The sequence below is a fragment of the Photobacterium sp. HL06 genome (genome assembly GCF_059552575.1).
The window spans coordinates 2,018,503-2,076,173 of the sequence record NZ_CM183915.1; the positions used below are offsets into that span (position 1 = coordinate 2,018,503).

Sequence of the window (57,671 nt, forward strand, 5' to 3'; positions counted from 1 at the left end):
ATGGTAATTTAGCTGACGGCGTGCCAAATGGGGGTGGAGTTCCTTCTCATCTTGAAAACTTCTTAGGTACGAAAGATGCTGCCTCTATTGAAGGAGAAAGCACCACTGAAGCAACGGATGGCATTATTAAGCTTTCTGGTAATTTGAATGTCGATACCGCAGGAACCTATAACTTGCGAGTACATCATGATGATGGCTTCACTATCATTATTGATGGTGAAGCGGTTGCAAGCTATAACGGTAATGTTTCACCACATGAAACTTCTTTGAATCTTCAACTGGATGCAGGTCAACATACTGTTGAAATTTACTATTGGGATCAGGGCGGCGCTTACCTCTTTGATTTGCAGCTAAACGACAGCCAAGGTCAAAACATTTGGATTGAAGAGAATTTGTCACATTCTGCTGATTCGGCTATTCAAACGGATGAAGATACATCGGTTGTAATTGATGTGCTGTCTAATGATACGGATCAGAATGGGGATATCGACCCAGCATCAGTTGCCATAAAGGGGCAACCATCTAATGGTACTGTCACTGTCAACGCTGATGGAACGGTAACTTATGAGCCAAATGCGGACTTCAGCGGTACTGATACTTTCACTTATACAGTTAAAGATACTGCAGGTAACGAATCGAATACTGCGACGGTTACTATTAATGTAGACCCAGAAAGTGATAACCCAGTACTAGCTGTTGTTGAAGCTCAAGGTAATGAAGACACTGCTATAGCACTAGATATCAGTGCAGCACTGGCTGATGAGAGTGAAACCTTATCTATTCAGGTGAGCGGAATTCCAGCGGGTGCTGTTCTTGCTAATGATAATGGCACACTTACGGTTACTGATGGTGTTGCTTCGCTCTCTGCATCAGATTTAAGTGGTCTTACGATTACACCGCCAGCAAATAGTGACGTTGATTTTAATTTGACAGTTGTGGCGTCCAGTACTGAGCCTGGTACTAATCAGGTATCAACTGTGGAGTCTGTTTTGCCTGTTTCTGTTAGTGCGGTGGCCGATCAACCGAGCCTATCAGTTAATGTTGATATCGATAATACGACAGGTAGCTCTTCTACAGTATTTAGTTCGAGCTTCGGTCAAGTAGGTTCCACTTCTTTTGTTCAGTCTGCTGATGGTTGGAGTACAACTTCCGATGCAATAGAGCTTCGTACCGGTAGTGGGGATGGGGCCTATATCGAATTAAACGACGATCGTATAGATAACTACTCAGATGCTACCAATATTTATCGTTCGATTGACACTGTTGAAGGAGCTGTATACACATTAACCTTCGATTCTTCGCCTCGTCCGGGTTATAGCGCCGACGTTTGTAAGTTTACGGTTAGTGTAGGTGAGTCAGGAGAACCTCTAACGGTACTTGATACAATATCAGCAGATGGCAGTGGTAATACAGGCAACAACTGGACTGGGCACACCGTTACTTTCATAGGTACTGGGCAGCCAATGGTCGTTTCCTTTGATGCTGCTGGCTCTTCACAAAACTGGGGGCGCGGCATGTTCCTTGATAATGTTGAGCTTGTGGAGGAAGTAAATAACGTCGTAGCACTCAATATTGATGCGGCACTTATAGATACTGATGGCAGTGAAAACTTAGCTATATCTGTGGAAGGACTACCTGCGGGCGCATCATTATCAGCCGGAACCGAAAATAATGGTGTTTGGACGTTAACGCAAGCTCAGTTAACTGGCCTAACAATATCCTTGTTACCTAACACAGATACATTTGATTTGAAGGTAACAGCGACATCAACTGAGTCTCAAGACGCCGCTGTTGGAAGTGAAACAAGTTCTATCTCGGTTATTGTTAATGTACCTGTATCAGCTAACGAAGCGCCTGAGTCTAATGATGCCTCATTCACATCGGAAGCAGGAGAAAGCTATGTTGAGTTTAGCCTAGCAGACAAAGCTACCGATACAGAAGATGATGCCTCTGACATCGATAACAAGCTGACCCAAGTGAAGATCACTGAACTTCCTGAACATGGAATTTTGTTTGTGGTTAACGCTGATGGAAGCAGAACCGAACTGGCCGAAGGTGATGTTATTGCTGATACTAGTAAGGTTTTGTTTGAGCCGAATTCTGACTTTGCAGTAGGCGTTGAGTTTGATGCAGAAACTGATTTTGACAATAGCAATGGACAAGTAACTACCTTTACTACTACTGACGGTATTACTGTTTCTGGCGGTACTTTTACGGGTAATGCGCCAGATGAAGACAGCACTTTAACTGCCGGACAGCTTTATTACGATGGTGCAACAGGAGAGAAAGGACTCGGCGTAAACAGTGAGGAGATCGACGTTACTAATAAAGAGTATATTTCTGTTGATTTTGGTGATAACCGTTTGCTTCAAAGTGCCGAGGTATCTATTGGAAGTCTTTGGGGGAATTATGCAGACAACAGCTATGCAGATGCAGAAGTAAATATACTCGTATTGAAAAATGGTTTAGTTGTAGATCGCTTCAGTTTCGATGATCTTTATGATGGAAGCGGTGAGTTTACGGCTTCTATTAGTGCGGAAGGTGGTTTTGATGAGATCCGCGTGTTTACCACTTCACCAACGGATACTAATTCAAATATTGTTTTGCAAGGTGTGGTTGCGACTGATGCAGAGCTTGTTGATAGCTTTAACTATGTTGCGATTGATTCTGATGGTGCCGAATCTGACAGTGCTACAGTAACCTTGACGGTATCAGATTTTGCACCAATTGCCGGCGATGTAAACGTAGGTAGCGCTAATGAGGACACTCCAACAGCAATTAACCTACAGGCTTTGATTGAAGCTTCTTCAGATTTGGACGGGAATACACTTCACGTTTCCAGCATCACGGTCAATGAACAATACGGCACGATTGATGTTGTTCGTAACGAACAAGGGCACATTACATCCGCGACCTTTACACCTAGTGATGACTACAGTGGTGGTGCGTTCTTATCTTACACTGTCAGTGATGGTGTTACTGAGAGTGAGCCTGCGATAGCGGTTATCAATGTGGTTGCCGTTGTCGATGAACCATCATTGACAGTGAGCCTGGGAGATCCGACGGTAACAGAAGTGAGCGTGCCCGTAAATAACCCAGTTGAGACTGACTGGGATCAGTTGACTAGCTATGATAAGCAAACTGGTACGATATGGAATGATCAGGGGAAGTGGAAGCTTAAGGGTGACAATGATAAGGATGCTATCGATGGACTTGGTGGCAACGATAAGCTCTATGGGTATGGTGGTGATGATGCCCTCTTCGGTGGGACTGGCCAAGACCATCTTTTTGGTGACGCTGGCAACGATACCCTTGTTGGTGGGAGTGGTAACGATAAGTTAAATGGTGGTACAGGGTTCGATACTGCTGTATTTAGCGGAAACTTTAGAGATTATAGTAAGGTCGAGTTGGACAAGGTTCATGGCTTGGATGGCAACGATAAGCTGGTGAGCATTGAACGCCTTCAGTTTGACGATGGTACTTATGTTCTGAAAAACGGGGAGTGGGTCGAAGAAACATCGTCACAGTCTTTTAATGATTATCCGTTAAATATTACTGTCAGTACTACAGACTCTGATGGTAGTGAATCAATTCAATCTGTTACTTTGTTTGGTTTGCCCGCTGATGCCATTATTTATGAAAATGGTATCAAGATCGGAACACACAACTCAGAGGATAATTCTTGGACAATCACTGGAGATTGGTCAGGTAAAGAGCAATCCGTTGATTTAACTAACCTGACTGTTCGTGTTCCTGCTGATGCTGGTGACTTCCAATTGACTGCCAAGGCTGAATCGCAAGAGAGCAATCCTGCCGGTATTGGTGATGATACCAATAACACCCTTACAGGAACTGCGGGTAACGACACTATGCTAGGTTATGGCGGTGACGATACTTTACTTGGCGGTGATGGAGTTGATGCTATTCTAGGTGGGATCGGCAATGACATCCTAGTTGGCGGCGCAGGTGACGATATCCTCTATGGTGGCAGCGGTGCGGATACCTTCAAATTCACCACTGAAGATGCAGGTAGCTTAGATACCATCAAAGACTTTGATGCCAGCGAGGGCGATATCATCGACCTTAGTGATTTGCTTGACAGCGATGGCAGCAAGTCGAAAGATGAGCTTGAAACCCTTTTGAGTGCATTTGAAGATGATCAAGGCAATACTCACCTTCAGGTTAATGTCGATGGTAGTTCTGATGATTCCGCCGATCAGGAGATTGTGTTGGAAGGAACAAGTTTCAGTGACATCACAGGAGCTAGCAACAGTAGCGCCAATGACGTGATTAACCATCTGTTTAATAACAACCTAATCGACTTAGATAAATAAACATCATAGATTGCCAACTAAAACCCTCGCCTCTGCGAGGGTTTTTTATTGGTAACGGGTTATCAACGCAAGATCAGTTCAAATCGCGCTGGACTCTTTGCTTGTAGATAACATGAAGTCAATCGCATGGCTAAAAAATAAGATATATTTCTCTGGCTAAATATAAGCATACTATTGCATTGTTTTTGATAGTGAATATTTCTTGAATTAATGGCAGGTATCAGGGGCGTAGCGACGTGAAAGGGAAAATGGATATGGACATCCAACATGTAGAAGACGTCATTCAACCGGAAACACGGCTCTGTTCATTGTCTGGATTACTGGCTTCTCCCCGGCGAGAAGAGCTCGAGGTGGCCTGTCATGCGGAAGAGGCTGTTAATTGGGCTCAGTTCAGAACGGATGTTCAGGTTTTAGTTCGGTTACTACAAACTAGCCCTCATATGAATTGGGCACTGTGTTTCGATGATAGCTATTATTTTGCTGTCGCTTTTATGGCTGCATCACATGCGGGTAAGCACATCATTTTACCGGGAAATCATCAGGCAGCCGCGTTGGACGAGTTGGCGTGCCATTTTGATGCTGTCCTTCATGACCGAAGTGAATTGTGTGACTTTGAGCGTCCGCAGCTGATTTTGCCACAAAGTATTGATCTAGAGCCAACGGCAGAAGAGATTGGTAACTCACTAGTAAATGGCACTTTACCTGACTTAACCGGAATATTGCTTAAGGATGTGGCAATAACCTTGTTTACATCGGGATCGAGTGGTAAACCGAAAGCGATCGCCAAAACTTTGGATTTGCTCGATGCTGAAATTAACCAGCTTGAGAAAACGTGGGGAGAGCAGTTACGAGGTTCATCAGTTATCAGTACCGTTTCTCATCAGCATATCTATGGGCTGATTTTCCGGATTCTGTGGCCACTATGCGCAGGAAGAGTGTTTGACCGAATCGATTTGAGTTATCCCGAGCAGGTTATGGCACAGGCTGGTCGCAATGTCACTTTGATCACAAGCCCGGCGTTGCTCAAACGACTCAGTAATGAGCCAGCATCACGGCCCTATCGCGCCGTATTTTCCTCTGGGGGGCCTTTGAGTGAAGCGGCTGCCCGGCAAAGCTATGAGCTATTTGGCCAGTGGCCGGTTGAAGTGTTTGGCAGTACGGAAACTGGCGGTATTGGTTTCCGGCAACAGCATCTGGCAAGTACACCTTGGCAACTATTTGATGTTATCGATGTGGTGCTGAATCCTGAAGGGTGCCTGCGTCTATGCTCGCCCTTCATCGATCCTAAGGGCTGGTATCAGACGAGCGATCAGTGTCAGCTTCTCGGTGACCGTCAGTTTAGGTTGATGGGGCGTACAGATAGGGTCGTAAAAGTTGAAGAAAAACGGATTTCGCTGACGGAAGTTGAGCAGCGCCTGTGCCTGTTAAGCTGGATCGATGAAGCAGCCGTTCTTACATTGGATGATACCAATCGAGTGATCATTGCTGCCGTAATCACTTTGACGGGCGAGGGGCGGCAACATATGGAAGCAATCGGTAAAGGTAAATTTTGGTTAGCACTGCGGCAGCAGCTACGGCGTTGGCTAGAACCTGTTGGTATTCCCCGTCGCTTTCGTAGCGTTGAAGAGATACCGCTTAACAGCCAGGGCAAACGGCTCGCTAGGGAACTCGAACAATTGTTTAATTAATCTTTGGTAGCGTAACAGCAGTGAATAATCAGTTAACCACTTTAGTTAGCACGTTTTTTTCGATTTAGAGGTTTATCCCGCCCCATATATTCCTTAAACTTGCATTTAATCTGATTGAATTGCTGGCTGATAGGTATCAGCCAGCAATGATGAACATGACAAGCAAGGCATTAGCCTGAGGGATAACAAATGACAAAAGCTAAAATTGGTATTGTGACGGTCAGTGACCGCGCTAGTGCAGGTGTATACGACGATATTTCTGGTAAGGCGATCATCGAGACATTGAACGATTACCTGACTTCTGAATGGGAGCCTGTTTACGAAGTGATCCCTGATGAGCAGGATGTTATCGAAGCCACTTTGATCAAAATGGCTGACGAACAAAACTGTAGCCTTATCGTGACTACAGGTGGTACTGGCCCGGCAAAACGAGATGTAACCCCAGAGGCAACAGAAGCGGTTTGTGATCGCATGATGCCTGGTTTCGGTGAACTGATGCGCGCTGAGTCATTGAAGTTTGTTCCTACGGCGATTTTGTCTCGTCAGACGGCAGGCCTACGTGCTGATAGCCTGATCGTAAACTTACCGGGTAAACCAAAGTCTATTCGTGAATGTTTGGACGCTGTTTTCCCTGCTATACCTTACTGTATTGATCTGATGGAAGGTCCTTACTTCGAGTGTAATGAAGAAGTGATTAAACCTTTCCGTCCGAAAAAGAAGTAGTAGCTAAATGAAGATGCTGGTAGTCGCTATGACTACCAGCATTTTAGGAGGAGTCTGTTGTGAAAGTTAAAGCTCTTGTTGTTGCATTGAGTCTGGCGGCAATGCCAGCTCATGCTAGTTGGGAAAAACTGAAAGAGACAGCTTCGGATATTGGTAGTAAGGTCAGCGAAAGCTCAAAAGAAGCCTGGGATAGCGTGTCAAAATTCTCGAAGGAAACCTGGGATTCTGTGTCTGACTGGGGGGAAGAGGCGTTCAATACTGCCGGTGAGTGGACTGATGCTTCTATCGAGAAGGGCAAAGAGTGGCTTGATGCCGGTGAAGCCAAACTGGATGAAATGCTAGAACCTGAAACACCAGAGCAAGCACGCTTGGCACTGAATACCATGTCTGATACTGCCTTGGTACGTCTGTTTAATGAACATCCATCTGCCAAATTATTGTTTGATAATGCTTATGGCTATGCAGTTTTTGATTCACGTAAATTTTCCTTGATGTTGCATACCAATCAGGGGGCAGGGGTTGCTGTAAATCGCAAGACAGGCAAGCGGACTTACATGAAAATGTTTGGTGCGGGCTTAGCCGCTGGCATTGGCGGCAAGTTTTACCAGCAGGTGATTTTGTTTGAAGATCAGAATACCTTCGATAGCTTTGTGAGCGATGGTTGGGAAGCAACATCTGAAATGGGCGCTGTTGCTGGTACAGAAAGTGCTGAGCTTACGGCCAAATACAATGGTGGCATGGCGATTTACCAAATTGATGAAAAAGGCTTATTGCTCGATGCCAACATCTCTGGTTCAAAATATTGGATCGATACAGAACTGACCCAGTAATACCACCTACGCAATGCTGCGTTATATCCTGGCAAGTTGCTCTGTGCTTAAATCACAATGAATGTATAGGCGGTTTGCCAGCTAGGGTGCCTTTTATTTTATAACATCAACAACATCCAATTCTAAATCTAACCCCTTAAGTTGTGATCTTTCCTCTTTAAAGCGAAACGATTAACTACACTAACTAATATTTAACCACTCAGATGTGCTCTACAGCTTGTAGGGAGCTAAAAGAGGGGCCTTTATGGAAAGTTTCATTCACTCGCTGCCAAAAGTCGAACTGCATATTCATATTGAAGGCACGTTAGAGCCGGAAATGTTGTTTGAGCTGGCAAAGCGAAATCAGGTGGGCTTGCCTTACAAAAGTGTAGAAGAAATTCGTGCTGCCTATGATTTTAGTGACTTGCAGTCATTTTTAGATTTATATGCAAAGGGCTGTTTGGTGCTTAAAACCGAACAGGATTTTTATGATTTGACTTGGGCTTACCTCGAGCGGTGTAAGAACGAGCACGTGGTGCATACCGAGATCTTTTTTGATCCACAGATCCATACCCAATCAGGGATTGAATTTGGCACTGTAGTGAATGGGATTTGCCGGGCATTGGAAGCGGGACGTTCAGAGCTAGGGATCAGTAGCCATTTAATCATGTGCTTTCAGCGGCATCTATCACAAGACTCTGCACTGGAAACCTTGCGGCAGGCAATGCCTTACAAAGACAAGATTATTGCTGTCGGCCTCGATGGTGCAGAGCTAGGATACCCGCCAGAGAATTTTTCCCTGGTTTTTGAGAAAGCAAAAGAAGCAGGTTTTCTTGCTGTTGCCCATGCGGGTGAAGACGGGCCATCCGATAACATCTGGAGTGTTATCGAAGATCTATTGGTTTCAAGGATCGATCACGGCGTCAGGTGTACTGATGATGACAAGTTGGTACAGCATCTTATCGCTTCTCGCATCCCCTTGACGGTTTGCCCGCTTTCGAATGTAGCCTTCAAGGTGTTCAAGGATATGTCAGGGCAGAACATTGTTCGATTACTTGAAAGGGGGGTGTGCGTTACTATCAATTCTGATGATCCTGCCTATTTAGGCGGTTATATGGTGGCTAATTTCATGGCTGTTGCGAATGCGTTTAATCTATCAAAACCTGAAATGGCCAAGTTTAGCTGGAATGCCATTGAAGCCAGTTTTTTGCAGCCGGATGAAAAAGCAGTGCTCAAGCAGAGGCTACAGCATTATTTGGATATGCATTTTAAGCCGATTATTTAAAAAGCCTATCAGGTTATTGATAGGCTCGGAAAAATAGGTACGAATATATTTATTAAGACATTACTGCTGTGCTAAGGCTGTGTGTTTCATTCATGTTTAAGCTATCAAAAATAGCTTTGATATTACTTGCCGAATAAACGTTTCAAAAGATTTTTGACTGTTACGAATAAAGGTGTTGGATTCGCTTTATTGTGCGCACAATCAATACCTATGTAATAGGCTTGCATGAAGCGGGTTCGGAGCTGTTTTATCTCTTCTGTTTGTGAAGCGTCAGGCTGGTTTATATTAAGTAGCTCAGCTGTTTCCTCGGCATGATCGTTAGCATAGCTAAAATCAATACCTGTAAACCCTTGGGCCATAAACCAGAGCAGAGAAATGACGATCAGTTCGTCCTGATTTAAGGCGGTAAATTTTTTCGCATGTTCTGTGCCGACTTTATCGCTGAACATTGCTTTTAGTTCAGAGATTTTTGGCTCAGTAGCTTGATAGGCGTCGAATGCTTGCTGGTGTGATTGCGTTAATAGGCCCAGCACCAAATCTTGAGTCGGTTTATCTGCCCGATGCAGGCACACAGAATCAAAGAACGGTGAGCTGATACTGAGAAATTGCTCAAGCAATGTTAGCTCTTGTTGAGAGAGGGGGAGTGCATTAAGCCCCATTTTTTCGAGTTCTTTGCGAAATTCAGCCATGATGTTGAGGGATAAAGATAAACTTGGAGGCAGTATACGAAAATTGCCGTTTAGATCCACCGCTAAAATTACCGATGAATAGAGTAATAATTCTAATATGATTTGGTACATTGAAAGGTCTACCATGAATCTAGATAGTTTTCGACAATGGAGAATGATGATGGCAATGTTTTATGACCTTTCTGCAAGTACAATCCGTGGCGAGCAAATTTCAATGAATGACTTTGCTGGGAAAGTCGTGTTAGTCGTGAATACTGCCAGTGAGTGTGGTTTTACGCCCCAGTATCAAGGCTTACAGGACCTATACGCAAAGTATAAAGATCAGGGTCTGATCATTTTAGGGTTTCCATGTAACCAGTTTGGTGGTCAGGAGCCGGGGGAAAACGAGCAAATAGCAGAAGCCTGCCAGATTAACTACGGCGTCGATTTTCAAATGTTTGAAAAAGTAGATGTGAACGGGCCAAACAGCCATGAGGTATTCCAATACCTGAAAAAGGCGCTGCCAGGCCTAATTGGGCAAAAAGTAAAATGGAACTTCACTAAATTCCTGATTGGTAGAGATGGCAAGCCACTTAAGCGTTACGCACCGACTAAGAAGCCCGAGTCTATTGAGGGTGATATAGTTAAAGCGCTGAAGGCGTAAATTAATCGCTACAATCAATACGCTGGAGTAAATAAGCCTGTGAGTATCAGGCTTTAACGTTACTTTCCAGGGCTGTATAGCTTCTGGTAACTGTTGGTGTTATCAGGGCTGGTGAAGCATTCAATCTGCTTAATAACCCGTTGTTTTGATTCTGTATGGTGCAGCTCGGTGATGCTTTTTAGATGTGAAATAGCCTTGTAGCGATGACTGGTTGCTTTTTTATTTTTTAAGTAGTTGCTTAAAAAAAGGATTTGGATAGATGAGTCGTTAAACTCACCAAGTTCATCTTGCAGCTGCTTTAGACACTTGATTTGTTCTTTACCGATCTTTGAAGGCAAGATAGGGCTGAAATACTCCAACAGGTAGCGGAGTTTTTTGCAGCTGATCCTAAGCTGGTGAATAGCATCGTCTGGACTACTGTTACTTAGTTTATGGCATAACGCCTGTGCATGGTGGAAGTGTTTCCAGATGATCCCTTTACTAAAGTCTTGGCTGGCAATATGGCCTTCAGCGGTTTGGCTGGTTTCCATTTCTGCCAGTAGCCCTTGAACTAATAGGCATTGCTGTTCATAGCTATCGGTTTTCAGCCATTTCTTGAGTTCTTTGAAAGCCCTTCTGCGCTCGTCCTGTAGTTCATCAAAGAAACAGGTTAACCCCTGGTGGTACTGATGCTCTAAACAGGAGAAGTAATCATCCATTTTGTAGAGGAAAACATCTAGATCCCTGAGTAGGTTGGTTTTTTGCATTAGTGTTTTGAGCTCATTTTTGAGCATGGCTTTTTGCTGGGGATCAAAGAGTGTTTTAAGCAAACTGATCAGTGCCCGACAACGGCGAAGGGCCACTCTATATTGATGGAGAAACTCGCAGTCATCATCACGAATAATTCCTTTTTCATGCCGTCTTGCATGGAGAAACTCGGTGCTGAGAAAATGAAAAGTAGGTAGGTAAATGTCAGTTGAGGTCGACAAAGGTATTTCTGGCTTCTTTCTTTTTGGTAATTTTAGTTGGTCGCGCTTGTTAACGTTCATTCCTTCACCTCTTAACAGATTTTAGCTGCTATAGCAGAGGAGTGACGTATAGGTTTTGAAATTGCCAACTGCGTTGCAAAGATAAAAACAAACACTTAGCCAGTGTGATATGCCGAACTCTTATGAGGTATGCGGCTGCTTTCTTTCCATCAAAATTCAAGTGGCAATCTGACTTTACGAGCCTTGTTTACATGTTGTTAACAAGCTTTTCGCTCAAAATTTCTCATCCTTCCACTGTAATGCTAATCCTATAAGTAAAGCGCCAGATCATTTTGATCATGGTTGCTAATGGCACAAAGTGAGGGCAATACGGATGGGCAAGAAGATTGATAATCCAATGGGAACGGATGGCTTTGAGTTTGTTGAATACACTGCGCCAACCCCGGAGGGTATCGCAAATTTAAAGAACCTGTTTCGCTTGATGGGGTTTGCCGAAGTTGCCAAACATAAGCACAAGGCTGTTTGGTTATACCGCCAGGGTGATATTAACTTTATCGTAAATGGTGAGTCTCATTCTCAAGCTGCTGGGTTTGCTGGCGTACATGGTGCCAGTGTGAATGCCATGGCTTTTCGGGTTGCCGATTCTAGCCAGGCACTTGCTTATGCGGTCAAAAAGGGGGCAACAGCCTGCGCGCCTCAGGCGGGGCCGATGGAGTTAAATATTCCCTCTATTTATGGTATTGGCGAGTCTTTGATTTATCTGGTTGATCGCTATGGTGAGCATGATATTTATGAAATTGACTTCGACTATTACCCTGATTATAAAGATCGGATGACGAAGCTGGACGCTGGGTTAGAAGTGATTGACCACCTAACCCATAACGTGAAGCGCGGTAACATGGATTTGTGGGCAAGTTTTTATGAAAAAATTGCCAATTTCCATGAAATTCGCCACTTCGATATTAAAGGTAAAATGACGGGGCTGTTATCACGGGCGATGACTGCGCCGTGTGGGAAAATTCGTATTCCGATCAATGAATCCAGAGATGACAAATCACAGATTGCAGAATACCTGGATCAGTACAATGGAGAAGGTATTCAGCATATCGCCTTAAGTACAGAGAATATTCTGGCAACAGTGCAAAAACTGAAAGATGGCGGGTTAGCCTTTATGGATACACCTGATACTTACTATGAAGGCATTAACAAGCGTGTCCCCGGGCATCATGAGAATGTTGCTAAGCTCAATGATCTGAAGATCCTGATTGATGGTGACGAGACTGGGATTTTACTGCAGATCTTTACCGATACTGTTATTGGGCCAGTATTCTTTGAGATTATTCAACGGAAAGGGAATCAGGGATTTGGTGAAGGTAATTTTCAGGCGCTGTTTGAGTCGATTGAACTCGACCAGATCCGTCGGGGCGTGTTGGATGCTGAAGAGAAATGATTACCGAACATTTTGAGTGAAAGAAAAAGCCCGCAGTAATTATTTACTCTGCGGGCTTTATCATTTGGTCGCTGAACTGATTAGCTTTCCGTTACGCCATGCCACTGGTAGTGGTTGTTAGGCTTTTTACTAACAATACCTGCTTCAAGTAGTTGCTTGAAGATATCATCAACTTCTTCGCTGCTGATCTTCAGAAAACGGGTGACGGCACGCTTGGTACAGTTAACCTGGTTACTACTTAAGGCATCGATGGCTTTCTCGTAAGGCGTTTTGGGCGTTTCAGGCTCTGTTTCAACGGACTCGCTTGTTTCAATCACGCTGCTATCTTCCATCTGGTTTGTAAGTAGCTCCGGCTCTTTGGGCTCGGTTGCGTCGAATGCATCAATTGTGATTGGGTTGACTCGGCGGAATTGGTTTCTAAAACGAAGCTCTTCACCAATTAATCCGACAAAGAAAGCAGCGAAGAAATCCAATAGTACCGACAGAAAGATTACGAGTCCTAGCTGCGCCGTTTGTGTTTGTACATTGAGTGATTTGGCTAAGCTATCGATAAGGCCAAGTACCGAGCCTTGGTTAACAACAGGCAGGCTGTCGCGCTCTGCTGCCAAAGTCTGCTGTTGCTGGCGAAGTTGATCGTTTGCTTTCTGGATCCTCGCCACACCCGTCGCAATACGTTCCATCTGAATATACTTTTCAGCGGCAACATTATTGAGTTCAATTTGCTTCTCGATGGCCTCGATTTGCATGTTGAAGGTGTTGATTTTGCTCTGTTGAACATTAACGTGACTTTGCGCCTTGTTAGTGGCGCTGTTGATCCCGCCAACTGATCCGCCGATTGAAATAGCGGCGAGCACGGCATAGAACGCAAAGGCAGAAAAGGCTCCGGTATAGTTACGGCGGGCGCGGCGCTCGCCAAATTCATACCAGGCAAAAAACTTCCCGAGTTCAAAGATAACGGCCAAACCGCCAAACAGCAGCTGCATCATTGGATCTTCGTCAATCGACAGGAAGAGCAGCAGCGAGAAAATAATAGAAGCTAAAATAGATGCGCCGGTAAAACTGTATACCGTCCACATCGCGAAAGTCCCTTTTGGGAATCGTACCGGTAAATTGTCGTTGTAAAGCATAAAACAGAGTCTACATTTATGAGCGCAATTGCCCATAATTTAGCTTGTCGGCTAATACCGCCAAGCAATAAAAAAAGGTGGCTAAGGATACCCTAAAATAGGCACTGAGCCCTTATAAAATAAGGCCTTTGATAGTTTTACGACGGAAATTTACACGGAGTTTTCATAACTGGGGAAAACTTCGCCAGTAATAGGGGGGAACAGAAGGCAAGTACGTCATTATCGTGCCACTAGAGGTTGCTTTCTATGTTTAATAAAGTGCTGGCAAGGCTTGATAACCATAGAGAAGAATAGAAGACATCTGTTTTGTGTTGCCATATTGTTAACCCAAGGTTAGATTGAATGCTCTAGGCCGAACTCCATTTTGGAATTTTTGCAGTACTGAGCGGACCGGCAATAATACAAAAAGCAAGGAGCATGCATGAAAGAGTTACTGAAAGGGTACCCAATGATCACTGAAATTCCGGTGGCCTGGGGAGAGATGGATGCGCTTAACCATGTCAATAATGTTGTTTACTTCCGTTATTTTGAAACGGCTCGAATTGACTATTTTCGAGAAGTTTCTCTGATGGAAGAGGTACATAAAACAGGCATAGGCCCGGTACTGAGCGAAGCAAGCAGCCGTTATAAAATACCGGTTACCTATCCTGACACCCTGTATATAGGAAGCCGAGTTTCAGAGCTCAAGGATGACCGCTTTATCATGGAGTATGAAATCGTCAGTAAAAAACTCGGTGCCATAACAACTCAAGGCACGGCAAAGGTGGTGATGTTTAATTTTAAAACCAATCAAAAAGCAAATTTGTCACCTCAGCTTGTCGACAGTATTAAATCGATTGAATCACGAGTATTAACAGAGCAGGAGCTGGCTTAATTTCCTCTATCAACGGTAGCTTGAGCTACCGTTTTTGACTGTTTTCATTGATAGAAAACCCTTCCGCAATTACGACTTACCCCCTCTATTTACTTTCTTATAGCTAGTGTGACAGTTCGGTAGCGTTTTGCCTTGGTTCGCGCTTCAGAATGGCAGTTTGTCGCAATATGAAACACCGTTTAATCCCCTTGTTTACTATCGAAGACAATATCTAAGCAAGTTCTTAGTAAGTTCTAAGCAAGTGGAGAGAATAAAATGAACAAGTTGATAGCTCATAGGTTAAGAGTGGTATTGGTGAGCATGCTCTTATTGACACCTGCGCTCGCACAGGCCAATGCAATAGAAGATATGGTCGGCCTGTATAACCAGGCTGCGGCAGGGGATGAAGCAAAAGTTGACACCGTTTATCAACAACTTGAGAACCTCATAGAGAAGGAAGGTCCCAAGCCATTAACGTTGGCCTATTTAGGGAGTGCAGAAACATTAAAAGGCCGCGATGCCTGGATGCCATGGAATGCGATGAAATATGTTGAGCAGGGGCTGGCCAAAATTGATAAGGGCTTGAATCTACTGGCTGCCAACCCTGTCCCTTTAGAAGAACAACAGATCCTGTTTGGGCTGCATGAAGCCTACCTGACACAAGCGATTTCAGCGTCAACATTTACCCATTTACCAGACATGTTCAACAGCTTCGAACGTGGTTACGACATTTACCTGTCATTGTTGGCGCAGCCGGAATTTGCCAGGGAACCCTTTGCAGCAACGGCCTGGGTGTATACGTACGCAATTAAGGCGGCTATTCGAGCAGAAGATATAGCACAGGCAATAGCCTGGCTGGCTCTGATGGAACAATTTGATGCTAACCATCCGCAAACGCTAAAAGCCACTGCATTACTCGATGAGGCCTAAGGGGGAAGCGTATGATCCGGTTTTCAAGGGTTCAGAAACATTATTTGTTAGGCAACCAAGAAGTTCATGCGTTGAACGGCGTGTCGGGTGTGATAGATAACGGTGAAATGGTCGCGCTATGTGGGCCATCGGGATCAGGGAAAAGTACTTTGCTAAATATCCTTGGCTTGCTGGATATGGAGTATCAAGGTGAGGTGCTATTCGGCTCAAATACATCATCATTGCAGCCTGCGCCACAAGCATCGATGGAGGCGGCAAGGTTTCGTCGCACTCAGCTGGGGTTTATCTTTCAACGGTTCAATCTAGTTCCTGTGATGACGGCGCTGGAAAATGTGGCTTATCCACTACACCTCAATGGCTTTTCCAAGCAAGAGCAACTGCGCAAGGCGCGGAAGATACTGGAAAAGGTAGGTCTTGGAAACTGGCTCTACCACCGCCCGGATCATCTATCGGGAGGCCAGCAGCAACGTGTAGCGATTGCCCGCGCATTAGTGCATCAACCCAGTTTGGTTATTGCTGATGAACCCACAGCCAGCCTGGATAGCCAGACTGCCAATGCAGTAATCGACATCATGAAAGAGCTCGGTCATGAAATAGGAACCACTTTTATTGTTGCTACCCATGATCCACGCATGGCTGAACGTTGTGACCGAAGAATTGCACTATTGGACGGACACATTCAGCAGGAGGAAATGCGATGGGTGAGTTAAATACCGGCAAGTTTGCCGAAAAAGCAATCCCTTATCACTTTAAGCTGGCGTGGCTGAATTTATGGCGAAACGGGCGTCGCAGCATGTTGTCGGTCGTGATCATTGCGATTGCTGTCTTTGCCTTGACCTCAGCTGGCGGCTTTGGGTTGTATACCTATCAATCGCTTCAGGAATCAACCGCGCGTGATATTGGGCACATCACCTTAAGCGTGCCGGGGTATTTTGATAAAGATGAGGAGATGCCGCTTAGTAATGGATTGAATAATACCCGAACCATGATTAACGCGATTATGGATAACGATGAAGTCCGTGCTGTTCAGCCCCGGGTATATTTCACCGGTTTGATCACTAACGGCAATAAGTCCACGATTTTTACCGGCACAGGTGTCAACGATCGTGAGTTTGGCCTCAAAGGCCCGTTTTTGGATATGCGGGAAGGGAAAACGCTCTCTGATATTACTTCACGTCGATATGACCCAATGGAGCCTGAGGTGATGCTAGGGATTGATTTGGCCAAAAATATGAACGTTGGGGTGGGGGATTGGATAACACTGCTGGTCACAACCAGTGAAGGCGCGCTAAATGCTTTTGACTTCAAGGTTCGTGGGCTCTACTCAACGGGCGTCCCTGAATTGGATAAACGTCAGTTATATATCCATATCCAGTCAGCGCAGGAGTTGCTGTTAACAGATAAAGTCAGTACCTTGTCGGTCTTTTTGAATGACACGGTTCAGACCAAACCGATGATGGCGGTTATTAGCAGCCAGGTTGATGCAATGGCGTTGGATCAAGCCATTGCGCTGACGCCTTGGCAAGACCGCGCGTTTTTCTACAACAACGTGAAGAGCTTGTATGACCTTATATTCGGCATTATGGGGCTAGTGATGGGATTGGTCGTGTTTGTTTCCCTGTTTAATACCATGACGATGTCGGTTACCGAACGTACCCGAGAGATAGGTACCCTGTCAGCACTGGGTAGTTACCATAAAGAGATTGTTAGTGGCTTTTTACGCGAGGCTGGGTTATTGGCAGTCATAGGATCTGCTGCTGGCGCCTTGGGCAGTGCGGCAATGAGCCTATTTTTGATGCTGGTTGAAATTAAAATGCCGCCACCACCAGGCTACAACGACGGTTATCCGCTTCATATTTATTTTTCACCTGAGTTAGCACTGTATGCCACAGGCAGTGTACTCGCTATTTGTCTGTTAGCCGCTTATCTCTCAGCTCGTAAAGGGGTCAATAAACCTATTACGGAGGCTTTGTCCTATGTGTAGTTGGCGTATGTGTTACCGAAATAAGATCCAACAGATAATACTTGGTGCTCTGGTGAGTGTCTTGGCCTGCAACGTTAATGCACAACCAGAAAAGTCGGTAGAGGAGATATTACAACGTGCAGATCAGTACCGTCTGGATACTGCTGCTGCCAAAGTGGTGTCTCAGGTTTTGCTGTATGAGAATGGGGAGCTGGACAAAACCCGTCAATATAATGTGTATACCCGGCCTGAACGTGAATCGCTCGTGGTGTTCAAATCACAGGTGGAAGCCGGTCAGAAAATGCTGATGCTAGGTGATAATTATTGGTTATTGATGCCCAAAAGCCGCCGCCCGATCCGGATCACGCCAATGCAAAAACTGTTGGGTGAAGCGTCGGTAGGTGATATCTCGACGTTAACCTGGAGTGAAGATTACCAGGGCAAGTGGGTTCAGGAAATAGAGCTGCAACTACCATTGGCTGAAAGCATGATCGTCAATCAGTTGGAGCTAACGGCAAATACATCAGGTGCTAGTTATCAGCGTATTGAGCTATGGGTAGAACGAGGGAGTGATTTTCCTATCAAAGCTAATCTATACCTCCGCTCAGGTAAAATGGCCAAAGAAGCCTGGTTTACCAAAGGAGTGCGAGAGGCTCGAACCAGTGTTGTTGAGATGACGCTGCTTGACCAAATTCAGCCGAGTAAGAAAACTGTGATTAAGTACCAGGAGATCTCGCCGATGGTGCTGGATGCGAAGTATTACAATCCGGCCTATTTATCGCGAAACAGTGTATCGGGACTTTAGTATGAACTGGGCCACTGTATTGCTGTTAGTGGGTATGTTTGTTCCAAGGTTGGTGTATGCCAGCCTATGGGAAGCGAGTTGGGACTGGATGGTAAGTGCCGAGCACCATGAATCAAGAGACAGCCTGTATTTTCCTGAAGACCATGATAATCAATGGCAAGCGGTGAATGCATTACTGGATGTAGAGCTTCGCTACGACCAGTGGCTCGGTGTGATGGCGATAAAAGGCAATGATCTGTATTCATCGCAACCCGGTGTTGAGAGAGATATGGAATGGGTGATCCGCGAGTTGTTCTGGCAGGGAACAGCCTCGGTGTTGGGGGCTGATTTAGACATCACCCTAGGTAAGGTAAGAGTTGACTGGGGTGTCGGCTATGGTTATCGCCCCCTGGATATCATCAAGCCTTATCGAAGAAACCCGGTTGGGATCCAGGTTGAAGAAGGGGCTGGTGTGGCGGCCGTGTCGTATTTTGATTATGACAGTGAATGGACGCTAATTTATGCCGACTCTTCATGGGTGTCGCAGCAAGGGTATGAGCTGGAGACAAAAAATGAACAGCAAGGGATTGGGGTAAGGCGTTATGGGCTATTGGGAGACAGCGAGTGGCAAGGGATAGCTTACTACGATGATGTCAGGCGTGGTTTGCTTGGTGGCAGTTGGGTAACAGTACTTGATGACGCCTGGGAGTTGCATACCTCTGCTGCGTATCAAAAGGAGTATTTCAGCTTTACACTGCCTGAGTCGTTAATCGAACCTGTACAGCAGGAAAAAAAAGACGATGGGTTACAGGCCTTGATCGGGCTGACATGGGCACATGAATCAGGGCAAAGTGTGGTGCTGGAATATTGGTATGATAGCCGCAGCTGGAGCACAGAACAGTGGCGGCAGGCATACCAACAAGCTCAGCAGCTCAAGGCCAGCAGTATGCCTGATGGGCTGAGATACGCTTATGCCCAGCCTTTTCAGCATGCCAATTTGGTTAGCCATAATATGATGTTTCACTGGACGCTGGATCCGGTTGCCTGGCAACACTGGGATTGGTCACGAAATGTATATTGGCTACACGATCTTACACCGACTTTTGATGTATTGATTTCCCCCCAAGATCGCGGCGTTATTGCAACCCAGTGGTTAACATATTCAGTGGTTGATACTGGTGGCGTGCAATTTGAGGTTGAGGTAGCCGCCCGTTTCTTGACTGGAGACAAGCAATCGGTCTACCGAAACTTACCCGATAAGCGTATGATTTTATTAAATCTGAAAGGACGATATTAATGATGGACGTTAAGTATTCAGGTAATGCTTTTCCTTGGATAAAAAGTGTGGGGATCACCAGTGTATTTTGTTTGGTGATCGCCATTGCCACGTATGTTGTGTGGCCGGACAATTTCTATGATGATCTTATGATCAGTTTTGGCTACGGCTTTAGCGCGATAGCATCAGCACGCTTGCTCAATTATTTTTTCCCGAATATGACTTTCCGCCAAGTCAATATATTATCGGTATCAGCCGCAATGATATTCGGTACTGTGAATGCTTTTTACTGGCTAAGTGATTACAGCGAGTTTCAATCTTTTTCGGCAATGAAGCCAGTTATTTTATTGGCGTTGGTTTTTACCCTTATTTGTTTTTACTATTTCTATTCTTATGAACAAAAACTGATAGTACAACAAGAAATGGAGCAAGCCAGGCGTAAACAATCAGAGCAGGAAAAAGCCTTGGTATTAAGCCAATTACAACAACTGCAAAGCCAAATTGAACCCCATTTCCTATTTAATACATTAGCTAACGCAATTGCCTTGATTGACCAAGATGCGGAAAAAGCCAAGCTGATGCTGGTGCGTTTAACCGATTTGCTTCGTACCAACTTGCATAAAAGCCGTGAAAATGTCACGACGTTGGAAGAAGAGGTGGCACTCATTTCGGCTTACCTGGATATACAGCAGATTCGTTTGGGCGACAGGCTAAGTTATCAGATCAGCAATAATGGGGTGAGCACGCTTCAGTCTATTCCGCCACTATTACTTCAGCCTCTGGTAGAGAATGCTGTCTATTATGGCATTGAGCCCAAAGGGGCAGGTGGCCACATCGATTTGCTAATCGAGGAAAATGAGGGTGAGCTTGTGCTGCAGGTAAAAGACAATGGAAACGGTGTTCAACCGACAATGTCCTCTGGTGGGCATGGCTTAGGGCTGGAAAATATCCGTGTACGGTTGGCTACCTTGTTTGACAACAAAGCCAGCCTGACGATTAAGGAGCCATCAGAAGGGGGTGTTACCGCCATAATCAAATTGCCGAAAGCACAATTGAGTGCGCTGTTAGATCAAGGAGAAAAGGATGGGTGAGTTCGCCAAGGCCGTGATAGCGGATGATGAACCAATTCTTCGCCACCACCTAAGCCGCGCGCTGGCAGAAGTGTGGCCAGAACTTGATATAGCCGCTGCAGCAGGAAACGGTATTGAAGCGCTAGAAGCGATTAGGACTCACCAGCCGGATGTTGTTTTTCTTGATATTCGAATGCCTGAACTTGATGGGATGGCGGTAGCAAACGCACTGTCGAAGTTAGAAAAAGCGCCGCATATTGTATTTACTACCGCTTACCGAGAGTATGCCATCAATGCCTTCGAGCAAAATGCGCTTGATTACCTGTTAAAACCGCTTTCGGAACAACGGTTAGAGCAAGCATGCGATAAGGTGAAAGCCCGCCTGGCAGAGAGTGCAGACCGATATGCGGTACAGGGCCAGTATAATCATGAACAGCTTGGAAGTTTGATTCAGCAAATCAATCAGCTGTCACAGCCGAAGCCTGTTGAATATTTGAATTGGGTTAAAGCAAGCAAGGGGGATGATATCTATATTATTTCAGTATCAGATATCCTCTATTTTAAAGCTGAGGACAAGTATATCTCTGTCTTTAAGAAAAACGATGATGCCCCCAATGGTGCTGATGAATATATTATTCGCAGTGCGCTAAAAGGACTGATTCAACAGCTAAACCCTGATTTGTTCTGGCAGATCCACCGCTCAACCATAGTGAACGTTTCTGCTATCGATAAAGTACATAAAGACTTTACAGGTAGATTTTCGGTATTGATCGGCGGGTATAAACTGCCTGTTAGCCGCAGCGCACAATCTCTTTTTAAGGGGTTCTGAGAAGGCCTATCTCAGGGCGATGAGAGAGCTCTCGGTAGTGAATTGAGCAAAATCAGGTAATTAACCTGATTGAGACAACGGATCCGTCGTTCCTCGCTATACTTTGGTTAGTACAAAGGGAGTGGGTATGTTTATTGCGATCAAACATGAAATCACTGATCCGGAGCTATTTTGGCAAAAAGCCAGCGGTGCATTAACGCACCCGCCTGCTGGCATGCGGCTTCATTCAACCATGGTCAGTGAACAGCAACAAATGTGTCAATGTATGTGGGAAGCGGAATCGATAGATAGCGTAAGGGATTTTCTGGAGCCGGAATTGGCGGAATCAAGTGTGAATACTTATTATCAGATAGATCCGGATAAAGCGATCGGTTAAGCACTTGAGGAGGCGAGGGCGCTGCGCTTCGGGAAGCGAGAAAAAGCGAGAGCTGTTGTTGACTCTCGCTTTTTGCTTTTATCATTTGCGACGCTTCACGCTTCACGCTTCACGCTTCACGCTTCACGCTTCACGCTTCACGCTTCACGCTTCACGCTTCACGCTTCACGCTTCACGCTTCACGCTTCCGTCTTATTTTCCCGCAATACTCAGCTTATTAAAGCGGATCTGAGGAGCAAAGAAATCACGCTCGTAGTCGTGAGTTAGTGTATTGCCAACGGCATCAATTTCTTTCAGTAGCTGATAGAAGTTTCCGGCAACGGTAATACCACGGACAGGCTGGATACGCTTGCCATCGCGGCAGAGGAAGCCGCTGGCACCAAACGAGAAATCGCCGCTGACGGCATCTGCGCCTGAATGGACGCCCTGCAGTTCAACAAGCTCTAAGTATTCTCCGGCGGTGATTTCTGCTTCAGAGCTAGTGCCGGTGGCAATTACAGTGTGGCGTGAAGATACCCCCAGGCCGCCTTTCGCTGAGCGTGAGGCATTGGCGGTATTGTCGATACCAAAGAAGCTGGCCGTGTGGCTGTTGTGCAGCAGGCTTTGCAGCTGGCCTTCGCCGATCAAAATAGTGTCCCGAGTTGCGTAGCCTTCGCTGTCGAATGCTTTAATGGCCGAGCCACCCTCAATGAACGCCGTATCAGATACTGTTAGCAGCGGGCTGGCAACCTGTTTATGCAGGGCATCACGCCATGGGTTGATACCTTTCATTGCCGACTGGCCCGAGAAGCACATACCGAATGCACCAAACAGGCTGCTTAGGCAACTCAGATCAAAGATCACTGAGTAGCTACCTGTCGCTATCGGTGTTCCATCGAGCAGTGCCTTGGCAATATCATAGCCGTGGTTGATACAGTAGCTAGGGTCAAGTTCATCGAAACGTCGGCCTGATGACATACCGCCGTGCATCGACTGTTTGTCGTCTTGCTCGTACAGGGTGTAGGCGTAGCAGTAGGTTGAACGTTCCTGGTGCTGGCACAAGGTACCCTGGGTATTGGCAAGAATGACTTGGCTGTCTGATTCGCCAAACCCGTTGTAAGGTGCTGCTTTGGCGTGAGGCTTAGCAACAACGCCACTTTCCAGAGCCAGGGCCAGCTCAATTTTGTCATCAACGTTGGCATCGTCTTGCTGATAGATTTCAGCCACATCGGTTGTCAGCTGGCTGTTCACGCAGCTGATCGTCTGATGTTCGTCCTGCTTGGTGTACAAAGCATTTTGCAGTGCCTGTTCAACCATGGTATCTAGGCTAGCAGGCTCTAGTGATTCTGAGTAGCAGGTCGCGATGCGTTGATCTTTGATCACGCGAACCCCGATGACTTGCCCTGAGGTTACCTTGTATTCATCAAGCTCGCCGGCATTGGCTTTTAGCGAGAAGTTATTGCTGCAGTTGGCAATAACATCGGCTTCGGCTCCTGCAGCGTTCACACGATCCAGAACCTGATCAATTGCTTGTTGAAGTTTGTTTTGATCTGCCATTAGTTGCCACCTCCCACTAGAATATTGTCGACTTTCAGTGCTGCCTGTCCCACGGTTGTAGGAACAGAGCCACTGACAGAGCCACACATACCGGCTGCCAATTCAAAGTCTTTACCGATCATACTGATCTCTTTCAGTACTTTTGGCCCGGTGCTGATCAAGGTGGCCGATTTTAACGGCTTGGTGATCTGGCCGTTTTCGATTAGGTAAGCTTCCTGTACGGCAAAGTTAAATTCTCCCGTGCCTGGCTGGACAGAGCCGCCGCCCATTTTCTTGGCGTAGATACCACGTTCAACACTGTTGACCATTTCATCTAGCGAGCTGTCACCAGCTTCGATAAAGGTATTGCGCATGCGAGATGTTGGCGCGTATTTGTAGGATTCCCGGCGTCCTGAGCCTGTTGGTGTATAGCCAGTTTTCAGGGAGCCCATATGATCAACCATAAAGCTGGTGAGCTTACCGTCTTTGATCAGCTGGGTGCGCTGGGTTTCCATGCCTTCGTCATCAATATTGATTGAACCCCATTCGTTGGTCATGGTGCCGTCATCAACGGCATTGACGATAGGGTTGGCAATCATCTCGCCCATTTTGTCGTGGAAGACAGAGGCTTTCTTGGCAACAGATGTGGTCTCTAGCAGGTGACCACAAGCTTCGTGGAAGATCACGCCGCCAAAACCGTTACCGATGATGACAGGCATTTCCCCTGATGGGCAGTTGTCGGCAAACAGCTTAACCATTGCTTGCTTGGCAACATGCTGGCCTAGCTCGCGAGCATCCAGGTTAGTATTGAACTCCCAGCCTGTCAGCGCCCCCGGTGCTTCAAAACCGGTAGATTGTTCACTGCCGTTTTGGGCAATGGCTGTAGCGGCTACGCGGGTATAGTGACGGGTATCGCCAATATGCAGGCCAGTGGAGTTGAAGATCTCAATTTGCTGCTCACGTTGCAGGATACGGCCAATAAACTGAGAGATTTTTTCATCTTCGCCGCGGGCAGCGTGGTCGGTTTCTCTTAAGAAGGCAATCTTGGCCTCAAGGTTGGCACCCTGGTCTAGTGGCTGCTGGCACTGGTGCTTGTTGGTGTAACGGCTGAGGTTCAGGGCTGCTGCATTGGCAATCTGGTCACGCTTGTCTTTGGCTGCCAGTAGGCCTGTGACGCGCTTGAGCTCTTCTTCATCGGTACTGTTGGTGTAGCCGTATAACACTTTATGGCCGAAGAACAGACGGATACCGATACCGAAGTCGATACCTGAGTTCACTTTATCAATGTCGCCGGAGATGAGTTCAACGGAACTGGACTGGTGATGCTCAACAAAGAGTTCAGCAAAATCAGCACCAAGAAATAGCGCATGATCTATGACTGCTTTCGCAGTAGCAGGGTTTAGCATAGTTGCTCCTTGCTTGTGATTAGGTCCATTGTTAAATGGGTCTTCTCAATGGACAAATTAGCTCTGTTCGACTGTATCTTTATCTTCAATACACATTATTAGCATGAAATTCAGAAGATTGAGCCGTTAAATTACGATTGTGTGGTGGTCAAAGAGCACAGGATTTGCTCAAGTTCATTCCAAGGCAATGCTTCTTTGTCGATCACTTCTATACGAGACTCGAAGCCTTCCAGTGATAGCTCGTTAACCGAAACGACCTGGTTTACCACATTGAAGGCATAACAGCCGCGCTCTGTATTGACGACGGCTTTCACGCGCTGGGCATTAACAGTGGAGAGCAGGGTAAACAGCTTGGAAAAGTCGAAGATTTGATCCGCTGCAAAGAACCAACCGCAGCTGCGGTAGCCCTGGCCGCTGTTCTCTTTGCGGGCAAAAATTTCGCCTGGTGCCAGTTCAAATTCCTCAAGTGGCGCTGCATTACCATGACCGTGGTGGTGATGGCTGTGCTCGGCCTGGCGCTCAATTCGCTCAATCGCTAACCAATCGAGCTCTAGCTGACCTTGCTCTACTTTACCTATGGCAGCTTTTGCCGGGTTGCATTGCTCAGCGAAGGTTTCAAACGCACGGATATCATCAGCCGTACATTCGTCTATCTTGTTGGCAACAACCACGTCAGCCAGTGCCAGTTGGTCCTGGAAGTTTTGGTTATCGGTATACTGGGTATCTGCAAAATGGCGAGGGTCGACTACCGTGATGGTTGCCTTCAGGTCGATATAGTTGCGATAGCTATCAGAAGTTAGCTTGGTAATCACTTCTTTCGGGTGACCAAGGCCGGTAGGTTCAAGCAGCAACCTGTCAGGTTTTTGCGCTAGCAGGGCATTGATGCCAACAGACATCGGCAAACCCGCCACGCAGCACATGCACCCGCCCGGGACTTCCTTCACGATTGCACCTTGTTGATCCAAAATCGCGCCATCAACGCCGACATTGCCGAATTCGTTGATCAGAATTGCCCATTTTTCATTGTCTGGCTTACGTGCCAGCAGGGAAAGAATGGAAGTCGTTTTCCCGGCACCTAAAAAGCCGGTGATGATGTTGGTCGGAATGCGCTTCATGTGGGTAACAGTTCTCCTTGTAGCCTGATGAAGGCATGATATCACTCAATAAAGCTACACGAGCCGGATCAGCCAACTTATTTCGGTACATCTTGCAGTTCCGGATGATTTTTATACTGTTCGAGTGCTTGTGGGTTTGCCAGGGCACCCACATTCTTGACAGGCTGGTGGTGAACTATGTTACGAACGGCCAGTTCAACCAGCTTGCCCGATTTGGTGCGGGGGATATCGTTGACTGCCAGAATGACTGACGGAACATGGCGTGGTGAGCAGTGGCTCTTAATTCGTTTGCAAATGGTTGCTTTCAACTCATCACTCAGTTCATGGTCTTTTGCGAGCTGGACAAAGAGCACGACACGTACATCATTATGCCAGTTCTGACCAATTACGACGGAATCGACAACTTCCTTGAGCGGATTAACCTGGCGATAGATCTCTGCCGTGCCGATCCTAACCCCACCTGGATTAAGTACGGCGTCGGATCGGCCGTAGAATGTCATCCCGCCAGTTTCACTAAGCTCGACAAAGTCGCCATGGTGCCAGGTATTGGGGAAGGTATTCCAATATGCCTTGTGATAGCGGCTGCCGTCTGGATCGCTCCAAAAGCCAATCGGCTGGTTGGGAAAGCTGTTGCAACAAACCAGTTCGCCTTGTTGCTGGAACAGGGATTGGCCGCCATCATCGAATACTTGCACATCCATGCCAAGCGCACGGCCTTGGCATTCGCCGCGATAGACCGGGTTGAGCGGGTTGCCGATGGCAAAACAGCCGCAAATATCGGTTCCGCCAGAAATGGAGGCCAGCTGTAAATCAGGTTTGATTGAGCTATAGACATAGTCAAACTGCTCGGGTGCTAACACAGAGCCTGTCGAGCACAAGGTGTTGAGCTCTGATAAAGTATGGCTTGATGCGGGTTGATAGCCTTGTTTTTCCAACGCTTCGAGATATTTAGCCGACGTACCAAATACGTTAACCGACTCTTGGTCAGCCATATCCCATAACACATTGCCGTCTGGGTAGAATGGTGAACCGTCATAGATCACCAGGCTGGCTCCCGAGGCTAAACCACTTACCATCCAGTTCCACATCATCCAGCCACAGGTAGTGAAATAAAACAGCCGATTCCCGGATTTTAGATTCGTGTGCAGTTGATGCTCTTTTAGGTGGTTGAGCAAGATCCCACCGGTGCTGTGGACGATGCACTTGGGCTGACCCGTTGTACCTGATGAATAGAGGATATAAAGCGGGTGGTTAAACGGAACCTGAGTAAAACAAAGAGGTTGGGGGGAATACTGCTCAAGAATGTCAGGCCAGAATGACGTCGTAATATGGTGTTGCTGGTTGAGCTGCTCGGTAAAATTCGTGTCCACCTCTATACCCGCATAGGGGATCACGAGTAGCTGTTCGACGCTGGGGAGATGGGCCAGCATAGAACTGACTTTCCCAAGGCAGTTATGGGTTTTTCCGTTATAAAAGTAGCCATCGGCACAGAGTAATAGCTTGGGCTCTGTCTGGCCAAATCGTTCTACTACGCTATCAACGCCAAAATCCGGTGATGTCGATGTCCATATTGCACCGAGCGAAGCGGTAGCCAGCATGGCGACAATCGCTTGGGGAATATTAGGGATATAAGCGGCAACCACATCACCTTGCTTTGCTCCGTTATCAGCTAGAAAGGCTGCAACTTGCGAGGTTTGGCGGTAAAGCTGTTGCCAGCTAATATGCTGGCGGCGTTCAGGGTTTCCTTCGCAATGGAAGATGATGGCATCTGCAGCAGCGTGCCGATCCCAGTTTTTGAGCAGGTTTTCGGCAAAGTTGAGGGTGGCATTGGGAAACCATTGGGTTTCTTTGACCGGAAGTTTGCTGCGCGGGGGGCGAAAGGTTACTGGGTTGTGCTTCTCTCCCTGGACCTGGCAGAAATCCCAAATCAGTTCCCAGAATTCCTCACTATGCTCGACAGTCCAGTGATGGAGCTGGTTGTAATCATGAAACAAGGTATTCTTTTTTTCGCTCAGTTCGACCATGAACTGGTACAGCAGGCTATCATGAATACGATCTTTTTCAGGCATCCACATCATTTGAGGCCGAGGTGTCGCACTTGCCTGAAAAGCCAGGTTATCACTGTTATCTGTCATCGCTTATTCCTTGCTAATTCTGGGCATCCGGGTGTGCACTAACAAAAGCATCTAGTTGCATGCAGCGTTGTTCAATGCGTAGCAGGGTTGGGTAAGGTCCAACATCAAAATCAAATCGCCGGGCATTATAGAGCTGTGGGAGCAGGCAAATATCAGCCATCGTTGGCGTATCGCCACAACAGTACTGGTTGGGGCTGCTGCTGAGCAAAGATTCCAGAGTTTGAAACCCTCGGCTAAGCCAATGGTGATACCAAATCATTTTTTCATTTTGGTTTGTTCCAAACTCACTATTAAGGTAGTTCAGTACTCGCAGATTGTTCAATGGGTGAATATCGCAGGCAATGGCGAGTGATATTTCCCGGCATTTGGCTTTATCCCAGGGTGAGCTCGGAAGAATTGAGGGTTCGGGGTAGCACTCTTCCAGATATTCCATGATGGCAATTGATTGTCCGAGTATCCCCTTTTCTGTCTGCAGGCTCGGTACCAGAGCGCTTGGGTTAAGGGTGGTGTAACCGGCGCTGTATTGTTCATTATCCAGCAGTGAAACCGGGCATTGATCATAGCTTAGCCCTTTCAGATTAAGCGCAATTCGTACCCGGTATGAGGCGGAAGAGCGGTAATAGTCAAATAGCTTCATTGTTTCCCACTCATGCTGGTTTGTGATGATTTAAGTCTTCATCATGATAGCGGTGATCATAACGCACTACTTTTTGCTCAATTGCTCCAAATATTGACTGGCCGTTATCATCAAGCATCTCAATTTTGACTGTGTCGCCAAAGCGCATGAAAGGGGTTTGGGCAACACCGTTGTCAATCACTTCCAGCATTCGACGTTCAGCCAGGCAGCAGGAGCCACTGGATCGGTCTTTGTTTGAGACCGTACCTGAACCGATAATGGTTCCGGCAGTCAGCCGACGGCTTTTGGCGACATGCTGTACTAGTTCGGCAAAATTGAAGGTCATGTCGGTACCTGCATGGGGCTGGCCAAACAAGGTGCCATTGTAATGGACGGTCAGGCGATGATGGACTTTGTAGTCATGCCAGCTATCACCGAGCTCATCAGGTGTTATTGCAACCGGAGAGAAAGCCGAAGCCGGTTTGGACTGGAAGAAGCCAAAGCCCTTCGCCAGTTCTGCAGGGATCAGATTACGCAGCGATACATCATTGACCAGCATCAGTAACTTGATGTGGCCATGTACTTCCTCGGTCCGGGCGCCCATCTCGACATCATTGGTGACGATGGCAATCTCAGCTTCAAAATCGATGCCCCAATTCTCATCGCTAACTTCAATATCCTGTGTTGGGGTGAGGAAACCGTCAGACATTCCTTGGTAGATCAGCGGATCAGTCCAGAAGCTTTCGGGCATTTCAGCGCCGCGGGCTTTACGCACCAGCTCGACGTGATTGACATAGGCACTGCCGTCTGCCCATTGATAAGCCCGAGGCAGAGGAGAAGCGCAGAGTGCCGGGTTGAAAGGGAACACGTCATGTGCGACGCCGTCATTGAGGTTCCGGTACAGGTGCTGCAGGTCACCTTCTACTTGCTCCCAGTTGTCGAGGGCAAATTGTAGGGTAGGAGCAATGTCATGCGCATGTACCGCCTGGGTTAAATCGCGAGAGACAATCACCAGTTGTCCGTCACGACCATGATTTAAAGAAGCTAGTTTCACTCTCGACTCCTTATTTACAATGTAAATGTTTTAGCGGTTTAGTCGTTACTATCAAGGTCCCGGGTGGCTTATTTTTTGTTCAACCATGAATAAACATAGTCTTTATTTTCAACACCTTCAGGTAAATCTGCCATTTCTAGCGGCCAACGAGTGTCGATCATCACGGCGACTTCATCAGTTTCTTGCTTCGGATTCGCCATGCTAGTGGCCAATGCCTTCGGGTGCGGCCCATGGGAGAAACCACAAGGATGGTGGGTGATCATGCCAGCTTCGATGTTGTCCCGGCTGAAGAAGTTACCTCTGTGGTAGAACAGCACTTCGTCGTAATCATCATTGTTGTGATAGAAAGGGACTTTCAGCGCGTTGGGATCGCTTTCGATTGGACGAGGCACGAAAGTACATATTACAAAACCATCGGCGACAAAGGTGGTATGTGCGGAGGGGGGCAGATGGTACCTGTGGCTCATCAGTGGCCGGATATCACGCCAGTTTAATTTGAAAACGGTTAGGTTTCCCTTCCAGCCTTGTGCATCAAGGGGGTTAAACGGATAGGTGATGGTGTTGAGTTGGTTACGGGCTTTAAGTAGGACTTGCCATTGCTGGTCGCTATGTTGCTGAGCCAAAAAGGCATTATCAATTCGTGCATACTCCAAAATGGCGGGGTCGTAAACGGCGTGTTGGCCAACTAGCCCGCGCTCTGCCATCTGATAACCGCTGTTTGTGGCTTCAATCAGCAACAGTGAGACAGGTTCTTCAACTTCAATTCGCCAGCTGGTTGCACGGGGGATCACAATATAGTCACCGTCACGAAACGAGAGGTGGCCATAATCACAATACAGCTGACCGCTACCTTGGTGGATAAAAAGGACTTCGTCCCCGTCACCGTTTCGGACCAGGTGATCCATGCTTTGTTGGCTGTTCCACACCCTCATTTTTAGGTTGTTATTGTGCAGTATCAGCGACGCATCCCAAGGCGTTTGCCCTTGTTGTTCTAGTTTGGTGGTATCGATGGCTCGGGGGCGTAGCGAACCTTCCCACTGGGTCCACCCAGTCGGCGGGTTGGCATGATACATATGGCTGGCCGGACCAAAAAAACCTTCCTTGCCACATTCACGCTCAAATGTTCCTTCGGGTAAATCACAGTGTGCCTGACGGGAGGCCTTTCCCTCAATGATTGGAAACTGAAACCAGTGCCTCATTGCTCTGTCCTTAAGGTTAACGTTTTGTTAAGTCAATATATTAACTCTGGCTGAGCACTGGCAAACAAGCAACTAAATCCAATATTTTTTATCCTTGTTAGTGTGCGGATAGTTTTACATAAAACTCTATTTATCAATCTTATAGTAATGGCTACTGTGATCGACCGTGAAGAGAGGCTCAGAAGAGCAACGCAAAAATGAATGTAAAAATATTGTTACAGTTATGGTTTTTTATGATTTTTACGAAGTGGTTCCATAGCAACCAGTAAAGCACCTAACCTTAATAAAGATAGAGGGATTTCAGTATTGGAGATGGGAATAATTGAAGATTGCCAGGGTGAGGCGAACAGACAATAAGTAGGTTATTTTATGGGTGTAGCGAATAAATATATTTCGAAGAAGCCAGATGAAAACGGTTTTATTGACTGGAGCGAAGAAGAAAATCAGATCTGGCATGATTTGGTGATACGCCAACTCAACAGTATTGATGGCCGAGCCTGTGATGAATACATTTCAGGGCTGGACTTACTTAATCTGCCTCATGACCGGGTGCCTCAACTCGAAGAAATTAATCGGGTGCTACGGGCTACGACGGGCTGGGAGTGCGTCGAAGTACCGGCGTTGATCAATTTTGATCGCTTCTTCAGCATGCTCTCGAATAAGCAGTTTCCGGTTGCAACTTTTTTACGGTGCCGCGAAGAGTTTGATTATTTGCAGGAGCCAGATTTCTTCCATGAGATCTTTGGCCATTGTGCGATGCTGACTAACCCGGCTTTTGCGGAATTTACCCATACCTATGGACGGTTGGGGTATGAAGCAAGCAAAGAAGATCGAGTGTACTTGGCTCGCTTGTATTGGTTTACTGTTGAGTTCGGCTTGCTACGGCGTGATGGCAATCTAAGAATATATGGCGGAGGGATTTTGTCATCCCCAGGAGAGACAGAGTACGCTGTAACCAGCGATAAACCCATTTACCGCCCATTTGATCCGGTTGACATAATGCGTACTCCATATCGAATCGACATTATGCAGCCAATATACTTTGTGCTCGATAGTATTGAACAACTTTATGACTTGGCCCAGCAAGACATCATGAGTATGGTGCTCGAGGCTCAATCATTAGGCTTGCATGAGCCTATGTTTCCACCGAAAAATAAGGAGATTGTGGGAGACTATGTCTGAATTACATGAATTGAAATGTGAAGCCTGCCAGGTAGGTGCGCCAATGGTCACAAGCCGTGAACTCATTGAACTTTCCCAGAACATACCACAATGGGATGTGTTCGAGCGAGAAGGGATCAAACAGCTTGAGCGGGCCTATAAGTTTAAGAATTTTAAGCAAGCGTGGGCCTTCACTGACAAGGTTGCAGAGCTCGCGGAAGAGGAGTTCCATCATCCTGCGATTACCTTGGAGTGGGGGAGAGTAACGGTCTGCTGGTGGAGCCATTCAGTCAAAGGCTTACATAAAAATGATTTCATCTGTGCGGCAAAAACCGATTTTGCATACCAATCACTGAATACGTAATTGTAAGACGGCTATTGTTCCATATAACCATAACATTTATATGGTCAATGAATTGTTAACTATAATAATGAGTAGTAGTGTTATACGTTCGCTTTTATGTTTTATCGGTTCAAGTAGTAGCGGTAGAAATGCCAGCCATAATTGAACATTGAAGTACGGAAGTGTTGACGCCGTTACCGATTGTTGAATGACTTTGATCCATCCAAAAGTAGATTTGCTCGTATGAGCTTCGTAGTAACTAGACGTTCACTTTATCTTGCTTAATTTAACCTCCCTGCAGGGAGGTTTTTTATCTTCAGGCTTAAGTACTTTCTTTAAATCAATCGCTTGGCATCAGTTTGGGCTTCTTTGGCAGGTTGGTACTTTCATCGCTTTACGTCAGCACTACATTTTATTTCTCTCCTCTCTTCCTTAGGCATGTCAGAACCGAAGGATCTATCAGGTTGTATCTAAAGACTTTATCTTAATTGGGTTCGGGTATTTTGCTGAGGTTTTCTATACTCAGTTGATAAGTGTAGAGATAAAGGCTGCCGATGAGCGAACAACAGGCATCTAAAGTGCTAGTGGGCTGTGAAGAATGTGGCTTGGTAACAGAGCTGCCTGCGCTGAATGATGGGCAGAAAGCATCATGCCCCCGTTGTGGTCATACTCTGGCAAAACATATCAGCCTGCCATTCCAGCGGCCACTTTCCTATGGTGTTGCCTGCTTGATTATGCTGGTGCTGAGCATCAGCTTTCCGTTTATGTCCTTTAGTGTGCAGGGGATAAGCCAGGAAATTACGCTGCTTCATGCAGCCCAGATGCTGAGTAATTTTAAAAATAGCTTGCTAGCTGCATTGCTATTGCTAACCGTGGTGATCTTGCCGGGTATGTATATCTCGGCCGTGCTTTATCTCTATTGGGTAGCGAGAAAACTCTCACTCTCTCCAGGTTCATTAACCGTCGGCCCGTACAAGAAACGCTTGTGCCGCGGAATGTTAACCATCGAGCCTTGGTTAATGGTTGATGTATTTTTGATTGGTGTACTCGTCAGCTTGATTAAGATTGCATCACTAGCTGATGTCGGCTTGGGAATGTCGTTCTGGGCGTTTTGTATTTACACCATGTTGGTTGTCAAGTGTGTCTCTATGGTCGATAGAACCTGGCTATGGCTGCAGTTTGTACCTATGTGCCCCTTACCCGGTGTCAAAGTCGGTGATAGCCATCATTCTATTAACCATGTTAGTTGCCATACCTGCTCTCAGCTTAACCCGTTACCTCAAGCTTCTCACGCTCGGTGTATTCGCTGTAACGGTATTCTTCATCCTTATAATCCGCGCCGTAGCCTGCAACGCTCCTGGGCATTGTTGTTTGCCGCCATTGTTTTTTTTGTTCCGGCTAACCTATACCCAATGATGTTCACTGTTAGTTTGGGTAACTCAGAGGGTTCAACGATTATGGGGGGCGTGGTTTTATTGTGGCAACTAGGCTCATATCCCATTGCCGCTGTTATTTTCCTAGCCAGTATTGTGATCCCGCTGGCTAAGATTTTTGCGCTGAGTTGGCTGTACGTAAATGCACAGCGTGTCGGGGATAGCGATGAACGCCAAGCCATTCAGCGATTGCGGTTATATCGGATGACCGAGCTAATAGGGCGTTGGTCAATGATTGATATTTTTGTGGTGGCCATTTTAGTGGCTTTGGTTCAACTGCAAAACTTAATGGCTATTTTTCCGGGCCCCGCAGCGCTGTCGTTTGCTAGCGTTGTCATTTTAACCATGCTGTCGGCAATGATGTTTGATCCAAGAATTTTCTGGACGGATCCGGAACGAAAGATCCCCCCGAAAATAGAAAGTATGCAGCATGAGAAATAGCCAGTGGTAATTAATTATAAAGAGAAGCCAAATTATGAGTGAAGACGTGCCGGAAAAGGCAGAAGTGCAAGATCTTAAACAGATTTCCTCTATCTGGCTTGTTCCCGTGATTGCTGTTGCAATAGGGATCTGGATGTTGGTTCAATACATAGGCAGCAAGGGGCCAGAGGTAACGCTAAGACTGAGTACTGCGGAGGGGATTGAAGTAGGCAAAACCGAAGTGAAAGCGCTCAACGTGAGAGTGGGAGTTGTTACAGATGTGCGCCTGAACGATGACTACAGCGCGATTGTTGCCATTGTACAGGTTGATAAAGATGCGGCTCGAATGCTTAAGGAAGATACCTTGTTCTGGGTCGTCAAACCAAGGATTGGCAAAGGAGGTGTCTCCGGCCTCGATACGTTATTGTCTGGGGCCTATATTCAACTTCAGCCAGGTGTTAAGAAAAAGAAAAAATTAGACTTTACCGTGCTAGAGGTGCCGCCAGTTGCACCGCCTGATGCACAGGGGATCCGGCTGGTTTTATATCATAACGAAGCGGGTAAGTTGGGAGTGGGGGATCCAGTTCTGTATGAAGGCTTTACCGTGGGGAGGGTAGAAAAAGTCACTTTTGATCCCGAAGCAAAGAAAGCCAATTACCAGCTATTTATTTTTGAGCCCTATAACAGCCTTATCCGTAAGCGAACCCGATTCTGGTTAACATCAGGTGTGGATTTGCAGATGTCTGCGGAAGGTTTCAACCTGAAGATTGGTTCAATTGAATCACTGATCACGGGTGGGGTAAGTTTTAGGGTACCGAAAGGTAATGAGCCTGGTGAGCTGATCACCAAGGATATGAGTCGGTATAGGCTCTATAACAATTTGAAGCAGGTAAAAGAGCGTTTCTTTGATGAATACCTGGAATATGTGATGTTGTTCGATGAGTCAGTTCGAGGTTTAAATGCCGGAGCGCCCGTTGAATACCGAGGGATACGAATTGGTACCGTTAGAAAAGTCCCGCTGGAATTACCACGGGCAGAGAGTGGCTTTGCAAGTAAGCAGATCCCGGTACTGGTTCGTATCGAACTGGGTCGCATTTATGATCATGTTAACTTTGACACTTTGCCGCAACTAAAGGTTAACCTGGAAAGAGAGTTCAAAGCCGGGCTCCGAGCCACGCTTAAGACAGGTAGCCTGTTGACGGGTGCATTGCTGGTTGATACTGAAGTATACCCAGAAGAGGTGCCGCCTGAGTTATCTCGTTATGGTGACTATGATATTTTCCCAACCAAAGCCGGGGGCTTTGCAGAAATTCAAAAGCAAATCAGTGCCATATTAAGCAAGATAAATAACCTGCCAGTTGAAGATACGCTACTGAGCTTAAATAGCAGTTTGAATGCATCGCAGAGAACATTGCAGGCAGCTGAGAAAATGGCAAACGAGCTAGCTGTTATATTGGCGAAGAAAGATACCCAGGCCATCCCCGGAGAAGTACGGGATAGTTTGCAGCAGATCCAGAATACACTAAATGGTTTTGGGCCCGATGCCGAACCGTACCGGAACCTGGAACAGGCATTATCACGCTTTGAACAGGTGATGACAGAGCTTCAGCCTGTACTTCGGCAGCTAAATGACAAGCCAAATTCATTGATCTTTTCGGGAGAGAAAGCGAAAGATCCAATTCCGGTTGGGGGGATTAAATAATGCAGAAATGGCTAACACTATTGGTTGGTATATTAGCAGGATGCAGTAGCCAACCAGAGCAAGTCAGCAATACTTATCTGCTGCCCTCTGGCGGGCAGGAAATGGCAACAGTGATTGCCACGAACCAGCCACTGCTGGTGGTTCGTCCGGTTGAGATGGCAGAGCACTTATCGGGTAATGGATTGGTTTATCAGCTAAGTGAAACAGAAGTGGTGCAAGCACAACAAAATTTATGGGCCGAAAGTATCAGTAAACAGCTAACACGTAGGATTAACCATGATCTTCGCCAGAAGCAAACCAAGTATTGGCCGACAGAGCTAACACCTGCACTGACAACTTCTGGGGTTCCACGGCTACAGGTAAAAGTCAGCCAGTTTAACGGGCATTATTCTGGAATGGCCAAAGTGAGTGGAGAATGGCTGTTGCTCGATGGAGAAGGAACCCTTCAAGGGGTCTACCCCTTTTCCTATCAGGTGCCATTGGAGCAAGATGGTTATGATGCTCAGGTTAAAGCACTGTCGGAAGGGATTAACCGATTAACCACACAGATTGCACAGCGCTTGTCGATGTACTCATCGAACACTTAATCTAATTAAATTAACCTGTTGGAATTAATGAGGGAGCAAAGTGCTCCCTCAAAAAAACAAATTATCCAGTAGGTAACGAAATTATAGTTTTACCAGCATCTTGCCTTTGTTTTTACCCTCGAACAGGCCGATGAATGCTTCAGGCGCTTTGTCTAACCCGTCATACACAGTTTCTTCCCATTTGATCTTGCCTTCGGTAATCCATTGGCCCATCTGTTGGGCAAACTCTGAATAATGGCTCCAGTGATCAAAGACGATAAAGCCCTGCATCTTCAGCTTTTTGATGATCACCATAGCCATGTTGCTTGGGCCTGGCTGTGGCTCGGTGGCATTGTATTGGGAGATCAAGCCACATACAGCGATTCGGCCATAGTCATTCATATTGTTTAGTGCGGCTTCTAGATGTTCTCCACCGACATTCTCGAAGTAAACGTCAATGCCTTGCGGCGCAGCGTCTGCCAGTGCTTGTGTCAGGTTGTCTGTGGTTTTGTAATTAATAACGGCATCGACACCCATTTCTTTGAGCAATTGCACTTTTTCATCAGAGCCAGCGGAGCCAACAACCCTGCAGCCATGCAGTTTAGCAATTTGGCAAGCGACGCTACCAACAGCACCGGATGCTGCCGAGATAAAGACAGTATCTGTCGGTTTTAGCTCGGCGATACGGAATAGGCCAGTCCAAGCTGTCATACCCGGCATTCCCATGATGCCGAGGAAGCTCTGTAACGGAAGAGGTGTCGACGGAATTGGCGTTAATCCGTTACCGTCACTAATAAAGTGGCTCCGCCAGCCTAGCATACTGCTAACCTTGGTACCGACGGGAAAGTGAGGGTTTTGAGATTCAATAACCTCGCCAATGGCACCGCCGTCAAGTGCCTTGCCGATTTCGAAAGGAGCGACATAACTTTTACGGTCAATCATCCTGCCACGCATGTACGGGTCGACTGACATCCAGAGGTTCTTTACAAGTACCTCACCTTCTTCAAGGCTGGGTAGTTCAGCATTCTCCAGCGAGAAATTCTCTGTTGTCGGTGTGCCTTCTGGGCGTGATGCAAGGTGGATTTCTTGTATGTTCATAGTTTTCCTTTCGCTGAGTGATTCAGTCGTATAGTAGTTGCCTTGCAAACTATTTGTGCGCAAAGTATTTGTGTTTTTTAAACTAGCTTGAAAAAAAGGGCTTGGCAAGTACTTAGTGTGAGAATGTTTTGTGCGCAAAGTATTTGGTAACAATCGACTTTGCGGTATGATGCGCAGGTTAGCCAAAGGAGATTTCATGTCACAGAAGTTGTCAGATAACGTTTGTTTTGCCCTGTATACCGCAACGAATGCCTTGGTACGGGCTTATCGACCATTGCTTGATGAGTTTGACCTCACTTATCCGCAATATATTGTGATGCAGTCTTTATGGTATAACGATGGCGTTAGCCTGACTGAGTTATCACAAGATACCCGGCTCGATCCCGGCACATTAACGCCGATAGTTAAGCGGTTAGAAGGTAAGGTTTTACTGACTCGTCAGGTGTCTCAAGTTGATGAGCGGAAGAAGGTGATAGCATTGACCGAGCTTGGCTATGAGTTACGGGAAAAAGCGAAAAACCTGAAACAACAACTTGAGCAGAAATCCAATATGGATCCTGCCAAAGTCGAAGAGCTGAGGTTACATTGCTTGGAGCTTGCTAAGAATTTGCAGCGGTAGTAGGTATACAGTGAATGCTGTACTCGCCACCGTGCTAAACAAGCCTGATGGCGAGTTGCCTGGTTACCTGATTACTTGGTTATTTGTGCTGGAAGCGGTAATAGCCATTTATCCAGCATTCAGGAAGCTCCTCCCCTGAAGGGAAAGCCAGTTCTTGCTTATCTATTGCGACAGGATCGGCAAGATCTTCCCCTGATTGGAACTGAACTGTGACATTCTGTGAGAAAGGATTGATCAGTGATGCCATATCAACAACATCGACTAAATCTCCAGTCCGTGCCTCTTTCAAAAACATACCGAGAGCCTCCACCGTTACGTAATGATATCGCTTAACGGTTTAAGTATGGTCGATTTTGCTGTAGTTGGTGCTCAAAGGGCTTCGGAACAGTAACGTCAGCTTCACTTGTGATTAATCACCTATTTTGTTGGTGGGCTAACACAATGATCTTTCATCAAGCTTTAGTATATCCGTTTAGATGAATTTAATTTGATTGCTATAAACCAGTGGAGTTGGAATGAGCCGTTATTATTGGGGCATTGATTTGGGCGGAACGAAAATAGAATGTGCCGTGATGTCTTATCATGATGATCAGTGTGTTCTACGCGAGCGAATTGCAACAGAGGGTGATAAGGGGTATGAGCATGTTCTACAACGGATCAAGTTGTTGATTGAGCAATGCGCCGAAAAAGTAGGTGAGTCTCCGGCAATCGTTGGTTTTGGAACACCTGGTACATTGGATCCGCAAACGGGGTTGATGAAGAACTGTAACTCGACATCACTGAACGATAAGCCACTCGATATAGATCTCGAAACACTATTGCAGATACCCGTGAAGCTAGCAAATGATGCCAACTGTTTTGCACTGGCAGAGGCCTGCTTAGGTATTGTTCCACAGATTAAGCCTGATGCGGAGGTAGTATTTGGGATCATCATGGGGACAGGCGTAGGCTCTGGCGTTGTGGTTAACGGTAAATTGATCAATGGCCGACATGGCATTGCCGGGGAATGGGGGCATAATGTTCTCGAACCCAATGGTGCGCCTTGCTACTGCGGAAAATCAGGCTGCCTGGAAACTGTTATTTCGGGAAAAGGCCTGGAAGCTTATTACCAAAAACTTGCGAACCAAGCTGCAACATTGCCGGAGATTGTTGAGTTGGCCGAGGCAGGGGAAAGCTATGCCCAGCATACCTTAACCCGACTAATTGAGAAGTTTGGCTTAGCTGTCGCACAGATCATCAATGTGATTGACCCTGATGTGATTGTTGTCGGGGGCGGGGTCGGTAATATCGATGCCCTATACGAGTACGGGCCGAAGGCGATTCAGCGCCATTTGTTTAACCCGGTTCTTGATACCCAAATTGTAAAACCTGCGCTTGGCGATAGTGCAGGTGTATTTGGTGCTGCTATGTTGGTGAAATAAAGGCTAGATAAATGACAAGAATTGGAAGAGGCGATTGCGCCTCTTCTCTTTATGGATAGTTTCTTTGGAGGAACTAGAAAACAAAATTTAGCATCAGGGTATAGAGTTGGGCATCCTTGTCTTCCCCTGTCAGTTTGGGCGGAATAACAAATTGCCCTGTTTGGTATTTATCATAGTCATCGCTCGCCATGTAAATACCCTGCCATTCAGCGTTTAGTGAGATGGAGTAGGTGATGTCGTACCGTAACCCCGCAGTCACGCTATTAGTTTTCCTCCGATGGTGGCTTTCACCATACACAAGGTAAGGGGTAAATTTATCAATATGATAGGAGCCGCTCAGATACCAGTTTGACTGAATACTATCGGTTTGCACCTCGGTCATGAATTGCCACTTATCAAAAGAGTATTCACCACCTAAGGTATAAATATTTAGGATGTTCTCTGAGAGGGCATCAGCGGGAGTCGTCGTAAATTTAGCATGCATATAGCCGAAATGAACGCGATAATTGAAGCCGTTGAGGTCTACCGAGATGCCCGCGACTCGGTCAGTGTCAAAACATAGCTTTGCATCACCGACTTCTGTTTTATTTTCCCGTTCTAGGCCATAGTAAGGTGAGGCTGTCATAACTAATTCGTCATAAATCTCGTAATCCCAGGAAATAGAGAGCCCGTCATAAAAAGTAAAGCCTAAGATACTGTCATACACTTCTTGAGGGGGGCGACTCCATGGGAAAGCTTGACCAACGTAATAGTATTCTGAGACTAAAAAGAGCGGGAGACGTAACCGTCCTCCTTTGAATGAAAAATCCTCATATTGATAAGCAAGATAGGCCCACTCCACTTCAGGATCAGACCACTCATCTTGTGGGCGTTTAACGACTTGTAAGGAGGCGTTGAGTTCATCAATAATTGCCCAGTCAGCTTGAAGGCCAAAAATGGTGTCGCAGTCATAGCAGGTGTCGTCGTTAATTTCTCGGTGTACGAATAATGGTGTACTGTTATTTGATTGTGTGATCGACGTTGAGCCAAAACCGCTGATGGAAAAGTTGTCTGCCACTTTAATTGCGGCATTTGATGAGAATGCTAACCCTAAAATAGGCAGTAGTAATAGTATTGAAAGCTTCATAATCTTACTCTCCTTGTAAGATTGTGATAAGAATATTGGCATTGTTCGGTACTGCACTCACTGGCGCATAGGCAATGCCATTGGGATTTTGGTTTAGCCATTCCAGAATATCTTTTATGTCGTCACTGTTGAGTTCTTCAGGAGGTGTTCCCTTGCCAGAAAAAGACAAGCTTGCCCAATAGCCATTCATTTGGGAAATGGATTTTCCAAGTAACATATTGTAAAAGTCTTCCCGCAGAATAGAGTTGTCAGGCAAATCAACTAAAACGATTTTAATGCTGCCATTAAGTTTTTTAGTTCTTCCTTTGTATAGCATCCTTGTCTTGCTTTTACTGAGTGCCGGGATCTCATCGTTAAGTGAAAAAACAGCAAACTCGACATCTTTTTCACTTTTATTGTTAGCTAATGTAAAAAACGAGAGGAACAATAGAGATGCTCCTACAGCAACAAGGGAAATAAAACTTTTAGAGTTCAGTCCTTTGCACATCAAAAAATTCCATTTATCCTAAATAAATCCTACTATGAATAATAGTATACATTGATGTGACTACAAATAGGCATATGAGAAGGTTCACGTTCAAGGAGATGATATGGGCCTGTTAAATAGAATTTCAATAAAAATAAGGCTGTTGCTTCTAGTCGTGTTGCCATTGACATTTTCCTCTGTTTTCACGGGGATAGAGCTAAGTGAACTGTATAGAAATGTTCAATCTTTAAATATCTTGAGTGCTAGAGTGCAATTATTGGATGAAACGTCGATTTTTGCGACATCGGTTCACAAATTGAGGGCGAGCCGGCTGCAACAACAGGATAACCTTAAGGAAAAAAGTCAGGCGATTGAAGCCGCATCACAATTTTCAACTCTTATTGATAGTGCTTTTAATTCCACCGAGAAAATGGAGATCTCTACGGTTGGCTCAGACATGATGGAAGTTCTGAATGATTTTGAAGGTGTCGCTAAAGAAGATATTAATGATTGGTCTGACTGGGCGTCCGACTTAGTTGAGCAATCATTGGAACAGTTGGAAAAAAGCACTCTGGCGATTGGGAATGTCGAAATTGAACAAAAACTATCAATCCTCTATCAGTTGCAGTGGCTGCAGTATTGGGCACAGCAAGAAAATTGGTATGTGCACTTACTCAATGAGGAAGCAACAAGAGATGAATATTATCAGAGCTTATTGGTTGCAATCATAGAAAGACAACAACTTTTTATTGAACGTTATTTATCAATTAATGCCACACCAGAACAAATCGAATTATTGAGTCGAACATTCGCTAACCCGGCGTTTGCCAAGAGCTATCAATTACGTAGTGCTATGTTGGCTGGTGAAGAGTCGGGTAAGGATATTTCACATGGACTGAAAGCGTTTAATGAGCGCTTTCGGTTGATTCAATTTGTGGTCAATGAGGTTAGCCAACAATTAACTGCTGAAATCAATCATTCAATTGCCCAAGCCAAACAACTGATGTCTATTTATCTTGTGGCGATTTTGCTGTCTCTTATCGTTATGTGTTATTTGGGTTCTAATTTAGCTCGAAGGGTTATTTCATACCTTGGCCACATACTTAAGACAATGGCTAAGATTGAAGAGCAATCTAACAGTGAATTGAGAATCAAGGAAGATGGTAATGATGAATTTACGGTCTTTACCAGGCAGCTGAATGTATTGATTGAAGAGCGCTGTCAAAATCAGTCGAACCTTCTAAAAGCTAAGGATGAAGCGGAAAAAGCCAACATGGCGAAAAGCACATTCCTAGCCAATATGTCCCATGAAATACGCACACCATTGAATGGTATTATTGGGATGTCGGGAATCCTCGCTGATACTGAGTTAAATCCCTCCCAAACTGAATATCTTCAAACAATTGAAACCTCATCCCAAACATTGCTGTTATTGATCAATGATATCTTGGACTTGTCGAAAATTGAGTCGGGCAACCTAGTGCTAGCGCCTAATGAATGTAATATCAGTGAGGTAGCCTATGACACTATGAGTATTGTATTAGCCCGAGCGACGGAATCACGGTTGAATTTACGGGTTAAGCTTGCTCCAAACATACCGCAATCGGTGATTGTTGATGAGCACCGTCTCCGCCAAGTCTTGATGAACTTGATGTCAAATGCCGTTAAGTTTACGCAGAGTGGTAGCATTACTTTGTCGATAGACTGTCAGCTTAAGCCATCTAATAAAGCTCAATTGCTATTTTCAGTTGATGATACAGGAATTGGTATTGCGAAAGATAAGCAAGCCCATGTATTTGCCCCTTTTGTTCAGGAAGACGGTTCAATTACCCGCCAGTTTGGTGGTACCGGATTAGGGCTGGCTATTTGCCGACAGCTCGTTGAGCTACTGGGGGGAGAAATTCAACTGCAGTCTGAGAAAGGTGTCGGTAGTAACTTTTATTTCACGCTTGAGGTCGAGGTTGATGCTGATGCTGCGGTATCCGCGCCCTTGCAAGATCTTAGTGATAAGCGTTGTTTACTGGTGGGCGATGATCATAATGCCGTTGAAGACATCAATATCGAATGCCAGAAGTGGGGGTTAATGACTGAAATCAGTAAGGAATTGGCGAATGCCGCTTCCGGCAATTACGATTTAGTCTTGTATTGCCAGCAAGAACCCGATCAGACGCTTAGGCAGCTCCCATTGATAAGGCAGCAATGCCCTGACGCTGCACTCGTTATATGCTGTAGCCATGGTGATGCGCTCTATGACTTTGGCTCAAATATTGACGGTATTGTCACCCTGCCTCTTCTTGGTCAAAGGTTTACCAAAGCAATATTATCTGCCACTAGTTCAATTACCAGGCGGCAAACTGTTAATCTTGATGCATCGACTGTTAACCAAGACGTAGTACAGCAATCAGAGGCTGATGTGGTATTGATTGTGGAAGATAACTTAGTAAACCAGAAGGTAGCATCGTTGTTCCTAAAAAATGCGGGTTTTCAGTTTGAAGTGGCCAATAATGGGCAAGAAGCCGTAGAGGCCGTGCAGCAAGGAAAGTCTTATACCGCCATTTTGATGGATTGCATGATGCCTGTGATGGACGGGTTTACAGCAACAGAAGAAATCAGACGCTGGGAAAGTGAACTCAATATTACCCGTCGGTTGCCGATCATAGCTTTAACAGCAAGCGTTCTGGATGAGGATATTTGCAGGTGTTATGAAGTAGGGATGGATGATTACATTGCTAAACCATTTAAGAAGGAAGTGCTATTAGAAAAGTTGGACCACTTTGTTCAGTTCGCATAAGCCAGTTCGTTCTGAAATTTGGAAAGAACAGCCGATTTGTGGTTTTGTAGGGGTTGATTATGAGGCTTGCCTTAAAATTATTGCGGCTGTCATGTTCAGAATTCGACATAATTACGACTTTTTTCGACATTTCTTGTAAGAGATCTCTCACAACTGCGTGGGAGATGTGAATGATTTTTTGTGGAAATTTTCCAATGAAAATCAATAATTCCTTCATTATCAGTATGTTACGATCTTATCGCTGCATATTACTAAAGTAAGCAGAAAAAATGTGATCCTCGTATGTTGCTTAGATCTTAAATTAACGTAATCTTTACGGCGTCGGAAGGAACTGACGGAACGGAACAGGAAAGCAGCCAGGGATATTGGCAACCTCAGGATGAGGACGGTAGGTCAGGATGATTTATCGAACATGGACTGTGAAGGGACAATCGGATGGAACCGATATGGCAAATAGGATATTTGCTAGTCAGGACGACAAAACGGACCACTTCAGGATGAAGTTAGGGACACCTCCAGGAAGGAGAAGAGAGTCGGAACAGGAAGCTTCGACGGGTCAAGGTTAGACCGAAAGGACATCTCTAGGATAGAGACAAAAGGACTAAGCTGAAGGAATCAGCAAAATCATGGAATGATGCAGGGAGCACCATAGTAGCCGGATTGCTGCAAGTAAGACCTAAGGGCGCGACGAATGTCGCGCCCGCTCTTTTTGTATCGACAAAAAGTTAATACCAATCAGTTTCCGTACTTGATCATTTTTACTGGCTGAAACCACCAACGATTTATCTCAAAGTCTACCCCCAGTTCATTTTCAATCGAGCCCCTTTGCATGGCATCAGCTGGTCGAATAATGTGCGAATTTTCCCATCACTGGTGCAAAGAAAAATTTAACTATTTTTAACCATCTGATTTTTAGTCAAATACTAGTTGGTACTAAGTTTGCTTTATTAGATATACGGTAGCTTACATGCTCTATGGCTTACTTAGATATTCCACCATAAGAGTATGGGCTGCTGTAACTATGGTACAAATCCTTTGTCGTTTGACTTACAGGCGCTGTTTCCAGTAGCGGGGTAGCAGCGCCTCTTTTTTGTCAGGGTGAAAAGCCGACGATCAGCTGGTTTAATGCGTTAGATGTAGCCCGGTAGAACGAAGCACATTTACTGTTACGTTTTTTATTTGACTGTTTTGTGCATAATATCTCACAATTCCTTGCAAGAAATGTAGGATAATCCCACCCGATTATTCACTTGAATTTGTTCTCTAGAGAGAGTCATGAGTAGTAATAACTTTGTAAAAATTAGTTTAAAAAATGGAATCAAAGACCTTTTCGAAACGCCTGATAGTGAGATTGAAGACCTTTTCGAACTACCGGCGCGTGGGATTGATTACAGTTCAAATCGAGAGGCTTATATAGATAAAACTAAGCTTGTTTGGTTTAAGGTTGATGAAGTAAAAGCAACAATAGCAATGAGCTTTGGTAATATTTGGTCAACGTTACAATTTCCAGACCATGGTGATGAATTTCAGCGAATCAAACGAGAGCTTACAAGTTCGTAGTAAGTGTAGTTTTTGATTTATCAAAATATTTAGACTTTGGTTGTTATTCAACCAAAGTCCAGAATTAGCGTGATTTGACACCACTCAAGCGCCTGTGATCCCCCTTCTTACCAAGCCACGGCTTACCCTCGATTTCACGCATGGTGAAGTAAATCAATGTCCTGATATCAAGATTGAAAGCAGTGAATTGCAAAAGATATTAGATGCTGAACTAGAATCATATGTATTGAAAATTGATGCCGCTTTAGAGTCATTTTCTAACTGTCACGGCCTAGATTAACTGTTCATCCGATGTCAGTGAGAAAACCCTCTTTTAAACCTTTCGGTTATTGTGAGAGCCCGTGGTTAGCGCTGTTTCATATGGTAGGGGATTATAAATGAAAAAAACTCTCATTGGATTAAGTCTATTTTTCGTACTCGCATCTGCGTTAGCAAGCGCAAAATCCTATGGCGGCACATATTACAAAACAGGCGCATACATCGGTGGCTCGTTTGGTAGAACAGAGCTGGATGTGTCAGCAGCAGATCAGTCTTCTCTAGCAAAGCAGGGTGTATCATTCGATGACACCGATACCGGTTTCAAATTGTTCGGTGGTTACCGTATTGATCAAATGGCTGTCGAAGTGTTTTATGCTGATCTCGGTGAGACATCCTTTGGCAGCGGTAGTACAAAAGGAAATACAGAAGCAGACTCCATAGGAGGATCGATTCTGGTGATTTTTCCAGTTAGTAATAGATTTGATCTTTTCGGCAAGGTGGGGGTTCATGCTTGGGATAGTGATTTTTCATCAAATGTTGGGGTTTCTGACAGTGATGATGGAACTGACCCAATGTTTGGTATTGGCGCCGCCTACAATATAAACCAAGTGTCATTCAGTGCTGAATATGAACGATATGAACTGGATAACGTAGACATTGATCTGATGTCACTTGGTGTAGCGTATAGATTCTAACTGCTGGTAGATTTGGTATCTTTTTTTTTGCCACCGTTTAAATGATTTGGTTGATCACAATAATGATCTGGTGAATTACAACAGAAGAGCCCAGCCACGATATGCTGGGTTCTCTGTTCAGATTACGTAGAAATAGCAATGGCTTGGACCTAAGATCCCCCATTGTAGATCGGTGTTAGCAGTTAGCCCGCAGGTTGAGGTGTCGGTGCTTTGGCGGTCTTGGGTTCACAGCGTAGTCCCATCGCATTACCAGAATCAAGCATGTACATGGTGCATGAATAGTCCGTGTTTGAGCGCGGGGTAAACTCGTAGAGTTCGGAGTTCGCAGCCCAGGTGTCCAGCTCGTAGGCAAAGTCAGGCGGCAACAGCCTGATTGCTTTACCCTGGGGGCCTTTAGGGATGCAGGACAACCCCATGTCTTTGCCAGAATCTAGCATGAGCATGATGCAGGCTCGATCAGGGCTTGCTTTGGGGGTGAACTCATAAATCTCGGAGTTTTCCTGCCAGGTGTCCAGCTCATAGGCGTAATCTGGCTTCTGATCGGGTAGGTTCCTGGTCTCACTGTCACAGCCTACTAATGCCATAGAGAACGAGAGGGGCAAAAGAATGGTCAAACGTTTTCTCATGATACTTCCTAGTTAATTAAAAAATGCTGCCAATTGGCAGCATTTTTAGAAGGGAAATCGACAGTTTTGACACTTGATTGCGCATCGCGGAATCAGAGTTTTTATCTATCGTTTGTTGCGTAAGTAGCGTTTTCTGCGCTCTTCTTTCTTTTTAATTTGTTGTTCTTTCTTAATCTCGGCTTCAATCGCAACATTGATCAGCTCTTCAGTGATCATCTCAGGACGTTCCATGGTGATCTGGCCCAGGGTACCGTTGCGAAGTTCATTGATGAGGATTTCAGACGCCTTATGCAGATCAACTCGGCCACCGCCTTTTAGGCAGCCACGTTTGCGGCCGATTTCTTCCATCAACTCGATCTCCGTTTCAGGCAGATCGTCATCAAGGTTGTAGCGTGCCTTGATAAGCTCCGGATAGGCGTCTCTAAGGTATTCGACAGTAAAGAAAGCAACATCAATATAATCCATCGCCGTGTCTTTTACTGCACCTGTAGCTGCAAGACGGAAACCGCTGTGCGGGTTTTCAACCTTCGGCCATAAAATGCCCGGAGTGTCAGAAAGTACGATACCGTTTTGCAGGTTGATGCGCTGCTGCTGGCGTGTAACAGCTGGTTGGTTGCCCGTTACGGCAACGCTACGGCCTGCAAGGGTATTGATAATGGTTGATTTACCGACGTTCGGGATCCCCATGATCATGGTCCGAATGTTCTTGCCCATTTCTTCACGGTGCGGGGCAAGCTTACGGCAAAGCTCGGTAATTTTGTTTACTTCGTTGATATTTTCCGTCGTGATAGCAATCGCTTTTACACCTTGCTCTTTTTCAAGGTGTTCGATCCACATCTGGGTCATTTCAGGATCAGCCAGATCGCGCTTGTTTAGTACTTTAACGACAGGTTTATTATCATTTTGACCGCGGAAAGATTTGATCAGCGGGTTTTCACTACTGAAAGGAATACGCGCATCAAGCACTTCAATAATGACATCGACTTTAGGAATGGCTTCTTCAATTTCTTTGCGAGCCTTGTGCATATGGCCCGGGAACCATTGGATAGTCTGACTACTCATTTGATTTACAACTCTTTTTCTCTGTAACTGTGCTGTTTGCGGTACTAAATGGGGTACTAAAAACACGAGTTAACATATGGGTTTAACAGTTAGTGATCCAGAAAGCTTTTTACAGTCGTTGTATTATTCATGGGATCACCTGTTTGCACTGGCGGTGGAAGTGCTTATTTGAGGTTGAGTTTAGCGTACTAGGAGCGATACTTAAACGGCTTTAGCCTTTCTCCGTACCTAATCGCTTGATAGACAGGCTATATGATAACGCCTAGGTTCAACTTAAGTTTGAAGGTTGGATTGCAAACCTTCAAATCCCAGTAATTGAGGGTAGTCGAAGAGATTTGATTGATAGTTAAGCTTTATTTGCCCTGTGTTGTGTTAGCTTTTGTACCGTGAAAATTACGTTTACTATACTGTCACTCCGAATTCACTTAGAGAAAAAGATCGTTTACATCTTGTTAATGCGATTATGAGATACCTGAAGTCATCCAAGAAATAGGTTTTTCACTAACTCATTTTTCTGTTTTGTTCTTTGGTAATAGCAAAAAATTATCAAATTAATAATATTTGATAATTTTATATAATGCGTATTACTCCATATACTCTCCGCAACGAAACGAACCACCAACCGATCATCAGAGTTTGGAGAAGAATTATGAAAATGAATCACATAGGCATCATGGTAGGCGACATGGATAAAGCGGTTAAGTTTTACACCAAAGCGCTTGGCCTAAAAATCGTCATGAACAACACTAAAGTAGTTGAAGAGCGTGAGACTGCAATCGGTAGAATGTGTATTGCGGTATTTGGCGAAGGCTTTAAAGGATTCAACATTGCTCACCTAGTAACAACCGATGGCATTGGCGTTGAATTGTTTGAAATGAAAGAACGCGCAGAGCGTCACGAAGTAGACTTCTCTCGCCTTGGTATCTTCCACTTCTGTCTACAAACAGACGACTTTGAAGGTGCAATCAAACGAACAGAAGAGTTCGGCGGTAAAGTGCGTATGGACATCATGCGTTACCACCCAGAAGATGACAGCAAGCCTGCGAAAATGGTTTACCTAGAAGACCCGTTCGGCAACCTATTCGAACTTTATTCGCACACTTACGAAGAAACTTACGCGTCTGATTACGAGTAACTAACTCATTTCTGTCCTTTTCTGAATTCTAAAATCGGTGACATTTCGGAGGAGTGATTCATGGTGGTGGGAGGGGGGCTTTGCGCGTGTACATGCCCATGCCCCCTTTTGCCTCTGTTTGTTGCTTCATGTCCAAACCTCAATTTTTTGCGCCAGCTACCTTCTTGTTCTCCTTCGGCTGTTCCGCACATCATTCAAGACGTTGTAAAGCTATTTTGTTCCGTTTCTCGTAAGTATACTTTTTGTGATTGTATTGTGTTGCGTGTCAAAAGGTTTGTCTTAATATTTTGAGGCATCTAATATTCAAAGTGCTAAAAGGTTTTAAGACAGTCAGGGAGGGGAAGACTATGAGCGCACGGGATATTGGGTATATCAGGTTTTCTATGGTAGAGCTGTATTCTGATCGTCAGTTGGCAGATATTCATCTTGATAAAGTTTTTGAGGAAAAGCTTTCAGCTAAGACGGTGGAGAGACCGGAGCTTCAGGCTTGCCTAGACTATTGCCAAAATGGGGATGTTCTACACATTCACTCCTTGGATCGGGTGTGTCGTTCTGGTGTTAGTGATGCCGTGAAGATTGTAGAGGCCATGACGGTAAAAGGTGTTAGTGTACAGTTTCACAAGGAAGGGATGTGGTTTGATGGTCAAATGTCAGCTGAGCAGGAAGGTGTCTTATCAATATTAGCGAGTGTGGCGCAGATGGAGCGTGAACTAATCAAAGAGAGTCAGGCCGAAGATACTGCTGCGGGTAAGCATATGGGCCGCCGCGAGAGGAGACATTGATAAGTTAAAAGTGAAAGGGAGCTCTATTTTGGCTCGAGTAGTTAACACATTGGCAGAGCAATAATTAATTGGTTGCTCGATAATTAAAGCACGATGACCAGCGTGGTGCTGGCCTTTTCATGATCTTCACACTTTCCGAAAAATATCTGCGTCAAGTTAGAGTAACAAAGATGTAACAACATCAACAATCTTCATTTTTTGCCTACATTTGCCAAATATACTTTCTCTGAAATCAATAATTACAAGCTAGATGAAAGTATGACCATACATCCTAAACTCACTTTATCGTTAGGCTATTTGGTAACCTCGACCCTAATAGGCTGTGGTATCAGCACAGGTACAGCGCCATTTCCAAAGCAAAAAGGTTATATGATAAATTGTACAATCGTTGCTTATTCATATCTCCCCTAAATAGGATTAACAAGCTTGAAGCTGCTGCATAAATTTTTCTTGGCCTTCTTTATTACCAGCCTTGTCATCGTGGTTTTGTTGGTGAGCATGATTGCGAGCAGCTTGTCATCCGACTTCAACGAGTTTGTGTATGAGGCTGAAAATAAGCAGATTCAGGAATCTCAGCGTGCCCTCACTGCTCTTTACCAACAAGACAAAAGTTGGCAAAAAATTAGAGAAGACGTACAGGTCTGGCGTGATATTGTGGATCCAAGGCCAACCCACAGAGCGCCACCGCCGCGTAGACCTCCTAGAGATAATCAGCCGCCACGTTTTGACCAAAACGAGAATCGCAGGCAAGAAAAACCAGATGACTTCCTAAAAATAGGCAGACGTCTCAGTCTCTACGATGCAGATAAGCAGGTCATAGTGGGTAAGCGCTATTTAAGTGAGAATCCGACAACCCTGCCGATAACAATCCAAGGGGAGATTATTGGCTGGCTGGGGCTAGTCCCTTCCAATGCGATTAAGGACAGTCCGGCCAGTGAATTTTTAGCCAAGCAGTATCAAACTTTCTACTTGATTACAGCAGCGGCATTAGCATTTGCGTTTGTGATGGCGCTATTGTTATCAAGGCACCTCAGCGTTCCTATCAATAAAGTTATCGCCGGCACGAACAAGCTGATTAAAGGCGATTATAAAGCCCGTATCAACAAAGTTAGCCAAGATGAGCTGGGTACACTTTCTGACAATATTAATAATCTGGCCCACGTGCTGGAAAAAAACCAGAAAAACCGTTTTCAATGGATGTCGGATACTTCCCATGAATTACGTACTCCATTAACGGTATTGAAATCGCAACTGATGGCTATACAGGATGGCCTTTTTGAAGCCGATGACAAGCGCGTACAAATGTTCATCAATGAAATTAACAACCTCAGCCACATAGTGGATGATCTTTACCAACTGTCCAGCTCTGATGCAGGGGCTCTCACCTATAAAAAAGCGCTCTTGAACCCCGTTAGCTTACTCAAACAAGTGGTGGAAAGCTTTCAGCCAAAATTTGAAAGCCATTCTTTGTCCTGTGACTCCCAGGCCCTTGACGGTTTGCAATGCCAAATGCTTGCAGACAAAGACAGGTTACAACAGTTGTTTTCAAACCTGTTAGAAAATACCTGTCGCTATACGCATGACGGCGGCCTTATTCAAGTGCAGGGCAGCGTTCAAAACAAACAATTGGAATTAATCATTCAGGACTCTGCTCCTGGTGTCTCCAGCGAGTGTCAGGCAAAACTGTTTGAGCGTTTCTACCGAGTGGAGCAGTCTCGTAGCCGCGAACATGGGGGTTCTGGCTTGGGGCTGTCACTGTGTAAACAAATAGTGGAAGCGCATCAAGGTCGTATCATCGCGGAAGACTCGCCTCTGGGAGGGTTGCGCATGAAAATAACGTTTATTCTTCAATAACCAAATGAGAACAAACATGGGTAAGAAAAAAATATTAATTGTTGAAGATGAAGCTAGCATCGCCGAGGTGCTGGTCGCTTATTGTAAAAGAGAAGGTTACGAAGTCACACTGATGAACAGTGGCCATGGTGTGGTTGATTATGTCAAAGACTATGCCACCGACTTTATATTGCTTGATTTAATGTTACCCGGAGTGGGTGGTCTCACCATCTGTAAACAAATCAGGTTGTTCTCACAGGTTCCTATTATCATGGTTACCGCCAAAGGGGAAGAAATCGATAAGTTGTGTGGTTTAGAATTTGGTGCCGATGACTATATCTGTAAACCTTTTAGCCCAAGAGAAGTATTGGCTAGGATAAAGGCGGTACTGAGACGTTTCGATCACCAGGCTGACAATACGGTCACGTTTTCCGGCTTTGAATTGGCGCCGGATAAATACAAGGTCACCCTGAGAGGGGAGCTTATCGATCTCACGCCTATCGAATTTAAAATTCTGGAATTATTATTAACCCATGTAGAACGCGTTTATAGCCGGGATGAAATCATGAACGCGGTATACAAGGACACCTCAAAGGTGTCGGATCGTAATATAGACACACATGTGAAAAACATCCGCAAGAAGATTCAGGGAGTATGTGAAGAGGCCAACCCAATACACTCGGTTTATGGGGTGGGTTATAAGGCAGTGGATGTAAGAGAATACTAAGTACAGGGCAAAACGCATGTGATTCATTATGAGCAATCAACTCACATTGTCGTTTATCTATACTGCTACTGAAAGGGATAGAGTGATGAGGGGAACATTAAGTATCTTATTGTTGGTGGCAACCTTGTTGCTCTCACAAGGTGCACTAGCCTATACGCATCATACTTCCCTTATCCAATGGAGTGAGTACTCCGATACGACGTTCTCCAAAGCCCGGAAGGAAAACAAGCCGATTTTTGTGTTGATTTCGGCGGTATGGTGTTATAGCTGTCACATCTATGAGGAAACGCTCAATACCAAGGCAGTTGCTGATACGCTTAACAAGCACTTTGTCCCTGTTTTTGTTGACTACGACAAGAGAAAGGACATTGCCCGAACTTATTCTGCCGTGGGCATTCCGGTCACCACTATCTTAGCGCCAAATGGCGAGCATCTGGTGTCAGTACCTGGTGTTATTGCTAAAGATACCTTGCTCACTAATTTACAACTGACGCTTGAATACATAGCCAAAGAGTACCAACCCACTCACAGGTCAGAAGAAAAGGCACCGATAAAACCTGTTATACAGCCCACTAGGGAACTCATTAAGTTCTATGTTAATAGCTTTGAGAATATTATGTTTCACGGTTTTGACAAAACCTTTGGTGGTTATGGTATGGCGCAAAAAGAGCCGTTTGCTGATCTGTTACTGGAGCTTATGAAGCTTGAAGATGAGGGCGATGAAAAATGGCGAGAGCCACTGCAGATAACCCTGGATGCCATGTTAGGGCTCACACAAACTGTTACGGAGTCGAAACGTCCTTCCTTTGATCAACTGCTGGCACTACGGGAACAACAGACAGTTCTTCTGTCAAAGGTAGAGGATCTTCAGTTACAGAATAAGCTTGTGGGAATTTATGATCGCATCGAAGGCGGTTTTTTTCGTTATGCGACCCGCCGTAACTGGACGGTTCCACACTTTGAGAAAATGCTGTTTGAAAATGCCCAGCTGATTGAGCTGTTGCTGCAGGCTTCGGTGCAATACGGGCACAAGCGCTACCAGAATGCCGCTCAAAGGTCCTTGGATTACCTCTTAAAGAATCTTTACAGCGAGGAAGACGGGCGCTTTTTAGGCAATCAGGGGGCCGATGCGGTGTACTATCACCTGACGGCAAAAGAAAGAGCAAAGGTTTCTCCTCCGCCGATAGATCAAACCAGCTATACGGTTGCCAGCGCCAGAACGATTATTGCTCTGTTCAAGGCCTGGCAAACTCTGGAGGACAGACGTTACCTTGCCAGTGCAACTAAAGGTGCAGATTTCTTGGTGGCAAAGATGATCACTATAGATGGAAGCTACAGCTACTTTGATGCCAAGAAAAAAACAGGGCAAATAAATGGGCAACTGGCTGACAATGCATGGATTGCTAGTGCACTATTGCAGACCTATGAAGCGACAAAGAAGAAACGATACCTCACGGCGGCGGAGCGAGTCTTAAAATTTGCCAGTGGGAAACTCTATGATCCCCAAGCAGGCGGTTTCTTTTCAGGAATAGGCTCCAATCGTGAAGCCTATCGGCAAGGAGAACGGCTCCTTAACGACAAAAATTTCGATGATAACGGCATTATGGCCAAAGCGCTGATCATGGCCTATGAGATTACGGGGAACGAGGTTTATCTGAACATGGTTGAGACGACTGTCGGTCATTTTTTCAGTGATGTGATGGCCGGAAAAATTAATGCCGCTTCACCTGAGTTTCATTGGGTTGCACAGCGGTTGCTGCGCATGAGGAAATATTAATGGCTTTTGGCTCGGTAATACACGCCTCTCGACACAAACCGCACCCCACGCAGGCTTCCTTGTTAATCACTGGTTTTTCTCCCTGCCATCGCAGCGCATCGGGGATAGGGCAGCTTCCCCTGCAAGCGCCACATTCTGGCCCCGCATAGGGAATACAGTATTCGGGGTTGATGCTTACCTCGGCCATAGGGGGGCATTCATGCGATGCGGGAAGACATATTATTTCAGTGTGTGGCTCTGGTTCTTTTTCAGAGAGGGCGGGATCGTCTTGTTCAGTCAAACTAGTAGCAGGTTCGGAGATAAATGTTAATGCTCCCGCCTCACAGGCCGTTACACATGGCCAGTCACTACAAAGCTGACAGCCTTTATTGAGTAAATCCAGAGCCGGGGTGGCGGCAACTTCCGGGCCTCGAGAGATCGGCAGAGGAAAAATAACCTCAGAAGGGCAGGCTTCTATGCAGGCATTGCAGCGTGTGCATTCAAGCAGAAAATCCAGCTCGTGTTTAGCAAAAGGGGGCCTTATCCAATAGCGGGCTTTTTGTTCAGCCCGGTGCTCCAATGCTCCCACTCCGACTTCACTTAGTTTGCTTAAGCCATATTTGAAAAAATTACGCCGATCCATATTTTGACCTGCTCTTAGTATTGAAAAGTTATATACCCAAACGACTTCAAGATGCTTGTTTCACCGAGAATGACTGGGTTGCTTGGGTATAGTTACATTCTCATTATCATTGGTTGCCCAATCAGCCAAACATTCAACGTTGTCACCGCTCCGGCAAATACCAGCAAAGGTAATAATTGTTTGCCGCTGGCTGCAAATAAACGGTAACCACGGTGGCGGATCACCTGAACCGCCAACAAAAAGCCACCAGCCAGTAGTAGCGCTTGTAGGGTATACAGTATTTGCGGTGAAACCAGCATATCCATATGGCGCTGGTGTTTTTCCAGCATGCTCAGCGGCAGGGTATCGATACCGAGAGGGTTGGCAAACAGCTGTGACCAGTTGCTGCCTTCGCGAAGCAGATGGTTAAGGTTATGTGCCAAATGATAAGCAAAGGCCAGTGGCAGGCAGGAAAAAGCAAAACCGGAAAACAGTTTTTTCAGGTTATGTGTGGTTTTCTCCATGTTGAGCAATGTCAGGGTGAGCCTAATGACTAGCGCATAAAGCGCTATCGGAACCAGTAAACAGGCGGTTAAGCCAATGCTGAAGCTACTCAATAGCTGCCCACTGTCGTTAATTTGTTGGGCCAGCCGGGTCATTAGTAACTCCCAGTCGGGCAGCATAGTCAGGCCATGAAAACTGGTTAGTGCCAACAGCACCAGCATAAAATAGGCTTCGTCGATATGCGGCCGGGCATCTTGAATGGCTTCCGTACTGGGGGATCGTAACTGCCAGCCAATATTCTGTTTAGAGCAACTTTGGGTACAATTTCCACACGATGTACAGTAGGTATTTTCTTGCAACCGCCCCATTATCAGTCCTGTTGGGCAAGGTGCGATAAGTTCCGTTCCGTTAAAACAGTCTAAAGTCTTACAGTTTTTACAAGTCTCTTTATCGACAGATCGCAGTGCGATGGGTGCCAGCTGTGAATAGACTCCTACGGTACGCCCCACTGGGCAGATATAGCGGCAGAATGCTTTCCCTTCATAGAGTGCTAAGGCAAAGGTCGCCAGCACCACCATCAGTAATGCCAGCAGAGCCGTTGCATAAGGGCTGGACACAATACCCAACCCCAACTCTAGCCAGGTTAAACCAATAAATAGCAGCGTAGCGGGCCATAGGCTCCGCAATAACTTGGGAACACGTAGTTGCAGGCGGGTACTGGAGTTTGAACGACGCCATAACTTGTGGTTAACCAGCCAACTTGCGAGCGTATCCCAGGGGCAAACCGCGCACCAGGCCGATCCTGTAAACAAAATTGCGACGACTATTCCGGCCCACCACAGGTTCCAGGTCAGGGTGGTGGCAATATTGCGTTCAGCGAGCGGTGTCCCCCACAACCCGGCAATAATAACCAGGACAAACAGGCCAACCAAGATCAGCTTAAGCACGAGCAAAGGCCATGTGGAAGCCAGCAACCATCGGAACAGCGAGCCAATTACAGGCAGTTTTTGCAGCGTCAAGGCTGAGGAATGAATGTTGCCAGGTGGAGCCGTGTTCAAGGCCCAGACAGTGAGAACAAGCATACACAGGCCAATAAACAGTGCCCATTCTGCTGGCATACCGGGGTGCAACATCACCATATTACTGTCCTCGCTGTATTTTTGATCGGGCAATACGTTTGCGCTGCAGCAAATTGATGCCGACTAGTAGCATGAACAGAAGACCGACCGTAGCCCCGATGGGGCCGATGGGAGAAACGTTTCCAACTTGGAGCGGAAAATCGATTTCATACGGCTCGCCATTTGCCTCAAACGAGGCTCGAATGATATAGCTTCCCTTCTGGCGAAAAGTGAATCCTTGGCGGTAAACACCATCATCAATTTGCTGTACTCCCAGAGATTCGGCCTCGTCATTGTTACCAAACCAACTGTCATTCCGAACTGAAAAAGCCATTTTTCCATCGAATGTTGTACCGTCATCAATTCGGGTGGCGTAAAGGTTTACACGTCCAGGCTCATTTGGACGCGGGAAAGCCGGAAATACCATGTAGGTAATAAAATAATCTCCGAGTTGTGTTTCTACCGCCATGCTGGGTGGGGTGTTGGAGTCTTCATTGAGGCTGTAGGAAGGACGCCCCAATACATGATGTGCATGGCCAACAATACAGAACAACAGGCTGAAACACACCAAGCCGATCTTGATAATATTATTTAATCCCATAGTTACCCCGTGTGCGAAACAGTTGTTGATGATTGGGCTATGATCCGAATGGGCAGGCTGGGATGAGGGCATATCTCGACACAAAGCCCACACCCCACACAGCCGGAATTAATCACCGGACGGTACATATTGGCAAATTCGAAACTGATAGCACGTTCCCCAAGCGGGCAAATTGAGGCGCAAGCGCCACAGACTCCCCGGTCGATCCAGGGGTAGCAGGCAAGGCGATCAATTTGGGCGACTCCCATTGTCACTGCTTGAGGAGAGGTGACCGTCAGGGCAGGGGTAGGGCACATATCCATACATTTGCCACATAAAATACAGCTCTTATCGGGTGGTAAAATATAAGGTGTATTGGCGCTATCTCCTCCGTCACGGTGATAAAACTGGATACAAGCTGGTGGACAGA

51 protein-coding genes (2 of these 51 only partly in view) are annotated in these 57,671 nt (G+C 45.8%); 31 read left to right on the plus strand and 20 right to left on the minus strand.

Annotation, left to right across the window (positions count from 1 at the left end):
• The 5 genes from AC51G0_RS26870 to AC51G0_RS26890 all read left to right on the plus strand — a co-directional run.
• Positions 1–4,334: the 3' end of an Ig-like domain-containing protein gene (locus AC51G0_RS26870; RefSeq protein ID WP_496302623.1), read on the plus strand. Its footprint begins 31,039 nt before the window's first position; the window shows 4,334 of its 35,373 coding nt (coding positions 31,040–35,373); its start codon lies off the left edge, out of view; the stop codon is at positions 4,332–4,334.
• A 254-nt stretch (positions 4,335–4,588) separates the two neighbouring features.
• Positions 4,589–6,022, plus strand: coding sequence for an AMP-binding protein (locus tag AC51G0_RS26875; protein ID WP_496302624.1), 1,434 nt, complete (start codon positions 4,589–4,591; stop codon positions 6,020–6,022).
• Positions 6,023–6,211: 189 nt separating this feature from the next.
• Entirely contained in the window at positions 6,212–6,745 is a 534-nt protein-coding gene (mog, locus tag AC51G0_RS26880; RefSeq protein WP_496302625.1) for a molybdopterin adenylyltransferase, read from the plus strand.
• 101 nt (positions 6,746–6,846) lie between these two features.
• Positions 6,847–7,575, plus strand: a complete 729-nt coding sequence (befA, locus tag AC51G0_RS26885) for a beta cell expansion factor BefA (protein ID WP_496304221.1) — start codon at positions 6,847–6,849, stop codon at positions 7,573–7,575.
• 244 nt (positions 7,576–7,819) lie between these two features.
• On the plus strand, positions 7,820–8,839 hold the full coding sequence (locus AC51G0_RS26890; RefSeq protein WP_496302626.1) for an adenosine deaminase: 1,020 nt from the start codon (positions 7,820–7,822) through the stop codon (positions 8,837–8,839).
• Between the two features lie 122 nt (positions 8,840–8,961).
• On the opposite strand, the gene AC51G0_RS26895 is transcribed toward AC51G0_RS26890, so the two are convergent.
• Positions 8,962–9,639: a hypothetical protein gene (locus AC51G0_RS26895; RefSeq protein ID WP_496302627.1), complete on the minus strand. Its 678-nt coding sequence runs from the start codon at positions 9,637–9,639 to the stop codon at positions 8,962–8,964.
• A 49-nt stretch (positions 9,640–9,688) separates the two neighbouring features.
• Here AC51G0_RS26895 and AC51G0_RS26900 point away from each other — a divergent pair, with 49 nt between their 5' ends.
• Positions 9,689–10,171 (plus strand): glutathione peroxidase, encoded by a 483-nt coding sequence (locus tag AC51G0_RS26900; RefSeq protein ID WP_496304222.1) that lies wholly within the window; start codon positions 9,689–9,691, stop codon positions 10,169–10,171.
• 59 nt (positions 10,172–10,230) lie between these two features.
• Here AC51G0_RS26900 and AC51G0_RS26905 read toward each other — a convergent pair whose 3' ends face one another.
• Complete coding sequence (locus AC51G0_RS26905) at positions 10,231–11,199, minus strand: CHAD domain-containing protein (protein ID WP_496302628.1); 969 nt, start codon at positions 11,197–11,199, stop codon at positions 10,231–10,233.
• A 313-nt stretch (positions 11,200–11,512) separates the two neighbouring features.
• Between AC51G0_RS26905 and hppD the strand changes: the two genes are divergently transcribed.
• Positions 11,513–12,589: a 4-hydroxyphenylpyruvate dioxygenase gene (hppD, locus tag AC51G0_RS26910; RefSeq protein ID WP_496302629.1), complete on the plus strand. Its 1,077-nt coding sequence runs from the start codon at positions 11,513–11,515 to the stop codon at positions 12,587–12,589.
• Positions 12,590–12,669: 80 nt separating this feature from the next.
• Here hppD and AC51G0_RS26915 read toward each other — a convergent pair whose 3' ends face one another.
• Complete coding sequence (locus AC51G0_RS26915; RefSeq protein ID WP_496302630.1) at positions 12,670–13,665, minus strand: Preprotein translocase subunit SecY; 996 nt, start codon at positions 13,663–13,665, stop codon at positions 12,670–12,672.
• 472 nt (positions 13,666–14,137) lie between these two features.
• Between AC51G0_RS26915 and AC51G0_RS26920 the strand changes: the two genes are divergently transcribed.
• From AC51G0_RS26920 to AC51G0_RS26960, 9 genes are all read left to right on the plus strand, one after another.
• Positions 14,138–14,590 carry an acyl-CoA thioesterase gene (locus AC51G0_RS26920; protein WP_496302631.1) on the plus strand — a complete coding sequence of 151 codons (453 nt, stop codon included), beginning with the start codon at positions 14,138–14,140 and terminating at the stop codon, positions 14,588–14,590.
• A 255-nt stretch (positions 14,591–14,845) separates the two neighbouring features.
• Positions 14,846–15,499: a hypothetical protein gene (locus AC51G0_RS26925; protein ID WP_496302632.1), complete on the plus strand. Its 654-nt coding sequence runs from the start codon at positions 14,846–14,848 to the stop codon at positions 15,497–15,499.
• Between the two features lie 11 nt (positions 15,500–15,510).
• Positions 15,511–16,209: an ABC transporter ATP-binding protein gene (locus tag AC51G0_RS26930; RefSeq protein WP_496302633.1), complete on the plus strand. Its 699-nt coding sequence runs from the start codon at positions 15,511–15,513 to the stop codon at positions 16,207–16,209.
• Entirely contained in the window at positions 16,197–17,483 is a 1,287-nt protein-coding gene (locus AC51G0_RS26935) for an ABC transporter permease (protein WP_496302634.1), read from the plus strand. The genes AC51G0_RS26930 and AC51G0_RS26935 overlap by 13 nt, the downstream gene beginning before the upstream one ends.
• A gap of 7 nt (positions 17,484–17,490) precedes the next feature.
• Complete coding sequence (locus AC51G0_RS26940) at positions 17,491–18,267, plus strand: outer membrane lipoprotein-sorting protein (protein WP_496304223.1); 777 nt, start codon at positions 17,491–17,493, stop codon at positions 18,265–18,267.
• Between the two features lies 1 nt (position 18,268).
• Positions 18,269–19,543: a hypothetical protein gene (locus AC51G0_RS26945; RefSeq protein WP_496302635.1), complete on the plus strand. Its 1,275-nt coding sequence runs from the start codon at positions 18,269–18,271 to the stop codon at positions 19,541–19,543.
• Positions 19,543–20,613, plus strand: coding sequence for a sensor histidine kinase (locus tag AC51G0_RS26950; RefSeq protein WP_496302636.1), 1,071 nt, complete (start codon positions 19,543–19,545; stop codon positions 20,611–20,613). Before AC51G0_RS26945 ends, AC51G0_RS26950 begins: the two co-directional genes overlap by 1 nt.
• The gene (locus tag AC51G0_RS26955; RefSeq protein WP_496302637.1) at positions 20,606–21,421 is read left to right on the plus strand and encodes a LytR/AlgR family response regulator transcription factor; all 816 of its coding nucleotides are present in this window, start codon (positions 20,606–20,608) and stop codon (positions 21,419–21,421) included. Before AC51G0_RS26950 ends, AC51G0_RS26955 begins: the two co-directional genes overlap by 8 nt.
• Before the next feature lie 127 nt (positions 21,422–21,548).
• Complete coding sequence (locus AC51G0_RS26960; RefSeq protein WP_496302638.1) at positions 21,549–21,797, plus strand: hypothetical protein; 249 nt, start codon at positions 21,549–21,551, stop codon at positions 21,795–21,797.
• Positions 21,798–21,989: 192 nt separating this feature from the next.
• On the opposite strand, the gene AC51G0_RS26965 is transcribed toward AC51G0_RS26960, so the two are convergent.
• The 7 genes from AC51G0_RS26965 to AC51G0_RS26995 all read right to left on the minus strand — a co-directional run bounded on the left by AC51G0_RS26965 (position 21,990) and on the right by AC51G0_RS26995 (position 30,837).
• Positions 21,990–23,333: a TldD/PmbA family protein gene (locus AC51G0_RS26965; protein WP_496302639.1), complete on the minus strand. Its 1,344-nt coding sequence runs from the start codon at positions 23,331–23,333 to the stop codon at positions 21,990–21,992.
• Positions 23,333–24,718, minus strand: a complete 1,386-nt coding sequence (locus AC51G0_RS26970; protein WP_496302640.1) for a TldD/PmbA family protein — start codon at positions 24,716–24,718, stop codon at positions 23,333–23,335. Before AC51G0_RS26970 ends, AC51G0_RS26965 begins: the two co-directional genes overlap by 1 nt.
• 131 nt (positions 24,719–24,849) lie before the next feature.
• Positions 24,850–25,833: a CobW family GTP-binding protein gene (locus tag AC51G0_RS26975; RefSeq protein ID WP_496302641.1), complete on the minus strand. Its 984-nt coding sequence runs from the start codon at positions 25,831–25,833 to the stop codon at positions 24,850–24,852.
• 77 nt (positions 25,834–25,910) lie between these two features.
• Complete coding sequence (locus tag AC51G0_RS26980) at positions 25,911–27,968, minus strand: acetoacetate--CoA ligase (protein WP_496302642.1); 2,058 nt, start codon at positions 27,966–27,968, stop codon at positions 25,911–25,913.
• 13 nt (positions 27,969–27,981) lie between these two features.
• Positions 27,982–28,605 carry a maleylacetoacetate isomerase gene (gene maiA, locus AC51G0_RS26985; protein WP_496302643.1) on the minus strand — a complete coding sequence of 208 codons (624 nt, stop codon included), beginning with the start codon at positions 28,603–28,605 and terminating at the stop codon, positions 27,982–27,984.
• A gap of 10 nt (positions 28,606–28,615) precedes the next feature.
• The gene (locus AC51G0_RS26990) at positions 28,616–29,638 is read right to left on the minus strand and encodes a fumarylacetoacetate hydrolase family protein (protein WP_496302644.1); all 1,023 of its coding nucleotides are present in this window, start codon (positions 29,636–29,638) and stop codon (positions 28,616–28,618) included.
• Between the two features lie 68 nt (positions 29,639–29,706).
• Positions 29,707–30,837: a homogentisate 1,2-dioxygenase gene (locus AC51G0_RS26995; RefSeq protein WP_496302645.1), complete on the minus strand. Its 1,131-nt coding sequence runs from the start codon at positions 30,835–30,837 to the stop codon at positions 29,707–29,709.
• A gap of 369 nt (positions 30,838–31,206) precedes the next feature.
• Here AC51G0_RS26995 and phhA point away from each other — a divergent pair, with 369 nt between their 5' ends.
• The 5 genes from phhA to AC51G0_RS27020 all read left to right on the plus strand — a co-directional run bounded on the left by phhA (position 31,207) and on the right by AC51G0_RS27020 (position 36,483).
• A complete protein-coding gene (phhA, locus tag AC51G0_RS27000) occupies positions 31,207–32,019 on the plus strand; it encodes a phenylalanine 4-monooxygenase (RefSeq protein WP_496302646.1) in 813 nt (270 codons plus the stop codon).
• Complete coding sequence (locus tag AC51G0_RS27005) at positions 32,012–32,362, plus strand: 4a-hydroxytetrahydrobiopterin dehydratase (RefSeq protein WP_496302647.1); 351 nt, start codon at positions 32,012–32,014, stop codon at positions 32,360–32,362. The genes phhA and AC51G0_RS27005 overlap by 8 nt, the downstream gene beginning before the upstream one ends.
• Positions 32,363–32,895: 533 nt before the next feature.
• Positions 32,896–34,215 (plus strand): PqiA/YebS family transporter subunit, encoded by a 1,320-nt coding sequence (locus tag AC51G0_RS27010; RefSeq protein WP_496302648.1) that lies wholly within the window; start codon positions 32,896–32,898, stop codon positions 34,213–34,215.
• A 34-nt stretch (positions 34,216–34,249) separates the two neighbouring features.
• Positions 34,250–35,896, plus strand: coding sequence for an intermembrane transport protein PqiB (pqiB, locus tag AC51G0_RS27015; RefSeq protein WP_496302649.1), 1,647 nt, complete (start codon positions 34,250–34,252; stop codon positions 35,894–35,896).
• Positions 35,896–36,483: a PqiC family protein gene (locus AC51G0_RS27020; protein WP_496302650.1), complete on the plus strand. Its 588-nt coding sequence runs from the start codon at positions 35,896–35,898 to the stop codon at positions 36,481–36,483. Before pqiB ends, AC51G0_RS27020 begins: the two co-directional genes overlap by 1 nt.
• A gap of 81 nt (positions 36,484–36,564) precedes the next feature.
• Here the strand turns inward: AC51G0_RS27020 and AC51G0_RS27025 are convergent, their stop codons facing one another.
• Positions 36,565–37,560: an NADP-dependent oxidoreductase gene (locus tag AC51G0_RS27025; protein ID WP_496302651.1), complete on the minus strand. Its 996-nt coding sequence runs from the start codon at positions 37,558–37,560 to the stop codon at positions 36,565–36,567.
• A gap of 196 nt (positions 37,561–37,756) precedes the next feature.
• On the opposite strand from AC51G0_RS27025, the gene AC51G0_RS27030 reads away from it, so the two are divergent.
• Positions 37,757–38,179 (plus strand): MarR family winged helix-turn-helix transcriptional regulator, encoded by a 423-nt coding sequence (locus AC51G0_RS27030; RefSeq protein ID WP_496302652.1) that lies wholly within the window; start codon positions 37,757–37,759, stop codon positions 38,177–38,179.
• Between the two features lie 79 nt (positions 38,180–38,258).
• Here AC51G0_RS27030 and AC51G0_RS27035 read toward each other — a convergent pair whose 3' ends face one another.
• A complete protein-coding gene (locus AC51G0_RS27035) occupies positions 38,259–38,474 on the minus strand; it encodes an acetyltransferase (RefSeq protein ID WP_496302653.1) in 216 nt (71 codons plus the stop codon).
• Between the two features lie 220 nt (positions 38,475–38,694).
• Between AC51G0_RS27035 and AC51G0_RS27040 the strand changes: the two genes are divergently transcribed.
• Complete coding sequence (locus AC51G0_RS27040) at positions 38,695–39,600, plus strand: ROK family protein (protein ID WP_496302654.1); 906 nt, start codon at positions 38,695–38,697, stop codon at positions 39,598–39,600.
• A gap of 73 nt (positions 39,601–39,673) precedes the next feature.
• Here AC51G0_RS27040 and AC51G0_RS27045 read toward each other — a convergent pair whose 3' ends face one another.
• Both AC51G0_RS27045 and AC51G0_RS27050 read right to left on the minus strand, forming a co-directional pair.
• The gene (locus AC51G0_RS27045; RefSeq protein ID WP_496302655.1) at positions 39,674–40,726 is read right to left on the minus strand and encodes a hypothetical protein; all 1,053 of its coding nucleotides are present in this window, start codon (positions 40,724–40,726) and stop codon (positions 39,674–39,676) included.
• Between the two features lie 4 nt (positions 40,727–40,730).
• The gene (locus AC51G0_RS27050) at positions 40,731–41,213 is read right to left on the minus strand and encodes a hypothetical protein (protein ID WP_496302656.1); all 483 of its coding nucleotides are present in this window, start codon (positions 41,211–41,213) and stop codon (positions 40,731–40,733) included.
• A 103-nt stretch (positions 41,214–41,316) separates the two neighbouring features.
• On the opposite strand from AC51G0_RS27050, the gene AC51G0_RS27055 reads away from it, so the two are divergent.
• The 3 genes from AC51G0_RS27055 (at position 41,317) to AC51G0_RS27065 (ending at position 46,496) form a co-directional block, all read left to right on the plus strand.
• A complete protein-coding gene (locus AC51G0_RS27055; protein WP_496302657.1) occupies positions 41,317–43,983 on the plus strand; it encodes a hybrid sensor histidine kinase/response regulator in 2,667 nt (888 codons plus the stop codon).
• A 1,275-nt stretch (positions 43,984–45,258) separates the two neighbouring features.
• Entirely contained in the window at positions 45,259–45,543 is a 285-nt protein-coding gene (locus AC51G0_RS27060) for a hypothetical protein (RefSeq protein ID WP_496302658.1), read from the plus strand.
• A 377-nt stretch (positions 45,544–45,920) separates the two neighbouring features.
• Entirely contained in the window at positions 45,921–46,496 is a 576-nt protein-coding gene (locus AC51G0_RS27065) for a porin family protein (RefSeq protein ID WP_496302659.1), read from the plus strand.
• Between the two features lie 182 nt (positions 46,497–46,678).
• On the opposite strand, the gene AC51G0_RS27070 is transcribed toward AC51G0_RS27065, so the two are convergent.
• Together AC51G0_RS27070 and ylqF are read right to left on the minus strand one after the other, a co-directional pair.
• Positions 46,679–47,122: a hypothetical protein gene (locus AC51G0_RS27070; protein ID WP_496302660.1), complete on the minus strand. Its 444-nt coding sequence runs from the start codon at positions 47,120–47,122 to the stop codon at positions 46,679–46,681.
• Positions 47,123–47,227: 105 nt separating this feature from the next.
• Complete coding sequence (ylqF, locus tag AC51G0_RS27075) at positions 47,228–48,184, minus strand: ribosome biogenesis GTPase YlqF (protein WP_496302662.1); 957 nt, start codon at positions 48,182–48,184, stop codon at positions 47,228–47,230.
• A 649-nt stretch (positions 48,185–48,833) separates the two neighbouring features.
• Here ylqF and AC51G0_RS27080 point away from each other — a divergent pair.
• From AC51G0_RS27080 to AC51G0_RS27100, 5 genes are all read left to right on the plus strand, one after another.
• On the plus strand, positions 48,834–49,319 hold the full coding sequence (locus AC51G0_RS27080; RefSeq protein WP_496302663.1) for a VOC family protein: 486 nt from the start codon (positions 48,834–48,836) through the stop codon (positions 49,317–49,319).
• A 347-nt stretch (positions 49,320–49,666) separates the two neighbouring features.
• On the plus strand, positions 49,667–50,101 hold the full coding sequence (locus AC51G0_RS27085) for a recombinase family protein (RefSeq protein WP_496302664.1): 435 nt from the start codon (positions 49,667–49,669) through the stop codon (positions 50,099–50,101).
• 426 nt (positions 50,102–50,527) lie between these two features.
• Positions 50,528–51,955, plus strand: a complete 1,428-nt coding sequence (locus tag AC51G0_RS27090) for an ATP-binding protein (RefSeq protein ID WP_496302665.1) — start codon at positions 50,528–50,530, stop codon at positions 51,953–51,955.
• Between the two features lie 16 nt (positions 51,956–51,971).
• Positions 51,972–52,661, plus strand: a complete 690-nt coding sequence (locus AC51G0_RS27095) for a response regulator (RefSeq protein ID WP_496302666.1) — start codon at positions 51,972–51,974, stop codon at positions 52,659–52,661.
• Positions 52,662–52,689: 28 nt separating this feature from the next.
• Entirely contained in the window at positions 52,690–54,438 is a 1,749-nt protein-coding gene (locus tag AC51G0_RS27100; RefSeq protein ID WP_496302667.1) for a DUF255 domain-containing protein, read from the plus strand.
• On the opposite strand, the gene AC51G0_RS27105 is transcribed toward AC51G0_RS27100, so the two are convergent.
• The 4 genes from AC51G0_RS27105 to AC51G0_RS27120 form a co-directional block, all read right to left on the minus strand.
• Complete coding sequence (locus tag AC51G0_RS27105; protein WP_496302668.1) at positions 54,374–55,060, minus strand: 4Fe-4S dicluster domain-containing protein; 687 nt, start codon at positions 55,058–55,060, stop codon at positions 54,374–54,376. The genes AC51G0_RS27100 and AC51G0_RS27105 overlap by 65 nt on opposite strands.
• A 92-nt stretch (positions 55,061–55,152) precedes the next feature.
• On the minus strand, positions 55,153–56,682 hold the full coding sequence (locus AC51G0_RS27110; protein WP_496302669.1) for a 4Fe-4S binding protein: 1,530 nt from the start codon (positions 56,680–56,682) through the stop codon (positions 55,153–55,155).
• A 1-nt stretch (position 56,683) separates the two neighbouring features.
• Positions 56,684–57,262 (minus strand): hypothetical protein, encoded by a 579-nt coding sequence (locus tag AC51G0_RS27115; protein ID WP_496302670.1) that lies wholly within the window; start codon positions 57,260–57,262, stop codon positions 56,684–56,686.
• Positions 57,263–57,264: 2 nt separating this feature from the next.
• Positions 57,265–57,671 carry the 3' portion of a 4Fe-4S dicluster domain-containing protein gene (locus AC51G0_RS27120; RefSeq protein ID WP_496302671.1) on the minus strand. The gene runs 223 nt beyond the window's last position, so only the last 407 of its 630 coding nucleotides appear in the window; its start codon lies off the right edge, out of view — the gene reads right to left on this strand; its stop codon occupies positions 57,265–57,267.

Excerpts from the sequence above, each read along its gene's own strand:
- AC51G0_RS26875 (WP_496302624.1), top strand. The coding sequence starts at position 4,589 with ATGGACATCCAACATGTAGAAGACGTCATTCAACCGGAAACACGGCTC.
- mog (WP_496302625.1), top strand. The coding sequence starts at position 6,212 with ATGACAAAAGCTAAAATTGGTATTGTGACGGTCAGTGACCGCGCTAGT.
- befA (WP_496304221.1), top strand. The coding sequence starts at position 6,847 with ATGCCAGCTCATGCTAGTTGGGAAAAACTGAAAGAGACAGCTTCGGAT.
- AC51G0_RS26890 (WP_496302626.1), top strand. The coding sequence starts at position 7,820 with ATGGAAAGTTTCATTCACTCGCTGCCAAAAGTCGAACTGCATATTCAT.
- AC51G0_RS26895 (WP_496302627.1), bottom strand. The coding sequence starts at position 9,639 with ATGTACCAAATCATATTAGAATTATTACTCTATTCATCGGTAATTTTA.
- AC51G0_RS26900 (WP_496304222.1), top strand. The coding sequence starts at position 9,689 with ATGGCAATGTTTTATGACCTTTCTGCAAGTACAATCCGTGGCGAGCAA.
- AC51G0_RS26905 (WP_496302628.1), bottom strand. The coding sequence starts at position 11,199 with ATGAACGTTAACAAGCGCGACCAACTAAAATTACCAAAAAGAAAGAAG.
- hppD (WP_496302629.1), top strand. The coding sequence starts at position 11,513 with ATGGGCAAGAAGATTGATAATCCAATGGGAACGGATGGCTTTGAGTTT.
- AC51G0_RS26915 (WP_496302630.1), bottom strand. The coding sequence starts at position 13,665 with ATGTGGACGGTATACAGTTTTACCGGCGCATCTATTTTAGCTTCTATT.
- AC51G0_RS26920 (WP_496302631.1), top strand. The coding sequence starts at position 14,138 with ATGAAAGAGTTACTGAAAGGGTACCCAATGATCACTGAAATTCCGGTG.
- AC51G0_RS26925 (WP_496302632.1), top strand. The coding sequence starts at position 14,846 with ATGAACAAGTTGATAGCTCATAGGTTAAGAGTGGTATTGGTGAGCATG.
- AC51G0_RS26930 (WP_496302633.1), top strand. The coding sequence starts at position 15,511 with ATGATCCGGTTTTCAAGGGTTCAGAAACATTATTTGTTAGGCAACCAA.
- AC51G0_RS26935 (WP_496302634.1), top strand. The coding sequence starts at position 16,197 with ATGGGTGAGTTAAATACCGGCAAGTTTGCCGAAAAAGCAATCCCTTAT.
- AC51G0_RS26940 (WP_496304223.1), top strand. The coding sequence starts at position 17,491 with ATGTGTTACCGAAATAAGATCCAACAGATAATACTTGGTGCTCTGGTG.
- AC51G0_RS26945 (WP_496302635.1), top strand. The coding sequence starts at position 18,269 with ATGAACTGGGCCACTGTATTGCTGTTAGTGGGTATGTTTGTTCCAAGG.
- AC51G0_RS26950 (WP_496302636.1), top strand. The coding sequence starts at position 19,543 with ATGATGGACGTTAAGTATTCAGGTAATGCTTTTCCTTGGATAAAAAGT.
- AC51G0_RS26955 (WP_496302637.1), top strand. The coding sequence starts at position 20,606 with ATGGGTGAGTTCGCCAAGGCCGTGATAGCGGATGATGAACCAATTCTT.
- AC51G0_RS26960 (WP_496302638.1), top strand. The coding sequence starts at position 21,549 with ATGTTTATTGCGATCAAACATGAAATCACTGATCCGGAGCTATTTTGG.
- AC51G0_RS26965 (WP_496302639.1), bottom strand. The coding sequence starts at position 23,333 with ATGGCAGATCAAAACAAACTTCAACAAGCAATTGATCAGGTTCTGGAT.
- AC51G0_RS26970 (WP_496302640.1), bottom strand. The coding sequence starts at position 24,718 with ATGCTAAACCCTGCTACTGCGAAAGCAGTCATAGATCATGCGCTATTT.
- AC51G0_RS26975 (WP_496302641.1), bottom strand. The coding sequence starts at position 25,833 with ATGAAGCGCATTCCGACCAACATCATCACCGGCTTTTTAGGTGCCGGG.
- AC51G0_RS26980 (WP_496302642.1), bottom strand. The coding sequence starts at position 27,968 with ATGACAGATAACAGTGATAACCTGGCTTTTCAGGCAAGTGCGACACCT.
- maiA (WP_496302643.1), bottom strand. The coding sequence starts at position 28,605 with ATGAAGCTATTTGACTATTACCGCTCTTCCGCCTCATACCGGGTACGA.
- AC51G0_RS26995 (WP_496302645.1), bottom strand. The coding sequence starts at position 30,837 with ATGAGGCACTGGTTTCAGTTTCCAATCATTGAGGGAAAGGCCTCCCGT.
- phhA (WP_496302646.1), top strand. The coding sequence starts at position 31,207 with ATGGGTGTAGCGAATAAATATATTTCGAAGAAGCCAGATGAAAACGGT.
- AC51G0_RS27005 (WP_496302647.1), top strand. The coding sequence starts at position 32,012 with ATGTCTGAATTACATGAATTGAAATGTGAAGCCTGCCAGGTAGGTGCG.
- AC51G0_RS27010 (WP_496302648.1), top strand. The coding sequence starts at position 32,896 with ATGAGCGAACAACAGGCATCTAAAGTGCTAGTGGGCTGTGAAGAATGT.
- pqiB (WP_496302649.1), top strand. The coding sequence starts at position 34,250 with ATGAGTGAAGACGTGCCGGAAAAGGCAGAAGTGCAAGATCTTAAACAG.
- AC51G0_RS27020 (WP_496302650.1), top strand. The coding sequence starts at position 35,896 with ATGCAGAAATGGCTAACACTATTGGTTGGTATATTAGCAGGATGCAGT.
- AC51G0_RS27025 (WP_496302651.1), bottom strand. The coding sequence starts at position 37,560 with ATGAACATACAAGAAATCCACCTTGCATCACGCCCAGAAGGCACACCG.
- AC51G0_RS27030 (WP_496302652.1), top strand. The coding sequence starts at position 37,757 with ATGTCACAGAAGTTGTCAGATAACGTTTGTTTTGCCCTGTATACCGCA.
- AC51G0_RS27035 (WP_496302653.1), bottom strand. The coding sequence starts at position 38,474 with ATGTTTTTGAAAGAGGCACGGACTGGAGATTTAGTCGATGTTGTTGAT.
- AC51G0_RS27040 (WP_496302654.1), top strand. The coding sequence starts at position 38,695 with ATGAGCCGTTATTATTGGGGCATTGATTTGGGCGGAACGAAAATAGAA.
- AC51G0_RS27045 (WP_496302655.1), bottom strand. The coding sequence starts at position 40,726 with ATGAAGCTTTCAATACTATTACTACTGCCTATTTTAGGGTTAGCATTC.
- AC51G0_RS27050 (WP_496302656.1), bottom strand. The coding sequence starts at position 41,213 with ATGTGCAAAGGACTGAACTCTAAAAGTTTTATTTCCCTTGTTGCTGTA.
- AC51G0_RS27055 (WP_496302657.1), top strand. The coding sequence starts at position 41,317 with ATGGGCCTGTTAAATAGAATTTCAATAAAAATAAGGCTGTTGCTTCTA.
- AC51G0_RS27060 (WP_496302658.1), top strand. The coding sequence starts at position 45,259 with ATGAGTAGTAATAACTTTGTAAAAATTAGTTTAAAAAATGGAATCAAA.
- AC51G0_RS27065 (WP_496302659.1), top strand. The coding sequence starts at position 45,921 with ATGAAAAAAACTCTCATTGGATTAAGTCTATTTTTCGTACTCGCATCT.
- AC51G0_RS27070 (WP_496302660.1), bottom strand. The coding sequence starts at position 47,122 with ATGAGAAAACGTTTGACCATTCTTTTGCCCCTCTCGTTCTCTATGGCA.
- ylqF (WP_496302662.1), bottom strand. The coding sequence starts at position 48,184 with ATGAGTAGTCAGACTATCCAATGGTTCCCGGGCCATATGCACAAGGCT.
- AC51G0_RS27080 (WP_496302663.1), top strand. The coding sequence starts at position 48,834 with ATGAAAATGAATCACATAGGCATCATGGTAGGCGACATGGATAAAGCG.
- AC51G0_RS27085 (WP_496302664.1), top strand. The coding sequence starts at position 49,667 with ATGAGCGCACGGGATATTGGGTATATCAGGTTTTCTATGGTAGAGCTG.
- AC51G0_RS27095 (WP_496302666.1), top strand. The coding sequence starts at position 51,972 with ATGGGTAAGAAAAAAATATTAATTGTTGAAGATGAAGCTAGCATCGCC.
- AC51G0_RS27100 (WP_496302667.1), top strand. The coding sequence starts at position 52,690 with ATGAGCAATCAACTCACATTGTCGTTTATCTATACTGCTACTGAAAGG.
- AC51G0_RS27105 (WP_496302668.1), bottom strand. The coding sequence starts at position 55,060 with ATGGATCGGCGTAATTTTTTCAAATATGGCTTAAGCAAACTAAGTGAA.
- AC51G0_RS27110 (WP_496302669.1), bottom strand. The coding sequence starts at position 56,682 with ATGGTGATGTTGCACCCCGGTATGCCAGCAGAATGGGCACTGTTTATT.
- AC51G0_RS27115 (WP_496302670.1), bottom strand. The coding sequence starts at position 57,262 with ATGGGATTAAATAATATTATCAAGATCGGCTTGGTGTGTTTCAGCCTG.